Here is a 55,369-nt window from a genome sequence, read left to right on the forward strand (position 1 = left end):
GTGCGCGCGCCGCCGACGCCGTCGTCGTCGCCGAGCCGGAACCCGCTGAATACGTCAAGATCTGCGACGTCTACGGCGCTGGCTACTTCTACATCCCCGGCACTGAAACCTGCCTGCGCATCGGCGGCTACGTCCGCTATGACATCGGCATCGGTGACGTCGGCTCATTCGACGGTGCAAAGACTACCGATCAGCAGGACGGCGACTCGCAGGATACCTACTACAAGCACGCCCGCTTCACGCTGAAGACCTGGACCGGCCAGGAAACCGAGCTCGGCACCCTGAAGACATACACCGAGACGCGCTTCAACTGGGGTAACCACAACGATTACCTTGATGACAACTTCAATGGCGGTACGAGCGTTTCGCTGAACTTTGCCTGGGTCCAGCTCGGTGGTTTGCGCGTCGGTAAGGACGAATCGGCCTTCGATACCTTCATCGGCTACGCCGGCAACGTCATCCAGGATACGCTGGTCCCCTACGGCGGCTTCGACACCAACGTCGTTCAGTATTACTTCGATGCCGGAAACGGCTTCTCGGCCGTGGCTTCGTTGGAAACCGGTTCGGGCAGTGCCGCCGCTGATCCTGGCATTTTCCAAGACAGCAACAGCGGCAATGATTCCATCGACAGCTATGTCCCGTATGTTGTCGGCGGTATCAAATACACGCAGGGCTGGGGCTCGATCACCGGTGTCGCCGCCTATGACAGCACCTGGGAAGAGTGGGCCGGTAAGGTTCGCGTCGACGTTACGCCGATACAGAACCTGACACTGTTCATCATGGCCGGCTACGGCTCTGACGACAACATCGACCGCAACTTCTACAAGCAGTGGGGCGGCAACTGGGCAGTCTGGGGTGGTGGCACCTACACCATCAACGAGAAGACCTCGTTCAATCTCCAGGCCTCGGCTGACGATGACAAAAACTACGGCGTCGCTGCGAACATTGCCTACGATATCGTTCCCGGTCTCACGATCACTGCCGAAGTCGATTGGGCCCGCGACGGTCAGTTTGACAAAGCCTACGATCGCAACTGGACCAATGCCGACGACAAGGACAGCGTCGGCGGCATGCTCCGCTTCCAGCGCTCATTCTAACAGTCCGAGCTAGATTGAGATTGAACCCGGCGGGCAACCGCCGGGTTTTTCGTATCGGCGCGACGCAGCTGTCAACTCTCGACGCATAATGCAGGCTGCTGCTGAGCAGCCGATCGCAGGGCTGGTCGAATGCAATGCTCGCTCCGCACGCTTGTTCGTGCAAAAGAAAAACTTGGGCCGATCTGAAGAGCTGGCCTACCGGATCAATGTATCTCGACAGCAAGTCACGATCGACCTCGGCCGATCGGGCGCATCTACTTGTTCAAATTTCAGCCAGATCGCCCAAGGCGTCAATCAGCGGCTGAATTGCGCTCTCATATTTTTTCCAGCGCTTGACCGATGATGTATAGATCGGCTGCCGGACCTGCCAGCGGCTGGGGGTATTGACCGACCTGTCCTTCTCGAAAAAGCGCAGGCAGGAATCGTCCCAAGGCAATCCAAGATGATCGATGAGACGACGCGACTGTGTCTCCTGATCCGCAACCAACGTCTCGTAGCGGCTTTCGAATATACGTCCGGGAAAGACCTTGTCCCAGTGCCGCATCAAGCGATCATATTCGCGGTAGTACAACCCGAGTGTCTCAAGGTCGGCGTTGTAGCCGTGGTCCTTGGTGAAATGCAAGACGAAGCAGGAGACGCAATTGTCGATGGCATCGCGCCGGCAATGAATGATGCGTGCGTTGGGAAAGAGAATTCCAATCACGCCGATAAACTCGAAGTTGTGCGGCATCTTGTCGACGATGCGGGGCGCGGCAGGCGCGTGCTGGCGCAGATAAGACAGGTATTCTTCGGCCAGCGCCCTCGACTGATCCCTCGTCATCGACATAATCGAATTGCGCAGGTCTTCATCCGACAGTGTTCTAAAGCCCATCGAGTTAGCGATTCGCCGCAGCTTCGTAAGCTCCCCGGCGCCATGGACATCCGGATGGCTCGCGCAGATCTGCTCCGTCAGCGTCGTCCCCGACCGGGGCATGCCCAGCACAAACACAGGCACTTCAGACGGACTGCCGTGGCCAGCCTTGGCTTCCAATAGTGACGGGCTGAATATCTCGATCATGGAATCGACGCTTCGGCGGTAGTACTCCAGGTCGAAATCGTGACCAGCGGCCTTTTTCGCCTTCTTGAAGTGATCCATCGCCTCTTCATAGCGCTCGAGATCGTTCAGCACTTTGCCTGCGGCGTGATGGAGCTGCGATGCAGCAACCGGTTCGAGCCTGGGATTGGACAATTCGCGCAGGATAGAATCGAGCTCGGCAGGTTTTTCGGTGAACTTTTGCGTGTCGACCAGGTAATTGTAGGCTGCCCCAACATCGACGCGACGTTCTATTGCCTGATCGAGATAGGCTCTGGCTTCGTCCATGCGGCCGAGGCCGGTGAGCGCACCAGCCAGACCAATCCGGACCATGGGATGGTCGCCGTTGATCTTTAGCGCCTTCTCGTAAAGGGGCAAAGCCATCTCGGCCCTGTCGAAGTTGACGTAGGCACGCGCCAGTCCGCAAAGCGCTTCCACCAGATCGGGCTTCAATTCGCAGGCGCACTGCAGGTGCCTGATCGCAAGCAAGCTGTCGCCAAGTTTCAGACCGGCCTCTCCCAGGCTAAGGTGGAAATATGGATTTTGAGGCGTCTGGCTTACTGCCCGCGCAAAATATTTGAGAGCCAACTCATCGTCGACACCGAGGCCCAACGTGCCGAGTATATAGAGCGAAAGCGGGTGGTTGGGCGTGCGGGCGAGAACGCGATGGCATAATTCTTCCGCCTCCGGGAGCCGCTTGGCTTGCTGAAGTTCGAGCGCCTGTCGCAGCAGCATGTCGTCAGCTTGCGCGCGCGACGGCGGTTTCACTTTCGGCGGTTCCACTTTCGGCGCCGAACGGGACTTTACATGCTTGGACCACGCGGGCGGCAGTCGGTTGTTCATCATGTCTCGCTAGCAAAATGATCCGGGAGAATCCAGCCTGACGTTTCCGCCTGCCGCGGAACTTGCGCGAGGCGAGCCGGCAGGCTAGCGAGGGCCCTCCGCTCGGCGTCGGCGCCGACAATGTTGTCGTCGGCGAAGGCATAGACGGGCTGCTCAGCCTGGTGGCGCGCATGTATGGCGCCCGGCGACGCGGTGGTGACCTCGCTCGGCGCCAACCCAACCTTCAATTTTCATATTGCCGGCGTCGGCGGCATGCTTCGCTTACATTGCTCGTTCTAACGGGCCTTGTCGCACCTACTTGTTCAAAGTTCGGCCAGGTCGCCCAAGGCGTCAATCAGCGGCTGGATCTTGCTCTCATAATTTTTCCATTGCTTGATGGACGAGTTGTAGATGGGCTGCCGAACCTGCCAGCGACTGGCCGTGTTGACCGAACCGTCATTCTCGAAGAAGCGCAGGCAGGCATCGTCCCAGGGCAATCCAAGATGATCGATCAGACGGCGCGATTGTGCCTCCTGATCCGCAACCAGCGTCTCGTAGCGACTTTCGAAGATGCGTCCCGGAAAAACCTTGTCCCAATGTCGCATCAGGCGATCATATTCACGATAATACAGCCCGAGCGTTTGCAGGTCGGTGATGTAGCTGTGTCCCTTGGAGAAATTCAGGAAAAAGCATGAGAGGCAATTGTCGATGGCGTCGCGGCGACAGTGAATAATCCGCGCGTTGGGGAAAAGAAGGCCTATGAGGCCTATCAGTTCGAAATTCTGGGGCATTTTGTCGACTATGCGAAGTGCGGTCGGCGCACGCTCACGAAGGTAGGACAGGTGCCCCTCGGTCAGCATCTTGGCTAGGTCGGGGGTGATCGGCACGATCGATTGGGCCAAGCCCTGTGCCGAAAGCCTCGTAAGGCCGATAGCATTTGCGGTTCGTCTTAGCTTGCTGAGTTCTCCTGCGCCGTGAACATCCGGGTGGCTCGCGCAAATCTGCTCGGTCAGGGTGGTCCCCGAGCGGGGCATGCCCAGTACAAACACGGGCACTTCCGATGGGCTTCCATAACCCGCCTTGGCAGCCAACATATCCGGGTTGAAGAACTCGATCGTGGAGTCGACCCAGCGGCGATAGGCTTCCAGATCGAACTTATAGCCGGCGACCTGTTTGGCTTTCTTGAAATGATCTATCGCGTCGTCGTAGCGCTTAAGGTCGTTCAGCACCTTGCCGGCAGCGTGATGAAGTGTCATCGCACTGTCCGGGTCAAGCTTTGGGTTGCCAAGCTCGCGCAAGATGGACTTAAGTTCCGCCGGCTCTTCAGTGAATTTGCGCGTGCGCACAAGCTCATTATAGGCGGCTGGCATGGCTATGCGACGTTCGATCGCCTCTTTCAGATAGATTTCGGCTTCGTCCATGCGGCCGAGACCGATGAGGGCGCTGGCCAATCCCGCCCGAACGCGGGGATGATCGCGATTGATCTTGAGCGCTCTCTCGTAAAGCGGCAGAGCTATGTCAGCCTTGTCGAATTCGACGTAAGCGCGTCCCAACGCGCAAAGCGCTTCCAGCAAATCCGGCTTCAACTTCAAGGCCTGCTGGATATGCGTGATTGCGGGCGAATATTCGCTGACCTTCAGATAGGTTTCACCCAGACTAAGGTGGTAATAGGGGTTTCGAGGCTCCTCGCCGACGGCTAACGCCAAATATCGCAATGCAATTTCATCGTCGAGCCCGATGAATAGCGTGCCCATGATATACAATGCCAAGGGATGGTTGGGCGTGCGCTCCAACACGCGACGGCACAGTTCCTTAGCCTCGGCCAACCGCTTGGCCTGCTGAAAGTCATATGCCTGTTTCAGCAGCATGTCGTCGGCCTGCGCCCGCGACAATGGTTTGGCTTTCGGCGGTTCCACTTTCGGCGCCGAGCGCGACTTTATATGTTTGGACCAGGCGGGCGGCAGTCGGTTGCTCATCATGTCTCGCTAGCAAAATGATCCGGGAGAATCCAGCCTGACGTTCCCGCCTGCCGCGGAACTTGCGCAGGCCAAGCCGGCAGGCTAGCAAGAAGGCCCCCTTTCGAACGAGCCCTATCATGCGCCTGCGCCCTCCCCTTACGCCGCTCATCGACGCGCTTCCCTCCACGGTGCCGTTTGTCGGCCCTGAGGCGCAGGAGCGTGATCGCGGCCGCGCCTTTCGCGCCCGCATCGGCGCCAATGAGAGCAGCTTTGGCCCTTCGCCGCGCGTCGTTGCCCGCATGGCCGAGATTGCCGGCGACATGTGGATGTATTGCGACCCCGATAATCACGATTTGAAGGTAGCCGTAGCCAGGCATCTCGGTGTCGGCGCCGAAAACGTCGTCGTCGGCGAAGGCATAGACGGGCTGCTCAGCCTGGTTGCGCGCATGTATGTGGCGCCGGGCGATGCGGTGGTGACCTCGCTCGGCGCCTATCCGACCTTCAACTTTCATGTTGCCGGCGTCGGCGGCCGGCTGGTCGCAGTGCCCTACGAGAACGATCGGGAAAATCTCGACGGCCTGCTGGCGGCAGTGGCCAGGGAAAAGGCGCCACTGGTCTACCTGTCCAATCCGGACAATCCGATGGGCAGCTGGTGGGAAGCCGCCGAGCTCAGCCGCTTCATCGAAGCCTTGCCGGAGACCACAATGCTGGTGCTCGACGAAGCCTATGGCGAATTAGGGCCAGCCTCAGCGCTGCCGCCGATCGATGTGGCGCCGCCGAACGTCATCCGCATGCGCACCTTCTCCAAGGCCTATGGGCTGGCCGGCATACGCTGCGGCTATGCGGTGGCCGAGGCCCAGGTGATTCGGGACTTCGAGAAGATCCGCAACCACTATGGCGTCAGCCGCATGGCGCAGATCGCCGGTGTCGAGGCGCTTGCCGATCAGGCCTGGCTGGATAGCGTGGTGGCGCGGGTCGCCGCCGGCCGCCGGCGTATCGCCGCAATAGCCGAAGCGAGCGGGCTGAAGCCGCTGGCTTCGGCGACCAATTTCGTCACCATCGACTGCGGCCGCGACGGCGCTTTCGCACTGAAAGTGCTGCAGGCGCTGTTGTCACGCGACGTCTTCATCCGCAAGCCGATGGTGCCGGTTCTCGACCGCTGCATCCGGGTCAGTGTCGGCCTCGACCACGAGCTCGACATCTTTGCCGAGGAACTGCCTGGCGCGCTGGCGGCAGCGCGAGGGAATTGAAGAGCCTTCGCCCTATGTGGCTGACCGGCGGCAACGCGGTTGAATTTGCACGGCGATGCGCCAGACTCGACTCAGAGGATGGAGAGCGCGATGACCGATCGTACGGTGCAGGTACGCATATACGGCAAGGTGCAAGGCGTCAGCTACCGGGTCTGGGCGCGGCGCGAGGCGTCGGCGCTTGGCCTTGCCGGGTGGGTGCGCAACGAAGTTGACGGCTCGGTGACAGCCTTGATCGCAGGGACCGGTGCGGCGGTCTCGACAATGATCGAACGGCTTTGGCAAGGGCCGCCGGGGGCAGCGGTTTCGAAGGTCGACGTCGAGGAGATCGAGGTTCGCGATATGTCCGCGGGTTTCAGGATTGTTGCCTAGCAAGGCATGATCCTGCTCATTCGCTTCCATCGCACAAATCTCCAGGGTGCAGATAGAGCAAACCTGAAGCCATTGCCCTGCCCGGACATGCCTCGGTCCTTGAATTAATTGAACGTTTGTTTTATTGTCCGCGAAAAGGCGGCTTGTCATGGCGCGTACGACCGGTTCCGACGGAGAGAAGACCGAAGCTGCGGTCCGCGAGGCGGCGGTCAGCCTGATTGCGCGTCTCGGCTACGAGGCGATGTCGATGCGCCAGCTGGCGGCCGAGGTCGGCGTCCAGGCAGCGGCGCTGTACCGCTACTTCCCGACCAAGCAGGACCTTCTGTTCATGCTGATGCGTGAGCATATGGAAGGCTTGATCGAGGCGTGGCGCGCAACACGCCCTGTCGGCGCTGATCCGGCAGCGCGGCTTGCCGCTTATGTCGAAAACCACATCGCTTTCCATATCGAACGCCGCCACTCCACCCATGTCTCGAACATGGAGCTGCGCAGCCTGTCGCATGAAAAACTCACGCAGATCCTGCGCATGCGCACGGCCTACGAGAAGGAGCTGCGCGCCATCCTGCGCGACGGCGTCGAAGCGGGGTTATTCAGCATCGAAGACACCGGGCTCACCGCCATGGCGCTGATCCAGATGATGACCGGCGTCATTGTCTGGTTCCGGCCGGGCGAGCGGCTGTCGATCGCCGAAGTCACCGCTACATATCTGGCAATGACAATGCGCCTTGTTGGAGCAAAGAGCGATGGCGCGTCAACGAGCTACGACGCCGCGCCTCTATTCGGGCGCGCAAAGGACGCTCTAGCAACTTGATTTCGCGCATGATCCCGATTTCGGGATCGTGCGCCGGGAGGAACGGCATGTACATGCATACGCTCAACTTCGGGCTTGACGAAGACATCGAGGCGCTGCGCGACCTGGTGCGGCGCTTCGCCCAGGAAAAGATCGCACCGATCGCCGCCGAAATCGACCGCTCGAACGAATTCCCGGCACATCTGTGGGCCGAACTCGGCGGGCTCGGCCTGCTCGGCATCACCGCCGATCCCGATTTCGGCGGCACCGGCATGGGCTACCTTGCCCATGTCGTGGCGATGGAGGAGATTTCGCGCGCCTCGGCCTCGGTCGGCCTCTCCTACGGCGCCCATTCCAACCTCTGCGTCAACCAGATCAACCGCTGGGCAACGCAGGCGCAGAAGGAAAAGTATCTGCCATCGCTCTGCAGCGGCGAAAAGGTCGGCGCACTGGCGATGTCGGAATCGGGTGCCGGCTCCGATGTCGTGTCGCTGCGCCTGCGCGCCGAAAAGCGCAACGACCGCTATGTGCTCAACGGCACCAAGATGTGGATCACCAACGGGCCGGATGCCGAGACGCTGGTCGTCTACGCCAAGACCGATCCGGAACTCAATTCGCGCGGCATCACCGCCTTCATCGTCGAAAAAGCCTTTGCCGGTTTTTCGGTGGCGCAAAAGCTCGACAAGCTCGGCATGCGCGGCTCGAACACCGGTGAGTTGGTGTTCGAGAATGTCGAAGTGCCATTCGACAATGTACTGCACGAGGAAGGGCGCGGCGTCGAGGTGTTGATGTCGGGCCTCGACTACGAACGCGCCGTGCTGGCCGGCGGGCCGGTCGGGCTGATGGCAGCGTGCCTCGACGTGGCGATACCTTACGTGCATGAACGCAGGCAGTTCGGTCAGCCGATCGGCGAATTCCAGCTGGTGCAAGGCAAACTCGCCGACATGTATGCGACGATGAACGCGGCGCGCGCCTACGTCTATGCCGTAGCCGCCGCCTGCGATCGCGGTGAGACGGCCCGCAAGGATGCTGCCGGCTGTATTCTCTTCGCCGCCGAAAAGGCAACGCTGATGGCGCTCGACGCCATCCAGCTTTTGGGCGGCAACGGCTACATCAACGACTACCCGACCGGCCGGCTTTTGCGCGACGCCAAGCTCTACGAGATCGGCGCCGGCACCAGCGAAATCCGTCGCTGGCTGATCGGACGAGAAATTATGGCGGAGGGCGCCTGATGGCGTCTTTTTGAGATTTTGCCAGAAGCCGCACGATGTGGCATACATGGGGTAATGTGCCACAATCCAGGCGAGGTGGACCATGGCGGGCAGAACGGGAAAGTCCGGATTTGACGAAGATCCGCAAACACAGTTCGATGCCGGCGCTCGCCAACCACAGCTTCGTGCTCCGGCGAAACGCGAGCGTGTCAAGCTTGGCGAGGGCGGGCGCTTCGTCATCCCTGCCGCGATGCGCGAGGAGATGGGCGTGAAGCCTGGCGACGATATGATCCTGCATGTCGAGAACGGCGAACTGCGGGTAAGATCGTGGCTGCAGAATCTGCGACGCGTCCAGGCCGAATTGTCAGCGTTGAAACAGCCCGGTGAAAGCGTCGTCGACGAATTTCTGAAAGAGCGACGCGAAGAGCAGCGTCGAAGCGACAAGCGTCTCGACCGGCTTCACGCCGAAGGGACAACGGGAAAGCCGACGAAATGAAACCCTACGTCATGGACAGTTCGGCGGCGCTCGCAATCCTGCTCAACGAGCAAGGCACCGACAATACGTTGGGGTTCGCGCCGGACGCACAATGCAGTTCAGTCAATGCGGCCGAAATCATCGCCAAGCTGATCGACAAGGGACGCAGCATGGAACAGGCCGCGGACGACCTCGCCAGTCTCGGCATGCCGATCGCCGCTTTCGACGACGCGATGGGCATCGCGGCCGGGCAGCTTCGACAATTGACGCGGCATCGCGGTTTGTCGCTTGGCGATCGGGCCTGCCTCGCTCTGGCAATTCGCGAGAACGCCATTGCTGTCACCGCCGATCGCGATTGGGGCGACCTCGATGTCGGCTGCAAAATCGAGCTGATCCGGTAGCGCCATGCCCCCCCTCACCTCGCAGATCTCGTCCGCCTCCGACGCCTTCCACGCCAATGCCGAGCGCATGCGGGCGCTGGTCGCCGATATTGCGGAAAAAGCTGCCGCCATCGAGCGCGGTGGCTCGGAGGAAGCGCGTGAACGGCACGTCTCGCGCGGCAAACTCCTGCCGCGGCAACGCCTCGCCCAATTGCTCGATACCGGCTCGCCCTTCCTCGAGATCGGCCAGTTCGCCGCTTGGTCGATGTATGGCGAGGACGTCCCTTCGGCCGGCCTCATCGCCGGCATCGGGCGCGTCGAAGGCACCGAAGTGATGGTCGTCGTCAATGACGCCACGGTGAAGGGCGGCACCTACTATCCGCTGACGGTGAAGAAGCATCTGCGTGCACAGGAGATCGCGCTACAGAACAATCTGCCTTGCGTCTATCTGGTCGACAGCGGCGGCGCCAATCTGCCCAACCAGGATGAGGTGTTTCCCGACCGCGATCATTTCGGCCGCATCTTCTACAACCAGGCCAACATGTCGGCTGCCGGCATTCCGCAGATCGCCTGCGTCATGGGTTCGTGCACGGCCGGCGGCGCCTATGTGCCTGCGATGTCGGACGAAACAATCATGGTGCGCAACCAGGCAACCATCTTTCTCGGCGGGCCGCCGCTGGTGAAGGCGGCCACCGGCGAGGACGTCACCGCCGAGGACCTCGGCGGCGCCGACGTGCACACAAGGCTCTCCGGCGTTGCCGACCACTATGCGCTCGACGACGAGCATGCGCTGGCCATATGCCGGCGTATCGTCAAAAATCTGAATCGGAACAAAACTGTAAGCCTGGCCTTGCAGAAATCGATTCCGCCGCTTCACGATCCACATGAACTCTACGGCATCGTGCCTACGGATCTGCGCCAGCCTTACGACGTGCGCGAGGTGATCGCCCGCATCGTCGACGGCTCCGAGTTCGATGAGTTCAAGCAGAATTACGGCACCACGCTGGTCACCGGCTTCGCCCATCTCAGCGGCATGCCGGTCGGCATCGTCGCCAACAATGGCGTGCTGTTTTCGGAAAGCGCGCTGAAGGGCGCGCACTTCATCGAGCTGTGCTGCCAGCGCAAGATCCCGCTGATTTTCCTGCAGAACATCACCGGCTTCATGGTCGGGCGAAAATACGAGGCCGGCGGCATCGCCAAGGACGGCGCCAAGCTGGTCATGGCGGTCGCAACGGCCAAGGTGCCGAAGGTGACCGTGATCATCGGCGGCTCGTTCGGTGCCGGCAATTACGGCATGTGCGGACGCGCCTATTCGCCACGCTTCCTGTGGATGTGGCCAAATGCCCGCATTTCGGTGATGGGCGGCGAGCAGGCGGCAACGGTGCTGGCCGTGGTCAAGCGCGAAGGCATCGAGCGCAAGGGCGGGGAATGGAGCGCTGAGGAGGAAGCGAAATTCAAGAAGCCGATCCTGATGAAGTACGAGCACGAGGGACACCCGCTCTATTCGTCGGCAAGGCTCTGGGACGACGGCATCATCGACCCGGCCAAGACCCGCGAGGTGCTGGCGCTCAGCCTTTCGGCCGCGCTCAACGCCGAGATCGAGGAGACAAAATTCGGCGTGTTCAGGATGTGAGATGAGCGAAATCGGCCAGAGGATTCGCATTCAAACCGGCGACATCACGAAGCTGGCGGTCGATGCCATCGTCAACGCCGCCAACACCTCGCTTCTCGGAGGCGGCGGCGTCGACGGCGCTATCCACCGCGCGGCCGGCCCCGAGCTTGTGGCAGAATGCCGGACCTTGCATGGCTGCAAGGTCGGAGACGCAAAAATCACCAAGGGCTACAGGCTGCCCGCGCGCTACGTCATTCATACGGTCGGGCCGGTCTGGCAAGGTGGCAGCAAAGGAGAAGCCGAACTGCTCGCCTCCTGCTATCGCCGGTCGCTCGAAATCGCCGCCGCAAAGGACTGCCGGACGGTGGCGTTTCCTGCGATCTCGACCGGGGCCTACCGCTATCCGAAGGATCAGGCGACGCAAATTGCTGTCGGGACCGTGAGCGCCTTCATCGGCCAGAACATCGCTCCGGAAACCGTCATTTTCTGCTGCTTCGACGAGCCGACGGCCGAATTGTATCAGCGGGTCGTCGCTGCACTCGGCAGGGTGTGACCCTGCGCGGGAGACAACCCACCACATCTCCAGACTATTTTTTGCTTCTCGATCTGGCCAGACGAAAGAATCACGGCTATTGATCATCGCAAATACCAATGGGGATTGGGCGAAGATGAGGCGGCGCGTTTTTCAGAGAACAACTGTGCATTTACTTGCAGGGTTGCTTATATTAGTGACCCCTGGCATCGGCGCAGCGCAGTCGCTGGCGGGAAGCAAGGGCGAGACCCGTTTCTATCCCTATTTGCCGCAGAGCCCGAAGGATCCGTGTACCAGGGCCTATAAGGCCTATGTAGCGGCCGGCGGCCATTCAGCCTATGCAACCACTCCGTATTCCCGGGTGCGTTTTCTGTACATCATCTGCGGCTCGCGCTTGAATGCACCGTCACAGCAAGCTGCCGAAGAATTGGCGTTGAAATCCTGTCAGGCCGCCCGCAACAGTTACAGAGTTACAACAGGCGGCGGCTGCGAAATCGCTGCCTCCAAGTAGGCGAATATATTTCAGTGTTTGGGGTTCAAATGGGTTTGGCAATGAAATCTTTATCAATCAAGCGAGCAGCCATGTCGGTACTTGCACTGCTTGTGGCCTCTGCACCGAATGTCGGCGCCGCCGAATCGCTGGCGGGAAGCAAGGGCGACAGCCGTTTTCCGGTCTATTTTGCACCGGGTACAATCGGAGGCTGCGGCAAGAATTACAAGGACTATGTGGCGGCTGGCGGTCACTCGGCCTATGCGATGACGCCATTCAACTGGGCAACCGAATTCACTATTTGCGGTGCTTATCTGAATGCAACATCCCAGAAGGCTGCGGAGGCGCTGGCGTTGAAATCCTGCCAGTCCGCGCGCAGCAAGTACAAGGTCACGACTGCAGGGGCCTGCGCCATAGCTGCCTCCAAATAGACCGACACTCGTCGGCCTTCGACATATTCAATGGGTGGGAAAAATGAAATCTATAAGCGTCAAACAAGCAGTCTTCTCGCTAATAACCGGGTTGCTTCTAATCTCGAGCCCCAATGTCGGCGCGGCGGAATCGCTGGCTGGAAGCAAGGGCGACGTCCGCTTCTACCCGTATTTTCCGGCGACCGCGGATCGGCCATGCACCAAGGCATATAAGGCCTATGTCGCGGCCAGCGGCCATTCAGCTTATGCGACCACTCCGTATTCCCGGGTGCGTTCGTTGTACATCCTGTGCGGCTCGCGCTTGAATGCGCCCTCGCAAAAGGCTGCCGAGGATATGGCGATGAAATCCTGCCAGGTCACCCGCGACCGTTACAGGGTCACGACCGGGGGAGCTTGCGAAATCGCGGCCTCAAAGTAGGCAGGCCTCGCTTGCCTACCCTTTGACCGCCAGACTACAAAGCAGGGCATTGCCGCAGTTCGCGTGACGAGAATTCGCGCCGTTGGCGGCAGCTCTGCCTGTGGAGGCCCGATGTTCGCCAAGATCCTGATCGCCAACCGTGGCGAGATCGCCTGCCGGGTGATCCGCTCGGCACGCAGGATGGGTGTGCGCAGCATCGCCGTGTATTCCGACGCCGACGCTCACGCCCTGCATGTCGAAATGGCCGACGAAGCGGTGCATATCGGCGCCTCTCCCGCCAACGAAAGCTATCTGCGCGGCGACAAGATCATCGCGGCGGCTTTGGCCACAGGTGCCGCGGCTATCCATCCGGGCTACGGCTTTCTTTCGGAAAACCCCGATTTCGTCGACCAGGTGGTCGCGGCGGGGCTGATCTTCATTGGGCCGTCGGCGGCCTCGATCCGTGCCATGGGACTGAAGGACGCGGCCAAGCGGCTGATGGAAAAGGCCGGCGTGCCTGTCGTTCCGGGCTATCACGGCGAAGCGCAGGAGATCGTGTTGCTCGCCTCCAAGGCGCGCGAGATAGGCTACCCCGTACTGATCAAGGCGCGCGCCGGCGGCGGCGGCAAAGGCATGCGGCGCGTCGAGCATCCCGATGATTTTTCGGAAGCACTGTCGGGCGCGCGGCGCGAGGCGAAAGCCGCGTTCGGTGACGACCGCGTCTTGGTGGAAAAATATGTCGACAAGCCGCGCCACATCGAAGTGCAGGTGTTTGGTGACAATTTCGGCAACGCCGTGCATCTTCACGAACGCGACTGCTCGGCGCAGCGCCGCCACCAGAAGGTGATCGAGGAGGCGCCTGCCCCCGGCATGACGCCGGCACTGCGCAAGGCGATGACGGAGGCGGCGGTGAAAGCCGCCAAGGCAATCCACTATTCCGGCGCCGGTACCATCGAGTTCATCGTCGATGCCTCGCAAGGTCTGAAGGCCGACCGTTTCTGGTTCATGGAAATGAACACCCGTCTGCAGGTCGAGCACCCCGTCACCGAAATGGTTACCGGCATCGACCTGGTCGAGTGGCAGTTGCGGGTAGCCGCCGGCGAAAAACTGCCGAAGACGCAGAGCGAGATCGCGCTCTCCGGCCACGCCTTCGAGGCGCGCATCTATGCCGAGGACGCGGCAAGAGGGTTTTTGCCGGCGACCGGCACCTTGCACCATTTGAAATTTCCGCAGCCGGCACCGGAGGGTGCGACCATGCGCGTCGAAACCGGTGTACGCGCTGGCGATGCGATTTCGCCGTTCTACGATCCGATGATCGCCAAGCTGATCGTTCATGGCAAGGACAGACGGACGGCGCTCATCGCGCTTGGCACGGCACTGTCGCAGACCGAAATCGCCGGCTCGACGGTCAACACTGGCTTTCTTGCCGCGCTGGCCGCTGATGCGGATTTTGCGGCGGGCGATGTCGATACCGGCCTGATCGCCAGGCACCAGCAGGCGTTGACGGCGGTTCCGCCGCCGAGCGGTGAGACGATTGCCGCCGCGGCACTTGCCGCGTCCGGTGCGCGCGACTTGCCGTCCTCGGACGATCCCTGGTCGTCACTGGCCGGCTATGCGCATTTCCACGCTGTAGCGCGGAGCACCCTGCTGAAGTTTGGCGAGCAGGAGATCGGCGCGCGCGTGTCGGTGCGGCCGGACGGGCGGTTCGAGGTGGCGCTGGATGCGCCCTATGACAGCGTCAATTCGCGGGATCTCCGCGCGGCGCCTCGCCTCGCCCGCTGGCCGGGCCACGTCACGGTCTTCGATGGCGCCATCGGCTACGGTTTTGCCGTGCCGGATCCGCTGGCCCGAGCCGACGAAGCCGCCGCCGCTTCCGTCAGCCTGCGCGCTCCAATGCCCGGCCTGGTCAAATTGGTGCGTGCAGGCAAAGGCGAGTCCGTGATCAAGGGCCAGCCGCTGCTGATCCTGGAGGCGATGAAGATGGAGCACACCATTGCCGCGCCCCATGACGGGGTTATCGCCGAGATTGCTGCCGAAGGCGCGCAGGTAACCGACGGCACCGTGCTGGTTCGCTTTGTCGAGGAACCTCAGTTGACTGCTGTTTCCCTATCCACGAAGTGATCTCGAACGCGTGACAAAGGCGTCGCCAAAAAAAATGTGGCCGGGTTTGACCCCCGGCCATGTTCGATTACAGCAGCGCGTCTTGCGGCGCCGCGGCCATCACGGTTGGATCGGCGCGTATTTGCCGTCATGCCACTGGTTGATGTCGTAGCTCGCGTTCTTGAGGTCGCCCTTCTCGTCGAAGGTGACCGAGCCGACAACCGTGCTGATCGGCTGGCCGTTCTTTAACGCTTCGGCGACTTTTGCCGGATCGTCGCTGCCGGCGCGTTTGATGCCTTCGGCGAAGGCCTGGATCACCGCATAGGAAAACAGCGTGAAGCCCTCAGGCACGAAGCCGCCGGCCTTGATCTTGGCGATGGCCTCCTTGGCTTCGGGCTTCGCCTGCGGATTCGATGGGAAGACGAACATGGTGCCTTCGCCGGCCGGACCGGCAACCTGCCAGAATTCCGGCGAAGCGATCGAGTCCGGCATGATCAACTGGAACTTGAGGTTCTGCTCCGCCGACTGGCGCAGGATCAGGCCGGCTTCGGGGTGATAGCCGCCGAAATAGACGACGTCGGCTTTCAGCTCCTTGAGCTTGGTAACAAGAGCGGAATAGTCCTTCTCGCCAGCGTTGATGCCCTCGTAGAGGATTTCATTGAGACCGTTCTGGTTCATCGTTGCCTTCACGGCATCGGCCACGCCCTGCCCATAGGCGCTCTTGTCGTGCAGGATGACGACTTTCTTGCCGGCATATTTCTTGGCGATCCAGGGACCGATGAAAGCGCCCTGCGCATCGTCGCGCGTGTAGAGGCGCATGATCGTCGGCCAGCCGGCTTTCGCCGCTGCATCGGTCAACACCGGGTTCGAGGAAGCCGGACTCATCATCAGCGCACCGGCTTCGGCGTAGACAGCGGAGGCCGGGATGCTGGAGCCCGAGCAGGCGTGGCCATCGATGAACTTGACACCGTTGGCGATGATGCGGTTGGCGACCGAAACCGCCTGCTTCGGATCGCACTGGTCATCCTCGATGTCGAGCTTGATCTGGCGGCCGTCGACGCCGCCCGCCGCGTTGATCGCGTCGGCGGCGGCTTGCGCGCCTTGCTTAAACTGATCGCCGATGTTGGCAAGCTGACCGGTCATCGGTCCGACCACCGAAAAGGTGATGTCATCGGCGAAGGCGACCGGCGCGGTCATCATCAGGCCAAATATGGCTGCGCTGAAAATACTGAATTTCTTCATGGTGACACAACTCCTCCACTCTCGCGCGACCATCCCGGCCGCGCCTCTTCCAGAATGGCGGGAGAATTTCATCCTTCACCGGAGCTGTCTAGACGCATCGTCGGCGCTCGATTGGGCCTGTAATGCGCTGTTCCAAAGACAAAGCCGCGCCAGCCTTGTTCCGGCCGGTCGCAGCTTTTCTCATCGAGTTCCCGAGGTATCCCCACCAGGATCCGCTCGCCTTCCCTGTTTGTACGGTTTATGGCGCGGCTCGTCCGCCGTGTTCTTGATCTTGTTGGCCCGGCCGTCTTGCGCGGCCTTGATTTTTCGGGCCCGGCCCTCTGCGCGGCCTTGACCCGAAGCGTCCCTGTCGTGAGGTCAGTACCCCTTGTGAGGTCGATGCCGGCGAATTCAGTGCATCGTCATCCATTCGCGAGCTTCGCGCAGCGCCTTGGCGATCTCGACCTTCGACATGGCGGCAGACAATTCGGAGCGCAGTTCCGCGGCGCGGGCCGAACCCTTGATCGCGGCGATGTTGAACCATTTGTGGGCGGCGACGACGTCGGTCTCGCAATCGCGGCCAGTCGCATACATCATGCCCAACTCGAAAAGAATATCGGCCTGGGCGGTTGCCCCCATGGCGCCGAAGCCGGCTTCAAGCATTTCAAAACGTGCCATTTCAAATCCCCTGTTCTGGCTCCCGAGAGCTGTCTCCGTCTGTCCCTCGGTGTCCTTGATTACCGTCGGGGGCGGCCGCTCTTTCGATGCTTTCGAGAATGCCCCGGAGGCTTGAATCCGTCGTTAAATGGCGTGCTTAATTTGAGGAAAACAAAGCTAAAACAAGAGGTAAACGCGAAAATTCGTTAAGGATACAAAGCCAGCAATCGCGCCGGTTTGCACAAGATTTGAAGAAAACTTGCGAGGCGCGGATCAAGACTCCGCTAACCACAGAAGACAAAGACGTGTGCGGCCCGTTTCATTTTTCGCCGGCGCGGCCGTTCGGGAGCGGGCAAAAACCCGCAACCCTTCCGTGGCGGCACCGCTTTTGTTTTTCCGGGAGCTGGACTAGCTTACGTTTGCGTAAGGGGCAGACACCCGGGACGGAGCCCGATTGGACTTACCTGAGGGAGGAAAGACATGTTTCGACAAGTGAGCCTGGCCCTCGCGGCCGCAATAATGATGACCGGCGCGGCATGGGCCGATCCGATCGAAGGCAATTGGAAAACGCAAGCCGGATCGACTGCCGCCATTTAGGGTGGCGGCGGGGCATTTTCGATTACGCTCAAATCCGGCAAATTTGCCGGCAAGAACATCGGTTCACTGAAGGTTGCCGGCGACAACAAATATGCCGGCACGATAACCGACCCGGAAACCGACAAGACCTATTCGGGCAAGGCTTCGCTTTCCGGCAGTTCTCTCAAGATGAGCGGCTGCGTGCTCGGCGGGCTGATCTGCAAGAGCCAGACCTGGCACAAGCTCTGATCGTGCCCTTCCTGCCGGGGTGAGCGGGGCCAGTCGGCCCCGTTTTCATGTTATCGGTCTCGCAGCCATGGTGTCGCCATGGGTCGCTGCACTCACAGCGGACCCTCTCAGAGATCATCAACCATTTTTGAACCGCAGATGAACGCCGGGATCAGAGCCGGTTCAGCCGGGGCAAGGCATTGTCATGCGTGTTGAAGGAGACACCGCGCAATGCTTGCCCGCCGCTTCACCATCGTCTGCCTGCTGATGAGTCTGTTCGGCATGTTGTTCGCCGTCCTTGTCGCCGAAGCCGGCCGGCCGTCCCGCTCCTGGGACGTCGCCAGTTCCTGCCGACTCGGTTGCTTGAACCATCTTCACCACTGAAACGACAAAGAGCTGAACCTTTAGAGAAAAGCAAAACGCCAATGAACCGCCTCGCCGCCAACACCCTCAAGACGCTTCGGCTGCTGCCGCGCGCGGCGCTCATCCTGACTGTTCTTTCGGTACCGGTACTGGCCGTGCCGACGATGCGCACCAATGCCGGCTCGACGATCGAGGCGCCTGCGTTGAGGAAGTCAGGCCTCGGCTTTGTGCTGCTGGTTAGCCTGCAGCGCGGTTAGCAGACCGAAAAACGCCGACAGCGCGTATTGAGGCCGCCTTACCCCCTCCCAACCGCGCGTCCAACTCTCTATATTGGGTCATGGAAAAGCGAATCTATCCCCAAGCCATTGAATCGGTGGTCACGCCGGAGCCGTTTGGCCGGCAGAGCTTCAACGACGCCAAGAAGGCGGTCGCCGCCCTACAGGTGCTTTACGACCGCAACACCAAGTTCCTGCGCGATTCATTTACCGCGCTCGCCGCGGGCGGCGACAACAACAAACGCTACCGGGCTTTCTATCCGGAGATCGGCGTCACCACGAGTTCCTTCACGCAAATCGACTCGCGGCAGGCCTATGGCCACATGCCGACGCCGGGGCATTTCTCAACCACCGTCACCCAGCCTGCTCTTTTCGAAAGCTACCTCACCGAACAGCTTCGGCTGATCATGCGCAACCACGGCGTTCCCGTCACGGTTTCGGAATCGACCACTCCCATCCCGCTGCATTTCGCCTTCCTCGAAGGCACGCATGTCGACGGGACTGCTGCCGAGCGCATCAAACGGCCGATCCGTGACCTGTTCGACGTGCCGGATCTCGACGGCACCGACGACCAGATCGCCAACGGCACGTTCGAAGTGGCATTGGGCGAGGCACGGCCGCTGGCGCCGTTCACCGCGCAACGCATCGACTATTCGCTGCACCGGATGTCGCATTATACGGCGACCAGTCCCCAGCATTTCCAGAACTTCGTGCTGTTCACCAACTACCAATTCTACATCGACGAATTCGTCGCCCGTGCACGCGAATTGATGGCCAATGGCGGTGATGGATATGTCGAGTTCGTCGAGCCGGGCAACATCGTGACCAAAGCAGGGGACGGCGCGCCCGGTGAGGGTGCTGCGCCGCCTCGCCTGCCGCAGATGCCGGCCTATCATCTGAAGAAGCCGAATCATGGCGGCATCACCATGGTCAATATCGGCGTTGGGCCTTCCAACGCCAAGACGATCACCGACCATATTGCGGTGCTCCGGCCGCATGCCTGGGTGATGCTCGGCCATTGCGCCGGCCTGCGCAACACGCAGGCGCTCGGGGATTATGTGCTGGCCCATGCCTATGTACGAGAAGATCATGTCCTCGACGACGATCTTCCGGTCTGGGTGCCGATCCCGCCGCTAGCCGAAATCCAGGTGGCGCTGCAGGAAGCGGTCGCCGAGGTCACCGGGCTTTCCGGATATGATCTCAAGCGCATCATGCGCACTGGCACCGTCGCCACTATCGACAACCGCAATTGGGAGCTGCGCGACCAGCGCGGGCCGGTCCAGCGGCTGTCGCAGTCGCGGGCGATCGCGCTCGACATGGAATCGGCGACGATCGCCGCCAACGGCTTCCGCTTCCGGGTGCCCTATGGCACACTGCTTTGCGTATCCGACAAGCCGCTGCATGGCGAATTGAAGTTACCGGGCATGGCGACCGAGTTCTACAAGCGGCAAGTAGCGCAGCACCTGACCATCGGCATCAGGGCGATGGAGAAGCTGGCTGAAATGCCGATGGACCGACTGCATTCGCGCAAACTCAGGAGCTTTTCAGAAACTGCCTTCCAGTAAATGCCGAATCGCATGTGTCGGTCCAGGTCAGGACATTTCGTCATCTTGATTGAGCCGCACTTCTGCCGATAGACAAGGCGATGGCACGTGTTCGGGACATGACGGTTGCGCTGGCATTCGTCGTAATGCTTGCACTCTCGGCCGCGCTGGTGGCCGGGTTCTTCGGATCGCTGCATCCGGCCCTCGATGCCTTTGCTCATTTCCGCGTCCATTTTTCGGTGCTGATGGCGCTTTGCGCGCTGCCGCTGCTCGCCACCTCGTTTCGCCTGCAGGCCGCGGCCGCATTGCTGTTTGCGATAGCCTCCTTTGCTACCACGCCGAATGCCTTGCCGCTTTCGCGGCTATGGCAGGTGCAGGCCGCCTACGAAGCCAAACCCGGTGACGAGCCAGTCTACCGCCTGCTGCAGATGAACCTCAGGTTCAACAATCCAACGCCTGAGAAGGTGCTGTCGCTGATCGGCCGGACCCAGCCTGATGTTATCACCCTCGACGAGGTGTCCGAGATGTGGAAGGCAAAGCTTGGGCTGCTATCCGGCGGCTATCCCTACCGGATCCTCTGCCCATATCCCAATGGCGTGTTCGGCGTTGCGCTGCTGTCCAGACGACCGTTTGCCATAGGCACGGAGCCGCACTGCGACAGCCGCGGCGCGATGGCGATCGCCACGGTCGATTTCGGCGGAACCGACGTCGATGTCGCCGCCATCCACCTCACCTGGCCATGGCCGCACAACCAATCACGGCAGATTGGAGGGTTGTCTGACGAAATCGCCTCGCTTGGCGAGACGTCGATCCTGGCAGGCGACTGCAACGCAGCGCCATGGAGCGCCGCCGTCCGGCGCGTCGCATCGCTTGGCAAGCTGACTGTAATGCCGTCGGTCGGGCCGACCTGGCTCTACAGAAGGCTGCCGGATTTCCTGCGCTTCGCCGGACTGCCGATCGACCAGGTCTTCAGCAAGGGCGCCATCGTTATCCGTTCGGCGTCGACCCTTGAGGACACCGGCTCAGACCATCTGCCGGTGCTGGTGGAGTTTTCGCTTCGGTCGGATGAACAAAAGCCGCTCGACGAGCACCAGACGGCGACCGCGCTTGCGGCGCTGCCTGGCGGGACGCGAAGCTGAAAATCCGCAGTCCAATCTCGACCTGGCTTATTACTGGCCCACAAAAGCGCGGATGAGGTGCTCGACAGGGCCGCCGTCGCGATGCTCGTGCGCATCGAAGGCGATCTGCTTTGCCTCGTATTCGGCATAGATGGCATTGATCCGGCGCTTTGCCTCGCGACGTGCCTCGAAACAGTGCGGGTCATCACCGACTGTCAGCCCTCGAACCGACTTTTCGGTGGCCCGCATCATCTGTCTGGCGATGCGGCCATGGGTCTCTTCATGGGCGCGGACGCCAGCGAAGAACCGCCTCCAGCGCTTCTGCAGCGCAGGCGACGTGGCTGAGACTAGTTTGGGATAAGTATAGAAGAGATTGAGCGTCCCGTTGGCCTGGCGCAGGCGGCAGACGCCGTTTTCCCGTTGGGCGTCGAAGGTCCAATCATCGACGCTGTAGCCGGTCTGCGCGATGGCGTGGGTCATGAAGCCGTGCTTCGGCCCACTGCGATCCATGGCCTCGATCAGGGCCGCGCCGGTGGTTCCGGCAATGTTGTAAGTTCGTGTCTTGACCAGCACGTTAGTGCCGGCCAAGGCTGCAGGGGCGCACAATGCCCCGATCGCCACAACGCTCGTCAGAACTGCCAGGCGCATTTTTCCTTCCTCCCTGTCGCCGCAGAAAGGAAACACAGGCAGGCGGTTTATTCAACAATCCTACGGTTGCGCTGCTCCTCATCTTGTCTAGTCCGGAGCAAACCTTGTGACTTACATGTTCTGGTAGACCGGGCCCTCGCCGCCCTGTGGCGGCACCCAATTTATGTTCTGGTTCGGATCCTTGATATCGCAAGTCTTGCAGTGCACGCAGTTCTGCGCGTTGATGACGAAGCGCACATCCTTGGCCGCAGGATCGGCGGCGGCATTGCCATCCTTGTCGACCCATTCGTAGACGCTGGCCGGGCAGTAACGCGTCGAGGGTCCCGCATAGACGTCATGCTCAGAGCGCTTCTGCAGGTCCATGTCGGCGACGAGCAGATGCACCGGCTCGTTCTCCTCGTGGTTGGTGTTGGACAGGAACACCGACGACAGCCGGTCGAAGGTCAGCACCCCGTCCGGCTTCGGGTAGGCGATCTTCTGGTGCGCGGCGGCCGGTTCCAGCGTGGCATAGTCGGCCCTGCCGTGCTTCATCGTGCCGAAGGGCGAGAAGCCGAACAGCGTGTTCAGCCACATGTCGAGGCCGCCAAGGCCGACGCCGACAATGGTGCCGAAGCGCGACCATAGCGGCTTGACGTTGCGCACTTTCTTCAGGTCCTTTCCGATATCGGTGGCGCGCCAGGCGGCCTCGTAGGAGGCCAGCTCGTCATTGGTGCGGCCGGCGGCTATCGCACCACAGACATGCTCGGCCGCCAGCATTCCGGAGAGCACGGCATTGTGCGAGCCCTTGATGCGCGGCACGTTGACGAAGCCCGCCGCGCAGCCGATCAGCGCACCGCCAGGGAAGGACAGTTTCGGCACCGACTGCCAGCCGCCTTCGGTGATGGCGCGGGCACCATAGCCCAGCCGCTTGGCACCCTCGAAGGTGCCGCGGATCGCCGGATGGGTCTTGAAGCGCTGAAACTCGTCAAAGGGCGACAGATAGGGGTTCTTGTAGTTCAGGTGAACGACGAAGCCGACTGCCACCTGGTTGTCCTCGAGATGGTAGAGGAAGGAGCCGCCGCCGGTCTTCAAATCGAGCGGCCAGCCGAAGGAATGCTGGACAAGGCCCGGCCGGTGGTTTTCCGGTTTGATCTGCCAGAGTTCCTTGAGGCCGATGCCGTATTTTCCGGGCTCACGACCGTCGGAAAGGTGGTATTTGGCGATCAGTTGCTTGGCCAGCGAGCCGCGCGCGCCCTCGCCGATCAAGACATATTTGCCCATCAGCGCCATGCCCGGCGCAAAGCCCGGACCGTGCGTGCCGCCCTTCTCGACGCCCATGTCGCCGGTGACGACGCCAGTGACCGCACCGGCCTCGTTGTAGAGCAGGCCGACCGCGGCAAAGCCCGGATAGATCTCGACGCCCAGCGCCTCGGCCTTGGTCGCCAGCCAGCGGCAGACATTGCCGAGCGAGACGATATAGTTGCCGTGATTGTTCATCAGCGGCGGCATCAGGATATTGGGCAGACGGAACGAACCGGCGGGGCCGAGAACCAGGAAATGGTCGTCGGTGACCGGTGTCCTGAAGGGATGACCCTCCTCTTCGCGCCAGCCGGGCAGCAGCCGGTCGATGCCGATCGGATCGACGACGGCGCCGGACAGGATGTGCGCGCCGACTTCGCCGCCCTTTTCCAGCACGACGACGGAAAGCTCGGGATTGACCTGCTTGAGACGGATCGCGGCGGCGAGGCCGGCCGGGCCGGCGCCGACGATGACCACGTCGAATTCCATGCTTTCGCGTTCGATATCGCTCATCGATCCCTCACTGGCTCGCAATTCCGGCATCTTGCTGGCTCACGCGCTGCATAGCGCATCAAATAGCGACGGGAAACCGGCGCGGACGTGACAATACCGATTTCGTCAAAAAGTCGCGTCCTGCCGCACAGATTCGCGGTGACGAGCATCAATCTTCAATCCTATTCCGTTTGCACAGATATGTCGCACTGATGTTTTTAATTGTTCGACGGCTTGCTTATCGGCCATACTTCCCGCCATGCGCATATTCGGGCCGGCTGGCTTTTCATCGACGCGCTTTTTTTTCACGCCCGGCCGGTTTTGCCGTGCGACGCTCTTGGCGCTTCTGCCACTGACGGCCTTCGATGCCCGTGCCGAGCAGCAACTGGTCTGGGCGACCGGCGCCTATTCCTTTTCCGACGAGCGCGGCGGTTTCCGCATCACCGGGGCTTCCGGCATCGGCACGAAAGAGGATCCGCTGGTCATCACCGAAGAGCTGAATTCAGCGACGCCGGTAACGCTGGCCATTCGCACGACAAGGCCGATCCAGCCGTTCGGCAAGGCGGGAGACTTCGCCAATGGTCTGATGTATATGCGCATCGACGTGCTCAACAATAGCGGCCAAGCCTGGGTCGAGTTCCAGTTCGAACTCCAGGAGATCCTCGACCAGCCGAGCGTGTTCGGCGACGGCCTGTCGTTCGACCAGCGCAACAAAACGCCCGAAAATATCTGGTCGAGCAGCTACGCCGATTTCGACCGCAATTTCGAACCGTATGACCGCCTGCTGTTCAAAAACGGCAAGATCGATCCGCTGAAGACCGCCAGCTTCTATTTCCTGATCACCGACTACACGCCGCGCTGGACGTTCTATCTGGTGCAGGATCCGCGCATACCGTCGAGCTGAACTTGCAAATTCAAGCTCCGCGGCCGAATGTGAAACCATGACTGCCGCCCCCCACACTAGCCGAGCCGATCTCGCCGAGCTGCTGGCCTTCTACGCCAGCGCTGGCGTCGACGAGGCACTTGAAGAACAGCCGGTAAACAGGTTTGCAGAAGCCAGGCCGCCGGAGCGGGTGCCTGCGGCGGCCGCTCTGCCGGCCGGTGAAAATGCATCGCCTCATCGCTCGACGAGCGTGTCGCGCGGCGAAATGGGCGAGAGACCGAATACGGCACCGGCAGTGCGAACGTCCCCGGCCATGTCAACGGTGCCCGACGAGGCGCAGGCGGCATTGGCGCGGCAACTGGCGAGATCGGCGGCAAACCTCGACGAGCTTCGCCAGCACATGGCGGCATTCGACGGCTGCAATCTTAAATTCACCGCCAAGAACCTGGTGTTCGCCGACGGCAATCCGACTGCCGCGGTGATGCTGGTCGGCGAAGCGCCGGGCCGCGACGAGGACATAGAGGGCTTGCCGTTCGTCGGCCGCTCGGGCCGGTTGCTCGACCGCATGCTGGCCGCGATCGGTCTTGACCGGACATCTGCCTACATCGCCAACGTGATTCCCTGGCGGCCGCCGGGCAACCGCACGCCGACGCCGCACGAGACCGAGATCTGCCGGCCGTTCATCGAGCGGCAGATCGAACTGGTCAATCCGAAGGTGCTGGTCAATCTCGGCGGCCCGTCGGCAAAGACCCTGCTCAACACCTCCGAAGGCATATTGCGGCTGCGCGGCAACTGGCGCGTCCACACGACCCCGTCTGGCGTCGCCATTCCCGCCATGCCGACCCTGCATCCGGCCTATTTGTTGAGAACGCCTGCGCACAAGAAGCTGGCGTGGCGGGATTTCCTCGAAGTGAAGGCGAAGTTGCGGGCACTTGGGTAACGGTGCAGAACGCGTCTTCCGTCCTCCCCTTGCGAGGAAGGAAGGGCGGCATCATGATCTCGCAGGTAATTGAAATGCGCCCACTGCCGGCCTAGTCATCTCGTTATGACAGCAGCCCAGATTTCCGCCGGCAGTCTCATTCGCGAATGGCGTACACGCCGGCGCATGAGCCAGCTCGACCTCGCCATGGAGGCCGAGATCTCGCAGCGGCATCTGAGTTTCGTTGAAAGCGGCCGCGCCGCACCCTCGCGTGACATGGTGCTGCATCTGGCGGAGCAGCTTTCGATCCCGCTCAGGCAGCGCAACCAGCTGCTGCTGGCCGCCGGCTTTGCCCCGAGCTTCAGCGAACGACCACTTGACGATGCCTCGATGGCACCGGCGATGGCGGCGGTCGAGACCGTGCTCAAGGCGCACGAGCCGTTCCCGGCGCTTGCCGTCGACCGGCATTGGAACCTGGTGTCGGCGAACGCCGCCATCGGCCCGTTCCTCGCCAATGTCGCCGACGCCTCCCTGCTGAAGCCGCCGGTCAACGTTTTGCGCCTCAGCCTGCATCCCGGCGGCATCGCGCCGCGCATCGTCAACCTTGCGGAATGGCGGACGCATCTTCTGGAGCGGCTGAAGCGGCAGAACGACGCTGCCGCCGATCCGGTTCTGGTCGAGCTCGAGCGCGAGCTTCGGGCCTATCCGTCCGGCCTTAAAAGCAGCCGGCCGGCGCCGGTCGAACCGAACGCGATTGTCCATCCGCTCAAGCTTGCCCATGGCGACGCGGTGCTGTCGTTCATCAGCACCATCACCGTGTTCGGCACGCCGCTCGACGTGACGCTGGCGGAGCTGGCGATCGAATCTTTTTTCCCCGCCGACGAGCAGACGCGGGCGGTGCTGATGCGGCTGGCGAAAGAGCGGACCGACGCAGCGGGCTGATCACCCTTCCGGCGCGACGGCCTTGCGGGTGCGGGTGCGTTCGAGACCCAGCTGGCGCTCGCGCCAGATGATGAAAATCCCCGCCGCAACCACGATCATGCCGCCGACCAGCATGTTGATCGTGGCGACGTCGCCAAAGACCAGATAGCCGACGACGACGCCGAGGATCATCGAAGTGTATTCGAAAGGTGCTACGACGGAAGCCTCGGCATGGCGATAGGCCGAGGTCATCAGAATCTGGCCAAGCCCGCCGCAAAAACCCGCGGCAATCAGAAGCCCCGCCTGTGCTGGCGTCAGCGCCTGCCAGCCGAATGGCAGCGAAAGCAGCGCCATGACGCTCGCGGTTACCGAAAACCACAGCACGATGGTCGCCGTCCGCTCGCTCTGGACGAGGTTGCGAACCAGGAGCATGGCGATGGCCGAGATCGCCGCGGCTATGAGGGCGGCGATGACGCCAAGCACCTCCTGATCGCCAAGGGCAGCGCCCGAACTGAGCAGCGTCAGTTCCGGCCACGAGATGATCAGCACCCCGACCAGGCCGACGGCAACCGCACTCCAGCGATAGATGCGGATGGCTTCGCCGAGGAAGATCGAACTGAACACCACGACCAGCAGCGGCTGCGCGTAGTTCAGTGTGATCGCCTCCGGCAGCGGCAGCCGCGTCAGCGCGAAGAAGCCGAGCCCCATGGCACAGACACCGACGACGCCGCGCGCAATGTGGTTGAGCGGGCGCTTTGTCGAAAAGGCGGTTCCGAGTTTTCCCTGGAAGGCGAGGAAGGCGATGATCGGAAAAATGGCAAAGAAGGAGCGGAAGAAGACGATCTGGCCCGCCGGCACGGTGCCTGCCGCCTTGATGCAGGACGACATGCCGACGAAGACCGCCACCGATACGATCTTGAGCAAGATCCCGGTCAGCGTGCTGTGCTCGCCGGCAAGGTCGCCAGCTGCAAGCACTGGCAAATCCGGTCTGGCTGTCACGCCCCTTTTGCTTCCTCGATCGCCGCCCAGATGCACGCCGGCGTTGCCGGCATGTCGATATGCCTGATGCCGTAGGTGCGGTAGAGCGCGTCGGTCACCGCATTGAGCGCGGCAGGCGTCGACCCGATCGTACCCGCCTCCCGCGCGCCCTTGATGAAGGCCATATCCTCGCGACGCGACACAGAGGCGCTCGTTCCGAATTTCGGCGTGACGACGGTCATGGAAGCCTCGCGATGATGCTTGGGAAATGATCGCCTGAAATAGACGTCGCTGCAGTTTTGTCGAGGGAACGTTTCGTGTAAAGAGCGCAGACTTCAAATTATTTGACCAGCGGACCCGCCCGCCGCTCCCGGATCGACAGGAAAAATCAAGGAATGCGCACAGATACCGGCCAGGTCTTCAAGCTCGAAGACTATCGCCCCAGTGATTATCTCATTCCGGAAACCAGCCTGACTTTCCGCCTTTCGCCTGAAGCAACGCATGTGACCGCCGTGCTGACGGTCGAACGCCGCGACGGGATTGCGGCGTCGGTGCCACTGGTGCTGGATGGCGACGGGCTGACGCTCCGCAGCATCGCCATCGACGGCCAGGAACCGAGCCCTGCGGATTTTCTCGCCATGCCCGATCAACTGACAATCATCAGCCCCCCTGCGACAAGGTGCTTCCAGCTGAGAATTGAAACCGTGTTGGCGCCGGCGCAGAACGAAGCGCTAATGGGCCTCTATCGCTCGAGCGACGTCTATTGCACACAATGCGAGGCCGAAGGCTTTCGCCGCATCACTTATTTCCTCGACCGTCCCGACATCCTGTCGGTCTACACGGTCCGCATCGAAGCTCAGCGCCGTGAGGCGCCGCTGCTTTTGTCCAACGGCAACCCGGCCGATGGCGGCGAGCTTGCCGGCGGCTGGCACTATGCGGTCTGGAACGACCCCTTCCCCAAGCCGTCCTATTTGTTTGCGCTGGTGGCGGGCGACCTCGGCAAGATCTCGGACAGTTTTGTCACCCTGTCTGGCCGAAAGGTCGAGCTCGGAATCTATGTCGAACCGGGCAAGGAGAGGCTCGCCGGCTACGCCATGGACGCTTTGAAACGGTCAATGAAATGGGACGAGGAGGCATTCGGCCGCGAATACGACCTCGATGTCTTCAACATCGTCGCCGTGTCCGACTTCAATATGGGCGCAATGGAGAACAAGGGTCTCAACATCTTCAACGACAAATACGTTCTGGCCGACCAGGAAACCGCGACCGACGCCGATTTCGCCAATATCGAGGCCATCATCGCGCATGAGTATTTCCACAATTGGACAGGCAATAGAATCACTTGCCGCGACTGGTTCCAGCTTTGCCTGAAGGAAGGGCTGACGGTTTTCCGCGACCACGAATTCTCGGCCGATCAGCGCTCGCGCGCCGTCAAGCGCATCGCCGAGGTGCGTACGCTGCGCGCCCATCAGTTTCCCGAGGACCAGGGGCCGCTGGCGCATCCGGTCCGGCCTCGCCGCTACCGCGAGATCAACAATTTCTACACGGCGACGGTCTACGAAAAAGGCTCGGAAGTCGTGCGCATGATCCATACCATCCTCGGCGCCGAGACGTTCCGCGCCGGCATGGACCTCTACTTCGAACGTCACGACGGCCAGGCGGCGACGATCGAAGACTTCATCAAGGTGTTCGAAGACGTTTCCGGTCGCGACCTGTCGCAGTTTTCGCTGTGGTACCATCAGGCCGGTACGCCGAACCTGACCGTCAGCTCGGCGTATAATCCTGCGGCGCGGGAATTCACGCTCGAAATCGAGCAGTCGGTGCCGCCAACACCGGCGGAAAGCCGCAAGCGGCTGATGCACATTCCGCTTGCCTTCGGCCTGGTTGGCGCCGGTGGCGAGGCGATAGCCCATACCGGCGTCGAAGGGGCGAATGTCGAGGACGGTGTCATCCATATCCGCAAACGCCGCCATGTCGTCAGGTTTTCCGGGATTGCCGAGCGGCCGGCCATGTCGCTCAACCGCGGCTTTTCGGCGCCGGTGACGCTTTCGGTCGAGCAGCAGCCCGACGACCAGTTTTTTCTGGCTGGCCACGACAGCGACGCCTTCTCGCGCTGGCAGGCGTTCAACACGCTTTTGACCGATGCGCTGATTGCCGCTTTCCGCCAGATCCTGGATCACAGGCAACCCGAGTTCAGCGCCCGGCTGACCGGGCTTGCCGGCAAGATAGCCGGCGACGAAGCGCTCGAACCCGCCTATCGGGCGCTGGCGCTGGCACTGCCCGGCGAGGCCGATATTGCCCGCGACATCGGCAAGAACATCGACCCCGACGCCATTTTCGCGGCGCGCGAGGCGCTGGCGGTTGCTATCGCCGAGGCCAACCGCGAGATATTCTCCAACCTTTACGATCGGCTCGCCGACAATGGCCCGTTCAGCCCGGACGCGGCCAGTGCCGGGCGGCGGGCGTTGCGCAATGTCCTGCTGGACTATCTCTCCTTGCTGCCGGGAGGTGCGGGACTCGCTGCCCGGCACTTCCAATCGGCGACCAACATGACGGATCGTGCCGCGGCGTTGACCGTGCTTGCGCACCGTCACCACGGCTCACCTGAGGCGACCAAGGCACTGGCCGATTTCGAGGCGAAATATGCAACCGATCCGCTGGTCATGGACAAATGGTTCCAGATCCAGGCCAGCGTGCCCGGCCCGCAAACCGTCGACGCGGTGCGCGCCTTGACCAGCCACCCGGCGTTCTCGATGGCCAACCCGAACCGGGTACGCGCGCTCATCGGCACGTTTTCCAGCGCCAACCAGACCGGCTTCCATCGCGCCGACGGCGAGGGCTACCAGCTTTTCGTCGAAACGGTGCTACAGGTCGAAAAACGCAACCCGCAGGTGGCCGCCAGGCTGGCGACGGCGCTCAGGTCGTGGCGCTCGCTCGAACCGGTGCGGCAGGCCAAGGCACGGGAGGCGTTACTTTCAATCGCCGATACCGAGAAGCTGTCGGCCGATTTGCGAGACATCGTCGAGCGCACCCTGGCGTAAGGTGCGTTGATATTCAGACGACGGGTGTCAGCCGGCTTCGCTGAACAATGTCTCGATCAGAGGGCATTCTGGCAGCGTGCCGTCGGCACATTGCGCGACCACGTCCTTCAACACCCGCTCCATCCGCTTCAAATCGACGATCTTCGCCCGCACGTCGTCGAGGTGGGCGGCGGCGACGGTGCGTGCCTCAGCGCACGGCCGGTCGCGTTCGTCGACGAGACGCAGCAGCTCACGAATTTCATCGAGGGAGAAGCCGAGCGCGCGCGCCCGCAGCACGAAGCGGAGGCGCCGCTCATGCATGGTGTCGTAGCTGCGGTAGCCGCTCGTCGTACGGGGCGGCTCGGGCAGAAGGCCGACCTTCTCATAGTAACGCACGGTCTCCAGGTTGCAGCCCGTCCGCCGGGCAAGCTCGGCCCGCTGCAGACCCTTCACCACGGCTTGATCGCGCATCGTAAAAACCCTCTTGACCCTGTAGCGACTACAGACAGCATGCTACGTCGCGTTAGGGATTTCGGCAAGCAAAGAGAGGCCGGAGATGGTTGCCTCGCAAACAGCAGTCACGGGGCCTGCCACGACCGTGCTCGAGCGGAGCGAGACCGTACGACAGCGCCTGGTCGCGATCGGCGGCATTCTCGGCGCGCTCGCCGCCTCGTCCTGCTGCATCATTCCGCTCGTGCTGTTCAGCCTCGGCGTCGGCGGCGCGTGGATCGGCAATCTGACGGTGCTCGCGCCATACAAGCCGCTCTTCGTCGCCGGAACGGCAGGCCTTCTCGGATATGGCTTCTATCTCGTCTACTGGAAGCCACGGCGGGCCTGCGCCAATGATGCTGCCTGCGCACGTCCGATCCCCAGCCGTCTCGTACAACTCGGGCTCTGGATCGCGACCGTGCTCGTGATCGCTGCCTTCGCCTTCGATTACGTCGCCCCGCTGCTGCTCCGCGTCTGACACCAAAAGGAGACCTGTCCCATGAAGAAGAGCTTGGGCGCTTTCGCCCTGTTCGCGTCGATGCTGATAGCGCCGGCTGCCGTTGCCGCCGAACGCGCCATCACCTTCGCTGTCGACAACATGACCTGCGCGTCCTGTCCCTATATCGTGAAGACGTCGATGGCGGCGGTCCCGGGCGTCACGGCGGTGGCCGTCTCCTTCGAAGCCAAGACCGCGACCGTGACCTTCGACGACGCGAAGACGACACCGGATGCCATCGCGGCCGCCAGTATGAATGCCGGCTATCCCGCCCGCCCGATGCCGCAGCGAGGCAGTTGACATGAATGACCTGATACGCACAGGCGCTGCCGGCGCCGTGATTGCCGCGATCTGCTGCGCCGCGAGACGACGATCCACAAGGAAGGCGTAAAAGCCGTGAACGATTGCTGCGTATCCTCCTCGCCCCTGCACAAGGCGTCTGCTTCCGCATGCGCGACACTGCCGAGCTATGCCGTGCGGCCGGGCGTGACGCTTCCGGACTGGTCGGTGGTCACGTCGCCGGCGGCCCAGGACGCCCTGCTGGCTATGGTCGGGTCCGACCATGTGCTCAATCGCTGGAGCGGCTATGATCCTGCCACGGACGGCATTCGCGTTACGCTGCTTAGGCTCTATGCCGAACTCGGGCGAGCGCCGACCCAAGGCGTCATCGCCAGGCACGTGGGTCTGCGTGAGGCGGCCGTCCCGCCGTTGCTCGAGGAACTCCGCCGTCGCGACCTGGTCGTGCTCGACGGTGCGCGGATCGTCGGCGCCTATCCCTTCACCGATCGAGACACGGGCCACCGGGTCACGCTGGACGGACGCGTTCTCAATGCCATGTGCGCGGTCGATGCGCTCGGCATCAGCGCCATGACCAACCACGACGTCGCGGTTGCATCGCGCTGCCGCCACTGTGGCGCACCGATCCGGATCACCACGCAGGACCACGGCCTGGCATTGGCCCAGGTTGAGCCGGGGACGGCGGTCATGTGGCAGAATATTGGCTATGAAGGCGCGTGCGCGGCGACTTCGCTATGCGCGACGACCGCCTTCTTCTGTTCGGATGACCATCTTTCCGCCTGGCGCCGTGAACAGGCTGCGGACGATGCCGGATTTCGGCTGTCGATCCCAGAAGGTCTGGAGGCCGGTCGGGCCCTCTTCGGGCCGAGCCTGGCCGGCATTGATGCAGCAGAACACAGCGACGGCAGTATCGGGACTGGCAGCACATCACGACCGGCCGGCCCGGCACCGACGATCATCCCATTGGCAAACCGCTCCTTCCGCGTGAGCGGTCGCAACGGCGGCGCCTACGACCTTGCCGTCGTCGGCGCCGGCTCGGCCGGCTTTTCGGCCGCGATCACGGCCGCCGATCAGGGGGCGCAGGTAGCCCTTATCGGTAGCGGGACCGTCGGCGGCACCTGTGTCAATATTGGCTGCGTCCCGTCGAAGACCCTGATCCGCGCTGCGGAGACGCTCCACAATGCCCGAGCCGCCGTGCGCTTTGCCGGCATCACGGCCGACGCCGAACTGATCGACTGGCGCGGAACTGTTCGTCAGAAGAACGCTCTCGTTTCCGATCTGCGTCAGGCCAAGTACATCGACCTGCTGCCGGCCTACAATCGTATCGCCTACAGCGAGGGCGCGGCACGACTCGCAAACGGCGGCGTAGACGTGAACGGCGCGCGCATTCCCGCTAGCAAGATCATCGTCGCGACCGGGGCTCGGCCGGCGGTCCCCGCCATTCCGGACATCGAGGCTGTGCCGTACCTGACCAGCACGACTGCGCTCGACCTCGAGGAGCTGCCGAAGTCGCTGCTCGTCATCGGTGGCGGCTACATCGGGGCGGAGCTTGCTCAGATGTTCGCGCGAGCCGGCGTCAAGGTGACGCTCGTGTGCCGGTCCCGCCTGCTGCCGGAGGCCGAGCCCGAGATCGGCGCGGCGCTGACGGGGTACTTCGAAGACGAAGGCATCACCGTGGTCTCCGGCATCGCCTACCGCGCGATCCGAAAGACTGACAAGAGAATTGCGCTCAACGTCGCACGCGATGGCCAGGATGTTGCGATCGACGCCGATCAGGTCCTCCTGGCCACAGGCCGCACGCCCAACATCGAAGGCCTTGGGCTGGCCGAGCGCGGCGTCGCCGTCTCGCCGAGGGGCGGCATCGTCGTCAACGACCGCATGCGTACGACGGAAGCCGGCATTTATGCCGCCGGCGACGTTACCGGCCGCGACCAGTTTGTCTACATGGCCGCCTACGGCGCCAAGCTCGCCGCCAGGAACGCCCTCAACGGCGACAGGCTGCGCTACGACAACAGCGCTATGCCAGCCATCGTATTCACCGATCCGCAGGTAGCGAGCGTCGGGTTGACCGAGGCTGCGGCGCGCGCGGCCGGGTATGCCGTTCGCGCCTCGACGATCGGTCTCGACCAGGTGCCGCGTGCGCTTGCCGCACGCGACACCCGCGGCCTGATCAAGCTCGTCGCCGATGCCGGCAGCGGCCGCTTGCTCGGCGCACATGTCCTCGCGCCCGAAGGCGCCGACAGCATCCAGACCGCGACGCTCGCGATAAAGCAAGGACTCACCGTCGACGACCTCGCCGACACGATCTTTCCGTATCTCACCACTGTCGAGGGCCTGAAGCTCGCGGCGCTGTCGTTTCACAAGGACATCGCCAAGCTGTCTTGTTGTGCCGGCTGAACACCGCCAGATTGCGCCGGTAGCGCCAAAAGCGTCGCCGTGCGGCTAATTTTAGTCGATTTTTAATGTTTTTTCGCCGCGCCTCTGGACAAGGCGAATCACCTTTGATTCTTTAGTGACGATTCGGAAGTGCGGCGTTGCCGGATCGTCAAGCGGGACAGAAATCGGGGAGTGCCATTTATGGCGAAGGCGGACGCGTGGGGCGCGCCCGGTGGGACGGCTTTTGAGCGGCGCGCGGCGCGAAGCGACGGTCTCGCAGGCAATACGCGGCTCATCGCCGAACCTGCCTACCGACGGCTGCTGGCAGCCGAGCCGCTGTTGCGGCGATCGATACCGGCCCTCATCATCATCTTTCTGTTGATCATCGCAGTACTGCGCTTTCTGTCGCTGATGAACGAGCGCGACGAGATCGAGCGCGACGCCAAGGCGATCCTTGCGCTGGCCGCCGGCCAACTGGCCAGTTCGATCGCCGCCGACGCGACCATGGTTTCCGCGCCCGGCGCGATCCAGGACCTGCTGGAGAGCACCGGTCGTCAGGGCGCGATGGGCCGAAGCCACGTACTGGCGATCACCGACAGTGCCTTCAAGATCATTGCCGTATCGCCGCAGTCGATGCACTGGGAGGGGCGTTCGCTCGATGGCGTCGTGCAGGGCGGGCAGCCGCTATTCATGTTCGGCGACCGCGCCGGGGTGATGGAGGTCAGCATCAGCGGACAGGACTGGTACGCGGCAGTGAGCCTGGCGAATGGCCGAAGGGGTGCCGCGGCAGCGTTCGTGCCGCAGGAGGCAGTTTTTGACGCCTGGCGCAAGACCGTCTCGCTCAACGTCACGCTGTTCGTGCTGACGGCTGGTGTGCTGATCGTCATCCTCTACGCCTATTTCGGCCAGGCAGCGCGTGCCCAGGCCGCCGACCGCATCTATCTCGAAGCCCACCAGCGCATCGACATGGCGCTGGTGCGCGGCCGCTGCGGCCTGTGGGACTGGGACATGGTGCGCGGCAAGATGTATTGGTCGCGCTCGATGTACGACATGCTGGGCTACGAGCCTTGCGACACGATGCTGTCGTTCGGCGAAGTCGACGAAATCATTCATCCCGAGGACGGCGATTTGTTCGAACTCGCCAACAGGATCGTCGCACGCGAGATCGACCACATCGATCAGGTGTTCCGGATGCGCCATGCCGACGGGCAATGGGTTTGGATGCGCGCAAGAGCACAGGTTATCGACCCGGAGGCGCCGGAGATCCAGCTGATCGGCATCGCCGTCGACGTCACCGAGCAGCGGCACCTGGCGCTGCGCTCCGAAGCGGCGGACCTGCGCCTAAGGACAGCCATCGAAAACATCAACGAATCCTTCGTCTTGTGGGATTCGTCCGAGCGCCTGATCATGTGCAATTCCAAATACCAGCAGGACAACGGCCTGTCGGATCGCGACGTGATGCCGGGCGCTCCGCGCGCCGCTCTGGAAGAACGCATGCTGGCCTTCGCCTCGGAGCGGCGGCTTGCCAATACCAACGGACCGCAGGGGGGCGTGACCTTCGAGCGGCAGCTTGCCGATGGCCGCTGGCTGCAGGTGAACGAGTTGCGGACTAGGGACGGCGGCACCGTCTCGGTCGGCTCCGACATCACCCAGATCAAGCTGCACCAGGAGAAACTGGTCGACAGCGAGCGCCGGCTGATGGCAACGATCCATGACCTCAGCCTTGCCCGCCGGGCGGAAGAAGAACGGGCGCGTGAGCTCGTCGAGCTCAATCGCGAATACATGAAGGAAACCGAGCGCGCGGAAGCGGCGAACCGGGCCAAATCCGAATTCCTGGCCAACATGTCGCACGAGTTGCGCACTCCGCTCAACGCGATCATCGGCTTTTCGGAACTGATGGAACAGGGTCTGTTCGGGCCGCTGGGTTCGCCGCGCTACGAAGAGTACGCCACCGACATCAACGGCAGCGGCAAATATCTTCTCGGTGTGATCAATGACATCCTCGACATGTCGAAGATCGAGGCCGGCCAGTTCGCGCTGGACCAGGAAGAAATCGATCTCTGCCCGCTTATCAGGGAAACGGTTCGCGTCGTTTCGCTGCAGGCGGCGGAAAAATCGATCACCGTCGAAACCCGCATCGCCGATTCGCTGACGCTATTCGCCGACCGCAGGGCGATCAAGCAGATCCTCATCAACCTTCTGTCCAATGCGGTGAAGTTCACCGGGCAAGGCGGCCACATCTCGGTCAGAGCCCGCAGCATTTCCAGCGCGCTGATCCTGACGATCGAGGACAATGGCTGCGGCATCCCGAAGGCGGCGCTGAGCAAGCTAGGGCGGCCATTCGAACAGGTGCAAAACCAGTTCTCCAAGAGCCATGCCGGCTCCGGCCTCGGCCTCGCCATCTCGCGCTCGCTGGCCGAGCTTCAGGGTGGCGCGTTGAAGATCCGCTCGACCGAAAGCGTCGGCACGATCGTCTCGGTACGCATCCCAATCAAGAAAGCCGCGCAGGCGGTCAGGGCGGCGGCGTAAAGCGTTTGGAAATTTCGAAAAGTCGGCGGGACAGCGCCCCCTCTGTCCTGCCGGACATCTCCCCCACTTGGGGGGAGATTGGCTCTCATTTACGCCAGCTCTTTTTCTGCAACGTCGAAAGTTGGCGAAGCCCGGAGCGCAATCCGATCTCCCCACTCGTGGGGGAGATGTCCGGCAGGACAGAGGGGGGCGCGAAGAAATGGAACCCTTGTGTCTCCGGCGGCAGGTGCCGCCGGAGTTCATACGATTATATTTATTGCATGCCGTTACCGCTGCCACCCCATTTACCGCTCTTCGGCAGTTCGTTCTTCTCGATCTTACCGTCATTGTCGCGGTCGAGCATGGCGAAGACCTTCTTCTGGCGGCTGGTGGTGTCGTCGGCGGTCAGCGTGCCGTCGCCCTTGGTGTCGTAACGGGCGATGATGCGCCTGGCCATCTGCTCGAAGCGCGCCTTCTCCAGCGCGTCGGCGAGCTGTGCCACGGTCAGCTTGCCGCCATTGTCAGCGACCATCTTCTTCAGCCGCGCGTTCATTGCGTCGGAGAACTGGTCGAAGGTGATGGTGCCGTCATTGTCCTTCATGACCTTGCCGAGGCGCATCATCATGCCGTCGCGCGGCGCGGCGCCGGAGTGCTCGTCTGCATAGGCTGCGGTGCCGACGGCGCCGGCCAGGGCTGCGAAAACGAGTGCAAGTCTGGTTGTCTTTCTCATGGTCTTCTCCTGTTGCATCGTCACCCCCGATGCTAGAGCGGCGGACCTTCAATCCCCCGCTCTATCTCTTTGATTGAGCATCGGAACCTCCCAAAAAAAGGTCGCAATTTTGGGTCCGATGCTCTCGCCCGTACGGCTGGTTGCCGTCAGGGTTGTTTCGCACGAAGCAGAAGGTCGAAATCCTTTCTGACCTTCTGCGACGTCTCCTTGAGGTGCGCTTCAAGCACACCGAAATCCGGCAGGTCGGAGACCGCAAGAAGCAGATCGGAAAGTCCTGGCGGAACGTCATCGCGTTCGAACGCGCCGGTGAGGCAAAGCCGTATCATCTGAGTCAGCGCCAGATAGAGCGAATAGGCATCCACCAGTTCCTGCCTGACCTGGGCGCTGGCGAAATCCGGCGCCAGGCGCGATAGGACCTCAGCCGTGCCGGTGGCCCTGCGGCCTGCCTCGATCTTTCCCGTGATCAGCGCAACCTGGGCAATGAATTCGAGATCGATGAGGCCGCCCGGGATCAGCTTGATGTCCCAGGGATCGCGCGGCGGCTTCTCCTTGTCGATCATGGCGCGCATCTCGGATGCCTCGGCCATCACCTTGGCTGGATCGCGCGGCAGAGCGAGCACTGCGGCAACCTCTCCCTCGACCTCGCGGCAGAGCTCGGCATCGCCGCCGATCGCGCGGGCCCGCGCCAGCGCCATGTGCTCCCACGTCCAGGCGTCCTGGCGCTGATACTTCTTGAAGGCATCGACATGCGTGGCCACCGGCCCCTTGTTGCCGGACGGCCGCAGGCGAAGGTCGACCTCGTAGAGCACGCCCTCGGCGGTCGGCGCGGAAACGGCGGCGATCAGCCGCTGCGTCAGCCGGCTGTAGTAATGCGACGGGGCAAGCGGCTTGTCGCCGTCGGACTCCTCGGCATCGGCGTCGTGATCGTAGAGCAGGATGAGGTCGACGTCGGAACCCGCCGTCAGTTCGCGGCTGCCGAGCTTGCCCATGCCGAGCAGCGCCACCCTGCCGCCGGCAACATAGCCATGACGCAATGCGAATTCCGCCATTACCGCCTGCAATGCCGCCTCGATGGTCAGGTCGGCGAGATCGGAAAAAGCGCGGCCGGCACGCGGCGGATCGATCGACCCGGCAAGCAGCCTGACGCCGATCAGGAATTTTTGCTCCGAAGCAAAGATGCGCAGCCGGTCGAGCACGTCCTCATAGGCCCTGTCGCCTTCGAGAAAGGCGGCAAGGCGCGCCGACAGATAGGCGCGGTTTGGCAGTTCGCTCAGAAGCGCCGGATCGAGCAAGCCATCGAAGACATGCGGCCGGCGCGTGATGATGGCGGCTAGCCGCGGTGCCGCGCCCATGATCGTCGCCATCAGCTTCAGCAACGCCGGATTCGACTGCAGCAGCGAAAACAGCTGGATACCGGCAGGCAGGCCGGCAAGGAATTCGTCGAAGCGGATCACTGCCTCGTCCGCCCGCCGCGTCTGGCCGAAGGCTTGCAGCAGCGCCGGCGTCAGTTCGGTCAGCCGCTCGCGCGCCTCCGCCGACCGGGTGACGCGGTAGCGGCCGAAGTGCCAGCCGCGGATAACCCGGCAGATGTCGCTCGGCCGCTGGAAGCCGAGCCGCTGCAGGGTCTGCAGGGTATCGGGATCGTCGACGTCGCCGGTAAAGACCAGATTGCCGATGCCGGCCGAAAGCTCCGGCGCGGTTTCGAACAGCGCTGCATAGTGGCGCTCGACCTGGTGGAGTGCGGCGCGGAACGTTTCGGCAAAGCCAGCCGCATCGGCAAAGCCAAGCATGCGGGCGACGCGCTCCAGCCCCTCTTCGTCCTCCGGCAGGATATGCGTCTGCTGGTCGGCAACCATCTGGATGGCGTGTTCGACGCGGCGCAGGAACCAGTATTGCCTGGTGAGCGCATCGCGCGCGTCGGCGGTGATCCAGCCGCGCGTGGCGAGCTCGCCGAGCATCGGCACGGTCTCGCGGCCGCGCAGTTCGGGAAAGCGGCCGCCGGCGATGAGCTGCTGGGTCTGGACGAAGAACTCGATCTCACGGATGCCGCCGCGACCGAGCTTGACGTTGTGGCCTTTGACCGCGACCTCGCCATGGCCCTTGTGGGCATGGATCTGGCGCTTGATCGAATGGACGTCGGCAATCGCCGCATAGTCCATGTATTTGCGCCAGATATAGGGCTGCAGTTCCTTCAGGAACACGGCGCCGGCGGCAACATCGCCGGCCACCGGGCGCGCCTTGATCATGGCGGCGCGCTCCCAGTTCTGGCCGCGCGCCTCATAATAGCGCAGCGCCGCCTCGACCGGGATCGCCAGCGGCGTCGAGCCGGGGTCGGGACGAAGCCTGAGATCGGTGCGGAAGACGTAACCGTGCTCGGTGCGGTCCTGGAGGATACGGACCAGCCGGCGGGTCAGGCGCGAAAACAGCTCTGTGGCATCGAGCGGATCGACGACGGCAGGCGCATCGGGGTCGAAGAAGACGACGAGGTCGATGTCGGAGGAGAAGTTCAGCTCATGCGCGCCGAGCTTGCCCATGCCGAGCAGAATCCAGCCCGAGCGTCGCGCCGGATTTTTGGGATCTGGCAATCGGAGCTTGCCCTGCTCATGCGCGTCGCGGAGCAGGAAATCGACGGCCGCACGCGTGCAGGCGTCGGCAAGCTCGCTTAGTCGCCGCACCGTCAGCGAGGTCTCGGCCTCGCCGGCGAGATCGGCCAAGGCGATCAGGAAATGCGCCTCCGCCTTCAATTGACGCAGCTCCATCATCAGGCCGCTTTCGGAGACGGCCTCTGCGCGTGCTGCCTTGTCGACCGCGGCGCCGATCGATGCCAGCCGCGCCTCGACCGTCCCGTCGAAAAGCGCATCGAGTATCCGCGGCCGGCGGCGCGCCGTATCGCGCAGGAACGGCGACAGGTCGAACACGGCGGCGAGGAAATCCTGGACGACCCCCTCGCCGGCCAGAAATTTCGCCAGTCGCGGCAGTTCTTTTTGCCGCGCGGCGTCGGCGATCTCCGACAATTCCTGCCTGGCGCGGCCTGCATCCAGCGGAACGAGCTTTAGCGCGGGCTTCAACAGCCAGTCCGCTTCCAGGCGTCGCACTGCTATCCTCGCCACCATCAGCGATCCTCCCGCCCGGGAAAACTCATGACAACCGACAATCCGGGATTGCCGGGCAGAAGCTCAAGCCGTCCATTGTGGAACGTCATGATCGCCTTGGCGAGGCTCAAGCCAAGGCCGGAACCCGGCTGCGAGCGGCTCTTTTCCAGCCGCACGAAACGCTCGGTCACCCTGGCGCGGTCGACATCGTCAGGAATACCCTGGCCGTTGTCGGAAACGGCGAGCCTGATCTCGCCACCGACACGCTCCAGCGTCACGCGAACCGTAGGCCTGGACGTCGAGTCGGTCGAATATTTGATCGCATTGTCGACGATGTTGGACAGCGCCTGGCCGATCAGCTCGCGATTGCCGTTGACGACGAAAGAACCTTGCACCGAAGATTCGAGCGTCACGCCCGCCTCCTCCGCCACCGGCTCGTAGAGTTCGACGACGTCGTGCACGGCAGCGGCCAGATCGACCCTGGTGGTGCTTTCGGAGGAGTAGCCGGCCTCCAAGCGCGAGATCATCAGGATGGCATTGAAGGTCTTTATCAGCTGATCGGATTCGGCGATCGTTCCTTCCAGCGCCTGCCGGTAGTCGCTGGTGTTGTTCTTGCCGGAAAGCGTCGCTTCGGCGCGGTTGCGCAGCCTGGTCAGCGGCGTCTTCAGGTCGTGGGCGATGTTGTCGGAGACCTGCTTCAGACCCTCATTGAGCGTAGCTATCCGGGCCAGCATGGAATTGAGGTTTTCCGACAGCCGGTCGAACTCGTCGCCGGCGCCGGTGACCGGCAGCCGGCCGGAAAGATCGCCGCCCATGATGCGGCGGCTCGCCTCCGATACGCTGTCGATGCGCTTCAGCGCCGCGCGCCCGACGAAGAACCAGATCAGCAGCCCGCCGACGCCCATCATGCCGAGCGCCAGCATCAGAGCGCGGCGAATAACGGCGCGGAAGCGCTCCGGCTCGCCGAGGTCGCGGCCGACCAGCATGATCATCTGGTTGGGCAGGCGCAGCACCAGGGCAATGGCGTTATGGCCCTTCTCGCCTTCGGCCTGTACTTCGCTCTGGGCGGGTTCGTTCGGGTCGGAGACCGGGTTGCGTTGGCGCTCGAGCTCGCCCTCGCCGAAGCGGCGGTAGGAGAACGGTTCGGTGGTCCAGCCCTCGGCCTCGATCACGCCCGGCTCCAGGCTCTGCACGTTGCCGGTCAGGATCTGCCCGTTGGCATCGGCAATCAGATAGAGATTGGCGCCGGGCTGGCGGGAGCGCTGCTCGACGACGCGGACCAGCACCGGCAGGCCGCCGCGCTGATAGGCGCGGGCCAGGCCGAGCACCTCGTCGTTGATCGTCTCCTGCGTTTGGGCGGTCAGCATGCGCGCCGACAGCGAGGTCATGTACAAGACCAGCAACACCGCGCACAGCGCAAAAAGCAGAAGATAAAGCGCTGAAAGCCGCGCTGCCGTCGTCCTCATGATGGCCGGCACGGAAAGAGCCATGGGGTTCTAGCCGCTTTTCAGCATATAGCCGGCGCCGCGAACCGTGTGCAGGATCGGCTTGTCGAAGCCCTTCTCTATCTTGCCTCGCAGCCGCGAGATATGAACGTCGATGACGTTGGTCTGCGGATCGAAATGGTAGTCCCAGACATTCTCGAGCAGCATGGTGCGCGTCACCACCTGGCCGGCGTGGCGCATCAAATATTCGAGCAGGCGGAACTCGCGCGGCTGCACCGTTATCTCGCGCCCGGCGCGCCGCACCGAGTGCGACAGCCGGTCGAGTTCGAGATCGCCGACCCGGTAGACGGTTTCGGCTTCCCTGGCGCTGGCGCGGCGGTTCAGCACCTCGACGCGGGCGAGCAGTTCGGAAAAGGCGTAGGGTTTGGTCAGATAGTCGTCGCCGCCGGCGCGCAGACCGGTGACCCGGTCGTCGACTTCGCCCAGCGCCGACAGGATCAGCACGGGCGTCGTATTGCCTCTGGACCTGAGCCCGGCGATGACGGACAGGCCGTCGCGGCGCGGCATCATGCGGTCGACGACCATGACGTCATAGTCGCCGGAATCGGCGAGCGCGAAGCCGGTTTCGCCGTCGCCCGCGACATGGGCGGTATGGCCGGCCTCGGCGAACGCCTTCTGCAGATAGTCGGCTGCCTCGCGATCGTCTTCTATGACGAGAATCTTCATAGAACCGTTATACGCGATTTCGCTGGAAGATTGAGTGGCCGGCATATGCATCGTGGCCTTCTCCATGACGTATCGCGAACAAAGTGATTCAGGGATACGCGGTAAGTCTTTGTTTTAGCATGTCGTAGCCTAAAACCGCTTCACGCCTTGAGCGGCATGTTCGAGCGGCAGCGGGCGATGGGAAGCCCGCTGCCGCTGGGGCGGAACACGATGACTGACTAACGTATTCAGGCCCCGTGCTTTCCCGGGCGGCGGCTCGGGGGTGTTGAAAACCGCCGCACCGGAAAAGTCGAACCGGTCGTCAGCCCTTGGCGACAGGCAGCGCAACGAAGCGGTTGCTGTCGTCGCGGGTGATCTGCATCAGCACCGCCTTGCGTCCGGACTTCACCGCGTCGGCCATCGCCTTGTCGACGTCGCCGGTGCCGTTCACTTCCGTCGAATTGACGGAGGTGATGACGTCGCCCGGCTGGATGCCGCGATCGGCGGCATCGCTGTCGGGGTCGACATCGGTCACCACAAGGCCCTTGCCATTGTCGGACTTGGTGACGGTCAGGCCGAGATCGGCGAGCGTGTCGGTCTTCGGCGCGGGGGCAGGCTGCTGGTCGGCCGAGGCCTGCTTGTCGCTCGACGGCAGCTTGCCGAGATCGACCTTGACCGCCTCGCTCTTGCCGTTGCGCCACACTGTGACATCGACCGATTTGCCGGGCGGGTAAGCGCCGATCAGACGGGCGAGTTCCTTCGGCGAAGCAACGTCCTTGCCGTCCACCTGGGTGATCACGTCACCGGCGGTGATGCCGGCCTTCTTGCCGGGACCCTTGTCCTGCGCGCTGGCAACGAGCGCGCCCTTGCCGGACCCAAGGCCAAGCGACTCGGCGATTTCGGGGGTGACCGGCTGGATCTCGACACCGAGCCAGCCGCGCTGCACGGTGCCGTTCTTCATCAGATCCTGCACGACCTGCTTGGCGGTCGAAGCGGGAATGTCGAAGGCAATGCCGACGCTGCCGCCCGACGGCGAGAAGATCGCGGTGTTGATGCCGACGACCTGGCCGTTGAGGTTGAAGGTCGGGCCGCCCGAATTGCCGCGGTTCACCGAGGCATCGATCTGGATGAAGTCGTCATAAGGGCCGGCGCCGATATCGCGGCCGCGGGCCGAAACGATGCCTGCGGTAACCGTGCCGCCGAGGCCGAACGGATTGCCGACCGCCACCACCCAGTCGCCGACGCGAACCTTGGAATCATCGGCGAAGTCGACATAGGTGAACCTGTTGCCGTCATCGACCTTGAGCACGGCAAGATCGGTGCGCGGATCGGTGCCGATCAGCTTGGCGTCAAGCTCCTTGCCGTCATTGGTCACCACGGTGAAGGCGGTGCCTTCCTCGACGACATGGTTGTTGGTGACGAGATAGCCGTCATCGGAGATGAAGAAGCCGGACCCTTGCGCCACCGGCCGCGGCTGGTCGTTGTTGCGGTCACGGTGTCCAAAACGGCGCATTCCGTTCGGGCCCTGATCGCCGCCCTGATCGCCAAAGCCGCGGAATTCGCGGAAGAACCGGCGCAGCTGCGGATTGTCGGGAAGATTGCCTAAGCCGTCCTCGTCGTCCATCTGGCCGGAACCGTCATCAGCCGTCGACTGGATCTTGGCTTTGACGCGCACGCTGACGACCGCGGGCGAAACGCGCTCGACCACATCGGCGAAGCTCGGGACCTGCGGTGCCTCGACACGTACGGCATCGGCCAGCACCGGGGCTGTCCCGGTGGCAACAGCACCAAAGCCGATCGCGCCGGCAATGGCCAGGGATGCGGCTGCGGCCAGCAGGCGTTTGCGGGTGCGAAGATATGAATTGGGGGCAACATTCATGGTTCTCGTATCCTCTTTTCAAGGGACGCCCCTTGATTGGCATCCTCGACAAAGGAAATAGCGAGCCGCACATTACGGCGCCATTTCCGGTACATGAAACTTTCGTAATGTATCACCGACAAAGGCGCATAAATCTGTGGTCGGGCCCGTCCGGTGCCCTATCAATTCAGCACAAGGCTTTCACTGTGACAGCAAACGCCACCATGACGATTCGGGTTTCGTCCGAAACCAAGCTGAAGCTTGAGCAGATCGCCGCTGTCACTCGGCGCAGTAAATCCGTCCTCGCGGCCGAGGCGGTTTCGGCCTATGTCGATCGCGAGCTTGAGATCATCGAAGGCATCCAACGCGGCATAGCCGACGCGGCAGCCGGCCGTGTCGTGCCTCACGACGAAGCCATGGCGGAAATCGACGCCATAATCGAAGCGGCGGAAGCCAAGCGCGCGAACAAGGCGTGAAGCGGTTCGTCGCCTGGTCGCGAGAAGCGCTGGAAGACGTTAAACAGCAAGTCGCCTTCGTCGCACGAGAGAGCCCGGCCGCCAGACACGTCGCGCGACTGGCCGCCGGAGGAATGGCCGGATTAGCGGACTAGCTATCCAGCATCTTGTCCAGCGCCGCCTGTTCCTCGGCAGTTAACGCAGCCGTCGCCGTCGAGCGGCGCGAGCGGGCGGCCAGCAGGATGAACGTCCCGCCAACGAGCAGCAGAAGAACTGGCGTCCCCCAGAGCAAGACATTGCGCAGATTGAAGCGTGGCTTCAGCAGCACGAACTCGCCGTAGCGCGAAACGACATAGTCCATCACCTGCTGGTCGGTATCGCCAGCGACCAGGCGCTGCCGCACAAGGATGCGCAGGTCGCGGGCGAGGTCGGCATCGGACTCGTCGATCGACTGGTTCTGGCAGACCATGCAGCGCAGGCCTTCCGACAAAGCGCGCGCCCGCGCCTCGAGCGCCGGGTCGGCGAGCACTTCGTCGGGCTTGACCGCCTGCGCGGCGCCGGCAAACAACAGCCCCAGCAGCAGGATCAGCGAGGCCAGTGTGACCCTGCTCATTGCGGGCTCGCCGATGGCACGGCGGCCGCGGCCTTGCGGCGCGACGGTGCGCCGACGCGCAGGCGGCGGTCGAGCAGCGACATCGCCGCCCCCGCCATCATCACCAGTCCGCCGCCCCAGATCAGCGTCACCAGCGGCTTCCACCACAGACGAACGACGACGGAGCCATCGCTGGCCTCGTCGCCAAGCGAGAGATAAAGCTGGCTGAAGCCGATCGTCTTGATGCCGGATTCGGTCGTGGTCATCTGGCGCACCGGATATGAGCGCTTGGCCGAAATGATCTCGCCGGTGACGCTGCCGTCGGCGCCAAGCAGGGCGAAGCGGCCGCGATCCTCACTGTAGTTAGGCCCCTGGGCCGGGTAGAGCCCCTCGAAGCGCAGCTTGTGGCCGGACAGTTCGACGGTCTCGCCGGCATGCATCGCCAAGATTTTTTCGGTGCCGAAGCAAAGCGTGCCGACAATGCCGAGCGTCGTCAGGCCGAGGCCGAGATGCGCAAGCGCTGTGCCGAAGACCGAGCGCGGCAGGCCGGCGAAGCGCCTGAGCATGGCGGCGGGCGCGACGGTGCCGAAGCCGGATTTGACGGCAAGGTCGGTGAGCGCGCCGCAGATCAGCCAGAAGGCAAGGCCGACACCGAGTGCCGCCAACACCGAAGCGCCATCGATGAACAGGGCCGTCACCAGCACGGCGAGCAGCGCCGCCGCGAAAGCCGCCATCAGGCGCTGGGCGACCGCGAAAATGTCGCCGCGCTTCCAGGCGAGCAGCGGCCCGAACGGCACGACAACCAGGAGCGGCACCATCAGCGGGCCGAATGTCAGGTTGAAGAACGGCGCGCCTACCGAGATCTTGTCGGCAGACAGGGCTTCGACGGCGAGCGGGTAGAGCGTGCCGACCAGCACGGTGGCGGCGGCGGTGGTCAGGAACAGATTGTTCAGCACCAGTGCGCCTTCGCGTGAGATCGGATGAAACAGGCCTCCGCCCGTCAGCCGGGAGGCGCGCAAGGCAAACAGCGCCAGCGAGCCGCCGATGAACAGCGTCAGGATGCAGAGGATGAACACGCCGCGCGTCGGATCGGTGGCAAAGGCGTGTACCGAGGTCAGCACGCCGGAGCGCACCAGGAAGGTGCCGAGCAGCGACAGCGAGAACGTCAGGATCGCCAGAAGCAGCGTCCAGATCTTCAGCGCCGAGCGCTTTTCCATGACGATCGCCGAATGCAGCAGCGCCGTGCCCGCCAGCCACGGCATGAAGGATGCGTTCTCGACCGGGTCCCAGAACCAGAAGCCGCCCCAGCCGAGCTCGTAATAGGCCCAGTAGGAGCCCATGGCGATGCCGCCGGTGAGGAACATCCAGGCAACCAATGTCCACGGCCTTACCCAGCGCGCCCACGAAGCGTCGATGCGGCCCTCGATGAGGGCAGCGACCGAGAAGGAAAAGCAGATCGAGAAACCGACATAGCCGAGATAGAGCAGCGGCGGATGGATGGCGAGGCCGAGGTCCTGCAGGATCGGGTTGAGATCGCGGCCTTCGATAGGCGCCGGATTGAGCCTGACGAACGGGTTCGACGTCGTCAGGATGAACAGGAAGAAAGTGGCGCCGATCGCTCCCTGCACGGCAAGCACATTGGCCCGCAGCGTCGCCGGAAGATTGCCGCCGAAGACGGCGACGAGCGCGCCGAAGAAGGTCAGGATCAGCACCCAGAGCAGCATCGAACCTTCGTGATTGCCCCAGGTTCCGGTGATCTTGTAGATCAGCGGCTGCAGCGAATGCGAGTTCTCCCAGACGCTCTCAACCGAAAAATCGGAGCCTGCATAGGCGGTTGCCAGCGCCACGAAAGACAGCGCCGTCAAGGCAAAGCCGGTCAGCGCGGCCGGTGCGCCGACGGCCATCATCTTGTGGTTGCCGGTGCGCGCACCGAACAGCGGCACCATCGTCTGCACCAGGGCCAGCGCAAACGCCAGGACCAGGGCGAAATGTCCGGTTTCAACCATTGTCGCCGCGCTCGCCAGGTTTTGCCGCAGGTTCTTGCCGCAAAACCGTGGAACAATTTTGCGGAATCTTTCTACTCACTCTTGCTCTCCTGCCATACGCCCTTGGCCTTGAGGCCGTCGGCCACTTCCTTGGGCATATAGGTCTCGTCATGCTTGGCCAGCACGCTGTCGGCGACAAAGACCCCGTCAGGGCCGAACGAGCCTTCGGTGATCACGCCCTGCCCTTCCCGGAAAAGATCGGGAAGAATGCCGGTATAGGTGACCTTGACGTCCTTCTGGTTGTCGGTCACCGAAAAGGCGACAGTGGCGCCCTGGTCGCGCTCGACGGTGCCTTTTTCGACGAGGCCGCCGAGCCTGATGCGCTGGCCCGGCTGAAGGCTGGCGGTGGCCAGATCGGCCGGCATGTAGAAATAGGAGGCCTTCTGGCCAAGCGCATAGAAAGTCAGCCCGGTTGCAATACCGAGAAACGCCAGCCCCGCGGCGATCACCGACAGTCGTTTCTGCTTGCGCGTCATCGTCTACTCCGTCGCCGTCACGCCGAGCGAGGCGGCAAAGGCGGTGAATTTCCTGGCCTGGTCGCTGTCCGCGCCAAAGACGGCGATACCGCGATTGAGCGCATCACGCGCCTGATCTGTCTTGCCCAGCACGGCATAGGAACGAATGAGCTGCATCCACCCTTCCTCGTCGCGCGGATTTTGCCGAAGCTTTTCGTCGAGGCCGGCAACCATAGTGCTGATCATGGCTTGCCGGTCCTGCGGCGACATCGAGGAAGCAGCATCGATATCCTCGGCGCTCGGCCCTTTCGCAGGCGCCTCCGAAGCGACGCTGTGGGCGGCGGATTCGGCCAGCGCCTGCTCAACGGCGGCGCGCCACGGCGAGCCCTGCGGCAAGGCGGCAAGCATCTTTTGCCAGGCCGCCGTGGCTTCAGCTGTGCGGCCTTCCTGTGCCATGCCCATGGCGAGATAGAACGAGGCCTTCGGATTGGCCGGATCGAGCTTCAACGCCGCCTCGAAAGCCGCCTGCGCTTCGGCCGAGACAATGCCGCCGGCCGCATTGGCGATCGCCTCGCCAAGACCCGCCTGGCGGGCGGCGCTGTCGCCGTCGAGGCGGATGGCGTTGCGATAGGCGGTCACCGCATCGGCGTATCGCTGCATGCGCAGATAGACCGGCGCCAGCACGTCCCAGCCGCGGCCGTCGGATGGGTTGGCCGCCAGGTGCGCCTCGGCGCGGGCTATCAGCTCGTCGACCGAGCTGTCGGCGGGGTTCTTGGCCAGGCGTTCGCTGAGTGGCTGTGACGGCAGGTCGGGTGAGCCGAGCTGGCCATAGAGGCCCCAGCTGACCAGCGGAACAACCAGCACGGCCGCCGTCGCCACCAGCCTTGCCGACCGCGACGGCTGCGTCGCCGTGTCGCTGGCCTGGCCGGCATTGCTCAGGCGAAGGATGCGGCGGGCGATTTCGGCGCGAGCCTCTTCGGCCTCCATTGGCTGGATGAGGCCACGCGCCATATCACGGTCAAGCTCGGCCAGCTGGTCGCGATAGACTTCAAGGTCGTGATCACCGGCAGCGGACGCGTTCTTCGAACCGCCGGTCAACGGCAGCAGCACCGCCAGGCTTGCGCCCAGCGTCAGGATTGCGGCTATGACCCAGAACAGCATGGCTCTTCCAATAGAACGAGACCCTTGCCCTGCCAACACAAGCGTGCTGCGACGCTTTGGCGGGACCGCTCCGATCGATAATGCATGTCGCGAAAAGTGTGCAGCGGTATTGCGATAACGACCATGCATCAAAACAAGAACCTAAAGCGCATCGCACGAGGCCGGTCGAACGCGCCGCGCTTTAGTGCCAGACCGGAATCGGCGATCGACTGCCGCGCCAGCTACGTCAGCGGCGTCCAGCTGCCGTCGGCATTGCGACAGGCGGTTCCACGCGCGGTGGCGCCGGCGGTGCCGGTAAACACCGTATGGGTGTATTGCCGACAATCCTGCGAGCCGACACGATAGGGCTGGGCGGCAACCACTTCGCCGCGATGGGCCGAACTGTCGCTCTTCCAAGCCACTTTCTGGCCGCTCGCCGTGTACTCAAGCGCCTTGTATTCCGCCTCGAGCGCGCTGCGTTTGTCGGTCTCGCTCAGGCCGGCGCCAATAGAGCCGCCGACGAGGCCGCCGCCCATGGCGGAGATGATCGTCGTCGCCACCTTGGCGCCGCTGGGGGGCGTCGCGGCCGGCGTCACCGTAACGGCCGGACCCCTGCCGAGCGTCGTGCAGCCGGAGACGGCGAGCAGGGCGGAAACGAGCGCGACGCGAATCTTCATGCCAATGCCGGCTTTCTTGAGCTGGACCGCCGCGCTGTCAGCAGGCTGACGCGGCCATAATGTCGATGTTTGTCGGAAATTTGGCCGCCGCCGGCCACCTGGAAAAGCATTACTGAAGGCTCCGCAATCGAACCATCGCCTTCAATCCACCCATGACGGATCGTTCCAGCGCCAGAACGCCTCCATACTCGTTGACAAGGTCGGCGACAATGGCAAGTCCGAGCCCGCTGCCCGGTTTTGTCTCGTCGAGACGCCGTCCGCGCTGCAACACCTCGCGGGCCTTGTCGTCGGGAATGCCGGGGCCGTCATCCTCGATGCTGATCTCGAACAGATTGGCCGCGCCTTCCTTGCCGGCGCCACCCTTGCTGGAGATCGGCTTGACGGAAACGGCGACGGCGCTCCTTGCCCATTTCATCGCATTGTCGAGCAGATTGCCGAGCAGTTCCTCCAGGTCCTCGCGCTCGCCGGCGAAGACGATTTCGGTGGCCGGCAGCGACAGCGACAGCGCCGTCTGCGGGTTGAGCTTCTGCAGCACCCGCACCATGCGCTGGACCAGCGGCGTCACCGGCGTCCGGTAGACGACGCTGTCGCGCTGCGCGGCGACGCGGGCACGTTGCAGATAGTGGTCCACTTGCTTTTGCATGGAGGCAGCCTGCTCAGCGATCAGCTGCCCCTTGGCGCCACCCAGCGCCCGCCCCTCGTTGAGCAGCACGGCAAGCGGCGTCTTCAGCGAGTGCGCCAGGTTGCCGACCTGCGTGCGCGACCGCTCGACGATCCGCCTGTTGTTCTCGATCAGCGCATTGGTCTCGTTGGCGAGCGGCTCGATCTCGGCCGGGAAACGGCCGTCGAGGCGCTGCGCGGTTCCTTCGCGCACCATGGCAAGCGCATTCCTGACCCGGCGCAGCGGCTGCAGGCCGAGCAGGATGGCAATCGCATTGATGGCGATCATGCCGACGCCGAACAGCGACAGATAGGTCAAAAGGCGCCGCTGGAAGGTGGCGATTTCCTGCTCGAGCTCGGTCTGGTTGCCCATGACGCGGAAGCGCGCGGCGCGGTTTTTCGCATCGAGGACGAACTCGCTCTCGAACACCTCCAGTTGTTCGCCTTCGATGCCGTCCGCTGAATAGCTGCGCTGGAAGCTGGCATTGAAGGGCACCTCGGCGACGCTTGGCGACGGGATCGCCTTGGTCATCGACGACGAATGGAGATCGCCGTGCACACCTTCCGAGGCGGGCTCGACCGACCAGTACCAACCGGAATTCGGCTCCGAGAACCTCAAATCGCCAAGGTCGGGGGCGCCCGTCAACTGGCCGCTTTCGGAAACGCCGACCGAGCCGATCAGGTTGAACAGATGCGCCGAAAGCAAGCTGTCGAAACCGCGCTCGCTGGCCTGGCGATAAAGCGTGGTGATCAAGGTGAAGATGACGACCAGAGTGAGGATCGCCCAGACCGTGGAAAAGGCGATGACGCGAAACGCCACCGAACGCGGCCATGACCGCAGCGACGGCGTGTTCGAGACGGCGGGTTTTGTAGGCAGCGGTTCCGCGTTACGCCTCCGGCTTACGCATGCGGTAGCCCATGCCGCGAACGGTTTCGATCATGTCGATGCCCATCTTCTTGCGAAGCCGTCCGACAAAGACCTCGATCGTGTTGGAATCGCGGTCGAAGTCCTGGTCGTAGAGATGCTCGACCAGTTCGGTCCGGGACACCACCTCGCCCATATGGTGCATCAAATAGGCAAGCAGGCGGAATTCGTGCGAGGTCAGCTTCAGCGGCACGCCGTCGACGTCGGCCTTGGAGGCCTTGGTGTCGAGACGCAGCGGCCCGCAGGTCAGCTCGGACGAGGCATGCCCGGCAGCACGCCGGATCAGGGCGCGCACCCTGGCTAGGATTTCCTCGATGTGGAAAGGTTTGGTGACGTAGTCGTCGGCGCCGGCGTCGATGCCGGCCACCTTGTCGCTCCAGCGGTCGCGTGCCGTCAGGATCAGCACCGGCATCTTGCGGCCGCCGCGCCGCCAGCGCTCGACCACGCTGATGCCGTCCATCTGCGGCAGGCCGATATCGAGCACCACGGCATCGTAGGGCTCGGTGTCGCCGAGAAAGTGCCCTTCCTCGCCGTCGAAAGCGCGGTCGACGACATAGCCGGCATCGACCAGCGCGTCGCCGATCTGCCGGTTGAGATCCTTGTCATCTTCGACGACGAGTACGCGCATGCGGAAGGCCCGTTGAAGCTGTTCAGATATAGGCCGATTCCGGCGGACTGGGAAACGGCACGGTTCAGTTCAGTGGAACGACGATCTCCGAGCGACGGGGACGCTGCCCGTCCTTGCCCGGAACGAGCACGACGATGACGCAGACCGGCTGGCCGCCGCGTGTCGACTGCGAGGCCTTGGCCAAGGTGCCGCCATTCTGCTCCGCCACCTGCTGGCCGATCGCGTAGCAGTCGGACGCGGCGAGGACGACTGGCTGAGTCCACTCGGGCGCGACAGCCGGGATCGCCATCGCTTGCGATGCAAGCAGGCCGGCGGCTGAGAGCGCCAGTGCCATGGTCCGGAAGTGGAAGCGAAGGGTTTTCATGACCAGCGTTCTAACGCGCCGGTGCTGAACGTGATATGAACGGTGAACGCTCGAATGCATGCCCGCCACACCCCTGAAGCGCGAGATTATCGGATTGCCATTTCGCCGCCCGGCCCCGCGAAATCGCCAATGTGTAACCTAGCCCTGCAATCCTTCGCCGACAACCGGCATCATCAGGCGGGCAGGACCATTTGGGAGGACGAAGCATCCGGCCCAAGACACCGATGGCGGTTCAGGCGAACCGCACCTGAAACAAAAAACCCGCCTCGGCGGGCGGGTCGTTGGAGCCAATTAGCACCATACCCAAATTAGTAGCATAGCTGCCGGCACAAAGCAAGAACAAAATTGCCCGATTTCTGAAAAAGTGCCCGATGGTCAACCCTCGTCCTTGATCACGGCGCGGAAGCGCAGCAGCCCGTGATGGGCCGAAAGGTCATCGTCGTAGCGGGCTTCGGCGAATTCGAGCTTGAGGTGGGCGCGGCGATGTTCGCCAAGCGAGAGCGCCGCATCTCGCAGGCGGGCGCTGACGAGGTCCATGATGTCGGTGGTTTCCTTGCTGGCCTCGGATTTCGACCAGACATGCAGCGTCAGCAACTGCTCGGCGTTGTTCTCCGTCCCCGTTGCCCAGTCATAGACGCTGGTGCGGCCGAAGGTCATGTGGGGGAACGCAACATTTTCCGGCGCATGGTCGAACAGTCTTGCATCGCCCAGTGCCGCCGACAGGTCGGGATCGCCGTTCACTGCCTCGAATATGGCCCTCTGCAATTCGACGGCCGGCGCGGTCATCGTCTTTCCCTTCGCCCGTCGCGTCGACCTCCCGGCTGCGTAGCTGCGTTGCATGAAGGCATCCCGGCAAAGCGCGAATCAGCGCGTCTCGTGCGGATTATGAACCTTCCTGCGCTCGGCAATAAGCCCTGCTCCTGGAATGCGCGACGCCGGGCTCCGCGCCAACCTGCGCGAATTCATTTGGCATGCAGGAGATCGAAAAAATGATGCTAATGACGATGTCTGGTTTTTCCAAACATTCGAGGTCGTTTTTCGTGCGCGAGCCATCGCTGCTGCCTGTTTTCGGAAAGCTTGGGGCCAAGGCGCCGCCGGTCGCGATTGCGGCATCGACCATGTCGACGGCCGTCAAGAGTCTGGTCAACCGCACGCGGGAGGTGCTCTCGGCGCACGGTTGCCTGGCCCTGAAGCTGTCCGTCGTTTTGTGGACGCTGCTTTTCCTGGCGGCAGTATTCTTCATCGCCCAGGCCTGACCGAGCGACACTCATCGATCGGGCGGAAACTAAAGGACGCCAAGATAGCCAACCGCTACGCGCTGCGTATGGAACGTCCTCACAGCTGGACCGTCTTCGACGTCTTCACCGGCCAGCGGGTCGAGCTCAAGCAGCAACCCATGGTCGGCATTAACACGCGCGATGCGGGCGCGATGGTCGATCGGCTGAACAGTCGTGACATCGCGGCGGGCGAAGGCGGACCGGAAGCCCCGAGAAAGCGTCTTGTGGACGGATCGCGACCGATCTAGCGAAAATCGGCCGCAGTCAGCACATATATGCTCCTACGGGTGCGGGCATAGGCATTCCTGGCGACATCGTGGATCGAGCTGGAAGCCGTGTCGAAGGCCGCCAGATACGTAGCTTCCGAGGCCGCCGTTCCCGGCTGCACTTTGGAGATGGCATCGGTTGCGACAGAGAAGGAAATCTGGAACATGCCGTCATGGCCGACGAAGCGGATGCGTTTGCTTGCCTCGTCGTAGCTGCGGCTGGGATTGGGAAATGTCAGGCTCATGATTTGGCCTCCGTCGATGCGGATACGGCATGCTTGACTGTCCGCGCCGCCCGCTTCTTCTTTGGGGCGACCGGATTCAGAGCTGCCGCCGCGCGATCCGCCTCTTCCTTGGCCAGTCGCAATTCCCTCAGCTTCGCCGTCTTGATCATCCTGGCCTTCGCCTCCGAGAGATATTCGGCAGTTGCTTTGTTCCGCTCCGCTGTTTTCTTTTGATTTTCCATGAAGCGAGCCTGAGCTTTTTCCATGATGTTCTGATTGCCTTCGGCCATCGGTAAAATCTCCCTTGCAGCGAAAGTCGTGAATGTGAGCTTCACCGTAAAATAGGTGTTCAACGACAGAAATTCAATTTCATTAATATTCGGCAAGGCCCCGAACACCGGGGGATGGCCAAGCAAAATAATACATTCAATATTTGACATGCCCTATGAATATTTTTTGGCACTCCTATCAATCGAGTGCCAGAGCGCCTATAGAGAGGGGCGGCCGCCTAAGCCGGCCCCAGAAAGAGTCCCCATGAAATTCCGGCCACTCCACGATCGCGTCGTCATTCGGCGCGCCGAAAGCGACACCCAATCCAAGGGCGGCATCATCATCCCCGACAATGCCAAGGAGAAACCGCAGGAAGGCGAAGTGATCGCCGTCGGGCCGGGCGCGCGGGACGAAAGCGGCGTGCTGATGGCGCTCGACGTCAAGGCCGGCGACCTCATCCTGTTCGGCAAATGGTCCGGCACCGAGGTCAAGATAGACGGCGAGGACCTTCTGATCATGAAGGAGGCCGACATCATGGGCATCATCGACAAGAGCGAGATGGGCATCATCGACAAGAGCGAGACGGGCATCATTGCCAAGAGCGTGGCTGCCAAGAAGGCCGCCTGATTGGAATGCCGCGCGCCCAGCCGGGCGCGCAAAGGATGCTCCAAGCTTTGATTCAGGCGCGCTGCAAGCGTCTTGCCACGACCAACCGAACTGGAAAAAATCATGTCTGCCAAGGAAATCAAATTCTCCACCGACGCGCGTGACCGCATGCTGCGCGGTGTCGAAATCCTCAACAACGCCGTCAAGGTGACGCTCGGCCCCAAAGGCCGCAATGTCGTCATCGACAAGGCCTATGGCGCGCCGCGCATCACCAAGGATGGTGTCGCCGTCGCCAAGGAAATCGAACTTTCCGATAAGTTCGAGAACATGGGCGCACAGATGGTGCGCGAAGTGGCCTCGAAGACCAACGACCTCGCCGGCGACGGCACCACCACCGCCACAGTGCTTGCCGCCTCCATCCTGCGCGAGGGCGCCAAATTCGTCGCCGCCGGCATGAACCCGATGGACCTCAAGCGCGGCATCGACCTTGCCGTCAGCGCCGTCGTCAAGGAAATCCAGGCCCGAGCCAAGAAGGTCAAGTCCTCAGGCGAGATCGCGCAGGTCGGCACCATTGCCGCCAATGGCGACACCAGCGTCGGTGCCATGATCGCCAAGGCGATGGACAAGGTCGGCAATGACGGCGTCATCACCGTTGAGGAGGCCAAGACCGCCGAAACCGAAC

General features: G+C 62.7%; 56 protein-coding genes and 2 pseudogenes (1 of these 58 cut by a window edge). 32 read left to right on the plus strand and 26 right to left on the minus strand.

Features of this window, described 5'->3' with window-relative positions:
* The coding region (locus NKI19_RS10140; RefSeq protein ID WP_352951117.1) for a porin at positions 1–1,097 on the plus strand (1,097 nt) is incomplete at its 5' end.
* 262 nt (positions 1,098–1,359) lie between these two features.
* Here the strand turns inward: NKI19_RS10140 and NKI19_RS10145 are convergent.
* Positions 1,360–3,012, minus strand: coding sequence for a tetratricopeptide repeat-containing sulfotransferase family protein (locus NKI19_RS10145; protein WP_352566166.1), 1,653 nt, complete (start codon positions 3,010–3,012; stop codon positions 1,360–1,362).
* A 107-nt stretch (positions 3,013–3,119) separates the two neighbouring features.
* Between NKI19_RS10145 and NKI19_RS10150 the strand changes: the two are divergent.
* Positions 3,120–3,270: pseudogene (locus NKI19_RS10150) on the plus strand (pyridoxal phosphate-dependent aminotransferase); the annotation flags it as partial.
* Positions 3,271–3,314: 44 nt separating this feature from the next.
* Here the strand turns inward: NKI19_RS10150 and NKI19_RS10155 are convergent.
* On the minus strand, positions 3,315–4,967 hold the full coding sequence (locus tag NKI19_RS10155) for a tetratricopeptide repeat-containing sulfotransferase family protein (RefSeq protein WP_352566164.1): 1,653 nt from the start codon (positions 4,965–4,967) through the stop codon (positions 3,315–3,317).
* 119 nt (positions 4,968–5,086) lie between these two features.
* On the opposite strand from NKI19_RS10155, the gene NKI19_RS10160 reads away from it, so the two are divergent.
* From NKI19_RS10160 to NKI19_RS10215, 12 genes are all read left to right on the plus strand, one after another.
* Positions 5,087–6,199, plus strand: a complete 1,113-nt coding sequence (locus NKI19_RS10160) for a pyridoxal phosphate-dependent aminotransferase (protein ID WP_352566162.1) — start codon at positions 5,087–5,089, stop codon at positions 6,197–6,199.
* A gap of 90 nt (positions 6,200–6,289) precedes the next feature.
* Positions 6,290–6,568, plus strand: coding sequence for an acylphosphatase (locus NKI19_RS10165; protein ID WP_352449018.1), 279 nt, complete (start codon positions 6,290–6,292; stop codon positions 6,566–6,568).
* 148 nt (positions 6,569–6,716) lie between these two features.
* Positions 6,717–7,379 carry a TetR/AcrR family transcriptional regulator gene (locus NKI19_RS10170; protein WP_352540763.1) on the plus strand — a complete coding sequence of 221 codons (663 nt, stop codon included), beginning with the start codon at positions 6,717–6,719 and terminating at the stop codon, positions 7,377–7,379.
* 47 nt (positions 7,380–7,426) lie between these two features.
* On the plus strand, positions 7,427–8,590 hold the full coding sequence (locus NKI19_RS10175; protein WP_352566160.1) for an isovaleryl-CoA dehydrogenase: 1,164 nt from the start codon (positions 7,427–7,429) through the stop codon (positions 8,588–8,590).
* Positions 8,591–8,672: 82 nt separating this feature from the next.
* The gene (locus NKI19_RS10180) at positions 8,673–9,065 is read left to right on the plus strand and encodes an AbrB/MazE/SpoVT family DNA-binding domain-containing protein (RefSeq protein ID WP_352566159.1); all 393 of its coding nucleotides are present in this window, start codon (positions 8,673–8,675) and stop codon (positions 9,063–9,065) included.
* On the plus strand, positions 9,062–9,445 hold the full coding sequence (locus NKI19_RS10185; protein WP_352566157.1) for a type II toxin-antitoxin system VapC family toxin: 384 nt from the start codon (positions 9,062–9,064) through the stop codon (positions 9,443–9,445). Before NKI19_RS10180 ends, NKI19_RS10185 begins: the two co-directional genes overlap by 4 nt.
* 4 nt (positions 9,446–9,449) lie before the next feature.
* Positions 9,450–11,057 carry a carboxyl transferase domain-containing protein gene (locus NKI19_RS10190; protein WP_352566156.1) on the plus strand — a complete coding sequence of 536 codons (1,608 nt, stop codon included), beginning with the start codon at positions 9,450–9,452 and terminating at the stop codon, positions 11,055–11,057.
* Between the two features lies 1 nt (position 11,058).
* Positions 11,059–11,589, plus strand: a complete 531-nt coding sequence (locus NKI19_RS10195) for an O-acetyl-ADP-ribose deacetylase (RefSeq protein WP_352471028.1) — start codon at positions 11,059–11,061, stop codon at positions 11,587–11,589.
* 115 nt (positions 11,590–11,704) lie between these two features.
* The gene (locus NKI19_RS10200) at positions 11,705–12,079 is read left to right on the plus strand and encodes a hypothetical protein (protein WP_352566208.1); all 375 of its coding nucleotides are present in this window, start codon (positions 11,705–11,707) and stop codon (positions 12,077–12,079) included.
* A 29-nt stretch (positions 12,080–12,108) separates the two neighbouring features.
* On the plus strand, positions 12,109–12,489 hold the full coding sequence (locus NKI19_RS10205) for a hypothetical protein (RefSeq protein WP_352566154.1): 381 nt from the start codon (positions 12,109–12,111) through the stop codon (positions 12,487–12,489).
* 43 nt (positions 12,490–12,532) lie between these two features.
* Complete coding sequence (locus NKI19_RS10210; RefSeq protein WP_023677798.1) at positions 12,533–12,907, plus strand: hypothetical protein; 375 nt, start codon at positions 12,533–12,535, stop codon at positions 12,905–12,907.
* A gap of 111 nt (positions 12,908–13,018) precedes the next feature.
* Entirely contained in the window at positions 13,019–15,007 is a 1,989-nt protein-coding gene (locus NKI19_RS10215) for an acetyl/propionyl/methylcrotonyl-CoA carboxylase subunit alpha (RefSeq protein ID WP_352566152.1), read from the plus strand.
* A 99-nt stretch (positions 15,008–15,106) separates the two neighbouring features.
* Here the strand turns inward: NKI19_RS10215 and NKI19_RS10220 are convergent, their stop codons facing one another.
* The gene (locus NKI19_RS10220; protein ID WP_352471026.1) at positions 15,107–16,228 is read right to left on the minus strand and encodes a branched-chain amino acid ABC transporter substrate-binding protein; all 1,122 of its coding nucleotides are present in this window, start codon (positions 16,226–16,228) and stop codon (positions 15,107–15,109) included.
* Positions 16,229–16,618: 390 nt separating this feature from the next.
* Positions 16,619–16,885 carry an SEL1-like repeat protein gene (locus NKI19_RS10225; RefSeq protein WP_010915070.1) on the minus strand — a complete coding sequence of 89 codons (267 nt, stop codon included), beginning with the start codon at positions 16,883–16,885 and terminating at the stop codon, positions 16,619–16,621.
* A gap of 459 nt (positions 16,886–17,344) precedes the next feature.
* On the opposite strand from NKI19_RS10225, the pseudogene NKI19_RS10230 reads away from it, so the two are divergent.
* From NKI19_RS10230 to NKI19_RS10250, 5 genes and pseudogenes are all read left to right on the plus strand, one after another.
* A pseudogene (locus NKI19_RS10230) lies at positions 17,345–17,689 on the plus strand (DUF2147 domain-containing protein).
* Positions 17,690–17,899: 210 nt separating this feature from the next.
* Positions 17,900–18,052 (plus strand): hypothetical protein, encoded by a 153-nt coding sequence (locus NKI19_RS10235; RefSeq protein WP_023677802.1) that lies wholly within the window; start codon positions 17,900–17,902, stop codon positions 18,050–18,052.
* 41 nt (positions 18,053–18,093) lie between these two features.
* Complete coding sequence (locus tag NKI19_RS10240; protein WP_352454349.1) at positions 18,094–18,288, plus strand: hypothetical protein; 195 nt, start codon at positions 18,094–18,096, stop codon at positions 18,286–18,288.
* Positions 18,289–18,368: 80 nt separating this feature from the next.
* Positions 18,369–19,871, plus strand: coding sequence for an AMP nucleosidase (locus NKI19_RS10245; protein WP_352540756.1), 1,503 nt, complete (start codon positions 18,369–18,371; stop codon positions 19,869–19,871).
* Between the two features lie 80 nt (positions 19,872–19,951).
* Positions 19,952–20,989: an endonuclease/exonuclease/phosphatase family protein gene (locus NKI19_RS10250; protein WP_352566150.1), complete on the plus strand. Its 1,038-nt coding sequence runs from the start codon at positions 19,952–19,954 to the stop codon at positions 20,987–20,989.
* 30 nt (positions 20,990–21,019) lie between these two features.
* Here NKI19_RS10250 and NKI19_RS10255 read toward each other — a convergent pair whose 3' ends face one another.
* From NKI19_RS10255 to NKI19_RS10265, 3 genes are all read right to left on the minus strand, one after another.
* Positions 21,020–21,616 carry a DUF922 domain-containing protein gene (locus NKI19_RS10255; protein WP_352566148.1) on the minus strand — a complete coding sequence of 199 codons (597 nt, stop codon included), beginning with the start codon at positions 21,614–21,616 and terminating at the stop codon, positions 21,020–21,022.
* Between the two features lie 111 nt (positions 21,617–21,727).
* Positions 21,728–23,407 carry an electron transfer flavoprotein-ubiquinone oxidoreductase gene (locus tag NKI19_RS10260; RefSeq protein WP_352566146.1) on the minus strand — a complete coding sequence of 560 codons (1,680 nt, stop codon included), beginning with the start codon at positions 23,405–23,407 and terminating at the stop codon, positions 21,728–21,730.
* 105 nt (positions 23,408–23,512) lie between these two features.
* On the minus strand, positions 23,513–23,695 hold the full coding sequence (locus tag NKI19_RS10265; RefSeq protein ID WP_198023574.1) for a hypothetical protein: 183 nt from the start codon (positions 23,693–23,695) through the stop codon (positions 23,513–23,515).
* On the opposite strand from NKI19_RS10265, the gene NKI19_RS10270 reads away from it, so the two are divergent.
* The 3 genes from NKI19_RS10270 (at position 23,646) to NKI19_RS10280 (ending at position 26,130) form a co-directional block, all read left to right on the plus strand.
* Positions 23,646–24,290 carry a hypothetical protein gene (locus NKI19_RS10270; RefSeq protein ID WP_352501794.1) on the plus strand — a complete coding sequence of 215 codons (645 nt, stop codon included), beginning with the start codon at positions 23,646–23,648 and terminating at the stop codon, positions 24,288–24,290. The genes NKI19_RS10265 and NKI19_RS10270 overlap by 50 nt on opposite strands.
* Positions 24,291–24,327: 37 nt before the next feature.
* The gene (locus NKI19_RS10275; protein ID WP_352501793.1) at positions 24,328–25,209 is read left to right on the plus strand and encodes a uracil-DNA glycosylase; all 882 of its coding nucleotides are present in this window, start codon (positions 24,328–24,330) and stop codon (positions 25,207–25,209) included.
* Positions 25,210–25,314: 105 nt separating this feature from the next.
* Positions 25,315–26,130, plus strand: a complete 816-nt coding sequence (locus NKI19_RS10280; protein WP_352471021.1) for a helix-turn-helix domain-containing protein — start codon at positions 25,315–25,317, stop codon at positions 26,128–26,130.
* Here NKI19_RS10280 and NKI19_RS10285 read toward each other — a convergent pair whose 3' ends face one another.
* Together NKI19_RS10285 and NKI19_RS10290 are read right to left on the minus strand one after the other, a co-directional pair.
* Positions 26,131–27,108 (minus strand): DMT family transporter, encoded by a 978-nt coding sequence (locus NKI19_RS10285; RefSeq protein WP_502894781.1) that lies wholly within the window; start codon positions 27,106–27,108, stop codon positions 26,131–26,133.
* Positions 27,105–27,329 (minus strand): hypothetical protein, encoded by a 225-nt coding sequence (locus NKI19_RS10290; protein WP_352566214.1) that lies wholly within the window; start codon positions 27,327–27,329, stop codon positions 27,105–27,107. Before NKI19_RS10290 ends, NKI19_RS10285 begins: the two co-directional genes overlap by 4 nt.
* Before the next feature lie 153 nt (positions 27,330–27,482).
* Between NKI19_RS10290 and pepN the strand changes: the two genes are divergently transcribed.
* Complete coding sequence (gene pepN, locus NKI19_RS10295; RefSeq protein ID WP_352566144.1) at positions 27,483–30,128, plus strand: aminopeptidase N; 2,646 nt, start codon at positions 27,483–27,485, stop codon at positions 30,126–30,128.
* Positions 30,129–30,155: 27 nt separating this feature from the next.
* Here the strand turns inward: pepN and NKI19_RS10300 are convergent, their stop codons facing one another.
* The gene (locus NKI19_RS10300) at positions 30,156–30,578 is read right to left on the minus strand and encodes a MerR family transcriptional regulator (RefSeq protein WP_352490862.1); all 423 of its coding nucleotides are present in this window, start codon (positions 30,576–30,578) and stop codon (positions 30,156–30,158) included.
* An 85-nt stretch (positions 30,579–30,663) separates the two neighbouring features.
* On the opposite strand from NKI19_RS10300, the gene NKI19_RS10305 reads away from it, so the two are divergent.
* The 4 genes from NKI19_RS10305 (at position 30,664) to NKI19_RS10320 (ending at position 36,294) form a co-directional block, all read left to right on the plus strand.
* A complete protein-coding gene (locus NKI19_RS10305) occupies positions 30,664–31,074 on the plus strand; it encodes a mercuric transporter MerT family protein (protein ID WP_352490861.1) in 411 nt (136 codons plus the stop codon).
* 21 nt (positions 31,075–31,095) lie between these two features.
* Complete coding sequence (locus NKI19_RS10310; RefSeq protein WP_352490860.1) at positions 31,096–31,392, plus strand: heavy-metal-associated domain-containing protein; 297 nt, start codon at positions 31,096–31,098, stop codon at positions 31,390–31,392.
* A gap of 96 nt (positions 31,393–31,488) precedes the next feature.
* A complete protein-coding gene (merBA, locus tag NKI19_RS10315) occupies positions 31,489–33,786 on the plus strand; it encodes a bifunctional organomercurial lyase/mercury(II) reductase MerBA (protein ID WP_352566143.1) in 2,298 nt (765 codons plus the stop codon).
* A gap of 180 nt (positions 33,787–33,966) precedes the next feature.
* Positions 33,967–36,294: a PAS domain-containing sensor histidine kinase gene (locus NKI19_RS10320; RefSeq protein WP_352490858.1), complete on the plus strand. Its 2,328-nt coding sequence runs from the start codon at positions 33,967–33,969 to the stop codon at positions 36,292–36,294.
* Positions 36,295–36,547: 253 nt separating this feature from the next.
* Here the strand turns inward: NKI19_RS10320 and NKI19_RS10325 are convergent, their stop codons facing one another.
* From NKI19_RS10325 to NKI19_RS10345, 5 genes are all read right to left on the minus strand, one after another.
* A complete protein-coding gene (locus NKI19_RS10325; RefSeq protein WP_352566141.1) occupies positions 36,548–37,003 on the minus strand; it encodes an EF-hand domain-containing protein in 456 nt (151 codons plus the stop codon).
* A gap of 146 nt (positions 37,004–37,149) precedes the next feature.
* Positions 37,150–40,116, minus strand: coding sequence for a bifunctional [glutamine synthetase] adenylyltransferase/[glutamine synthetase]-adenylyl-L-tyrosine phosphorylase (locus NKI19_RS10330; protein WP_352490856.1), 2,967 nt, complete (start codon positions 40,114–40,116; stop codon positions 37,150–37,152).
* Complete coding sequence (locus NKI19_RS10335) at positions 40,116–41,585, minus strand: ATP-binding protein (protein WP_352566139.1); 1,470 nt, start codon at positions 41,583–41,585, stop codon at positions 40,116–40,118. Before NKI19_RS10335 ends, NKI19_RS10330 begins: the two co-directional genes overlap by 1 nt.
* Positions 41,586–41,591: 6 nt before the next feature.
* A complete protein-coding gene (locus NKI19_RS10340; RefSeq protein WP_352469008.1) occupies positions 41,592–42,266 on the minus strand; it encodes a response regulator transcription factor in 675 nt (224 codons plus the stop codon).
* A gap of 301 nt (positions 42,267–42,567) precedes the next feature.
* Positions 42,568–44,124 (minus strand): Do family serine endopeptidase, encoded by a 1,557-nt coding sequence (locus tag NKI19_RS10345; protein WP_352566137.1) that lies wholly within the window; start codon positions 44,122–44,124, stop codon positions 42,568–42,570.
* Between the two features lie 203 nt (positions 44,125–44,327).
* Between NKI19_RS10345 and NKI19_RS10350 the strand changes: the two genes are divergently transcribed.
* Complete coding sequence (locus NKI19_RS10350; protein ID WP_502899267.1) at positions 44,328–44,579, plus strand: CopG family ribbon-helix-helix protein; 252 nt, start codon at positions 44,328–44,330, stop codon at positions 44,577–44,579.
* Positions 44,580–44,709: 130 nt separating this feature from the next.
* On the opposite strand, the gene NKI19_RS10355 is transcribed toward NKI19_RS10350, so the two are convergent.
* The 9 genes from NKI19_RS10355 to NKI19_RS10395 form a co-directional block, all read right to left on the minus strand.
* The gene (locus NKI19_RS10355) at positions 44,710–45,171 is read right to left on the minus strand and encodes a cytochrome c-type biogenesis protein (protein WP_352490853.1); all 462 of its coding nucleotides are present in this window, start codon (positions 45,169–45,171) and stop codon (positions 44,710–44,712) included.
* A complete protein-coding gene (locus NKI19_RS10360; protein WP_352490852.1) occupies positions 45,168–47,156 on the minus strand; it encodes a heme lyase CcmF/NrfE family subunit in 1,989 nt (662 codons plus the stop codon). The genes NKI19_RS10355 and NKI19_RS10360 overlap by 4 nt, the downstream gene beginning before the upstream one ends.
* A 71-nt stretch (positions 47,157–47,227) precedes the next feature.
* Positions 47,228–47,671 (minus strand): cytochrome c maturation protein CcmE, encoded by a 444-nt coding sequence (gene ccmE / locus NKI19_RS10365; protein ID WP_352490851.1) that lies wholly within the window; start codon positions 47,669–47,671, stop codon positions 47,228–47,230.
* 3 nt (positions 47,672–47,674) lie between these two features.
* Entirely contained in the window at positions 47,675–48,811 is a 1,137-nt protein-coding gene (ccmI, locus tag NKI19_RS10370) for a c-type cytochrome biogenesis protein CcmI (RefSeq protein ID WP_352566135.1), read from the minus strand.
* 221 nt (positions 48,812–49,032) lie between these two features.
* Positions 49,033–49,467, minus strand: coding sequence for an RT0821/Lpp0805 family surface protein (locus NKI19_RS10375; protein ID WP_352490849.1), 435 nt, complete (start codon positions 49,465–49,467; stop codon positions 49,033–49,035).
* 109 nt (positions 49,468–49,576) lie between these two features.
* The gene (locus NKI19_RS10380; RefSeq protein WP_352490940.1) at positions 49,577–51,004 is read right to left on the minus strand and encodes an ATP-binding protein; all 1,428 of its coding nucleotides are present in this window, start codon (positions 51,002–51,004) and stop codon (positions 49,577–49,579) included.
* 10 nt (positions 51,005–51,014) lie between these two features.
* The gene (locus tag NKI19_RS10385) at positions 51,015–51,680 is read right to left on the minus strand and encodes a response regulator transcription factor (protein WP_023718390.1); all 666 of its coding nucleotides are present in this window, start codon (positions 51,678–51,680) and stop codon (positions 51,015–51,017) included.
* A gap of 64 nt (positions 51,681–51,744) precedes the next feature.
* Positions 51,745–52,044, minus strand: a complete 300-nt coding sequence (locus tag NKI19_RS10390) for a hypothetical protein (RefSeq protein WP_352490848.1) — start codon at positions 52,042–52,044, stop codon at positions 51,745–51,747.
* A 375-nt stretch (positions 52,045–52,419) separates the two neighbouring features.
* Positions 52,420–52,830, minus strand: coding sequence for a DUF3168 domain-containing protein (locus NKI19_RS10395; protein WP_352490847.1), 411 nt, complete (start codon positions 52,828–52,830; stop codon positions 52,420–52,422).
* A gap of 185 nt (positions 52,831–53,015) precedes the next feature.
* Between NKI19_RS10395 and NKI19_RS10400 the strand changes: the two genes are divergently transcribed.
* On the plus strand, positions 53,016–53,300 hold the full coding sequence (locus NKI19_RS10400) for a hypothetical protein (protein WP_352490846.1): 285 nt from the start codon (positions 53,016–53,018) through the stop codon (positions 53,298–53,300).
* Positions 53,301–53,368: 68 nt separating this feature from the next.
* Positions 53,369–53,569: a hypothetical protein gene (locus NKI19_RS10405; RefSeq protein WP_352490845.1), complete on the plus strand. Its 201-nt coding sequence runs from the start codon at positions 53,369–53,371 to the stop codon at positions 53,567–53,569.
* Here the strand turns inward: NKI19_RS10405 and NKI19_RS10410 are convergent.
* Entirely contained in the window at positions 53,566–53,832 is a 267-nt protein-coding gene (locus NKI19_RS10410) for a DUF1488 family protein (RefSeq protein ID WP_023718394.1), read from the minus strand. The two genes, NKI19_RS10405 and NKI19_RS10410, sit on opposite strands and share 4 nt — an antisense overlap.
* Positions 53,829–54,101, minus strand: coding sequence for a hypothetical protein (locus NKI19_RS10415; RefSeq protein WP_292658482.1), 273 nt, complete (start codon positions 54,099–54,101; stop codon positions 53,829–53,831). The genes NKI19_RS10410 and NKI19_RS10415 overlap by 4 nt, the downstream gene beginning before the upstream one ends.
* A gap of 244 nt (positions 54,102–54,345) precedes the next feature.
* On the opposite strand from NKI19_RS10415, the gene NKI19_RS10420 reads away from it, so the two are divergent.
* The gene (locus tag NKI19_RS10420; protein ID WP_352490844.1) at positions 54,346–54,708 is read left to right on the plus strand and encodes a co-chaperone GroES; all 363 of its coding nucleotides are present in this window, start codon (positions 54,346–54,348) and stop codon (positions 54,706–54,708) included.
* 102 nt (positions 54,709–54,810) lie between these two features.
* On the plus strand, positions 54,811–55,369 hold the start of the coding sequence (gene groL / locus NKI19_RS10425; protein WP_352490843.1) for a chaperonin GroEL. 1,061 nt of this gene lie beyond the right edge of the window; 559 of the gene's 1,620 nt are visible here — the first part of the coding sequence; the start codon lies at positions 54,811–54,813; the stop codon falls past the right edge of the window.

The organism is Mesorhizobium sp. M0751 (genome assembly GCF_040320265.1).
GTDB lineage: Bacteria > Pseudomonadota > Alphaproteobacteria > Rhizobiales > Rhizobiaceae > Mesorhizobium.

What these genes read in the sequence shown, in the direction of transcription:
- NKI19_RS10145 (WP_352566166.1), bottom strand. Translation starts at nt 3,012, where the DNA reads ATGAACAACCGACTGCCGCCCGCGTGGTCCAAGCATGTAAAGTCCCGT.
- NKI19_RS10155 (WP_352566164.1), bottom strand. Translation starts at nt 4,967, where the DNA reads ATGAGCAACCGACTGCCGCCCGCCTGGTCCAAACATATAAAGTCGCGC.
- NKI19_RS10160 (WP_352566162.1), top strand. Translation starts at nt 5,087, where the DNA reads ATGCGCCTGCGCCCTCCCCTTACGCCGCTCATCGACGCGCTTCCCTCC.
- NKI19_RS10165 (WP_352449018.1), top strand. Translation starts at nt 6,290, where the DNA reads ATGACCGATCGTACGGTGCAGGTACGCATATACGGCAAGGTGCAAGGC.
- NKI19_RS10170 (WP_352540763.1), top strand. Translation starts at nt 6,717, where the DNA reads ATGGCGCGTACGACCGGTTCCGACGGAGAGAAGACCGAAGCTGCGGTC.
- NKI19_RS10175 (WP_352566160.1), top strand. Translation starts at nt 7,427, where the DNA reads ATGTACATGCATACGCTCAACTTCGGGCTTGACGAAGACATCGAGGCG.
- NKI19_RS10180 (WP_352566159.1), top strand. Translation starts at nt 8,673, where the DNA reads ATGGCGGGCAGAACGGGAAAGTCCGGATTTGACGAAGATCCGCAAACA.
- NKI19_RS10185 (WP_352566157.1), top strand. Translation starts at nt 9,062, where the DNA reads ATGAAACCCTACGTCATGGACAGTTCGGCGGCGCTCGCAATCCTGCTC.
- NKI19_RS10190 (WP_352566156.1), top strand. Translation starts at nt 9,450, where the DNA reads ATGCCCCCCCTCACCTCGCAGATCTCGTCCGCCTCCGACGCCTTCCAC.
- NKI19_RS10195 (WP_352471028.1), top strand. Translation starts at nt 11,059, where the DNA reads ATGAGCGAAATCGGCCAGAGGATTCGCATTCAAACCGGCGACATCACG.
- NKI19_RS10200 (WP_352566208.1), top strand. Translation starts at nt 11,705, where the DNA reads ATGAGGCGGCGCGTTTTTCAGAGAACAACTGTGCATTTACTTGCAGGG.
- NKI19_RS10205 (WP_352566154.1), top strand. Translation starts at nt 12,109, where the DNA reads ATGGGTTTGGCAATGAAATCTTTATCAATCAAGCGAGCAGCCATGTCG.
- NKI19_RS10210 (WP_023677798.1), top strand. Translation starts at nt 12,533, where the DNA reads ATGAAATCTATAAGCGTCAAACAAGCAGTCTTCTCGCTAATAACCGGG.
- NKI19_RS10215 (WP_352566152.1), top strand. Translation starts at nt 13,019, where the DNA reads ATGTTCGCCAAGATCCTGATCGCCAACCGTGGCGAGATCGCCTGCCGG.
- NKI19_RS10220 (WP_352471026.1), bottom strand. Translation starts at nt 16,228, where the DNA reads ATGAAGAAATTCAGTATTTTCAGCGCAGCCATATTTGGCCTGATGATG.
- NKI19_RS10225 (WP_010915070.1), bottom strand. Translation starts at nt 16,885, where the DNA reads ATGGCACGTTTTGAAATGCTTGAAGCCGGCTTCGGCGCCATGGGGGCA.
- NKI19_RS10235 (WP_023677802.1), top strand. Translation starts at nt 17,900, where the DNA reads ATGCTTGCCCGCCGCTTCACCATCGTCTGCCTGCTGATGAGTCTGTTC.
- NKI19_RS10240 (WP_352454349.1), top strand. Translation starts at nt 18,094, where the DNA reads ATGAACCGCCTCGCCGCCAACACCCTCAAGACGCTTCGGCTGCTGCCG.
- NKI19_RS10245 (WP_352540756.1), top strand. Translation starts at nt 18,369, where the DNA reads ATGGAAAAGCGAATCTATCCCCAAGCCATTGAATCGGTGGTCACGCCG.
- NKI19_RS10250 (WP_352566150.1), top strand. Translation starts at nt 19,952, where the DNA reads ATGGCACGTGTTCGGGACATGACGGTTGCGCTGGCATTCGTCGTAATG.
- NKI19_RS10255 (WP_352566148.1), bottom strand. Translation starts at nt 21,616, where the DNA reads ATGCGCCTGGCAGTTCTGACGAGCGTTGTGGCGATCGGGGCATTGTGC.
- NKI19_RS10260 (WP_352566146.1), bottom strand. Translation starts at nt 23,407, where the DNA reads ATGAGCGATATCGAACGCGAAAGCATGGAATTCGACGTGGTCATCGTC.
- NKI19_RS10270 (WP_352501794.1), top strand. Translation starts at nt 23,646, where the DNA reads ATGCGCATATTCGGGCCGGCTGGCTTTTCATCGACGCGCTTTTTTTTC.
- NKI19_RS10275 (WP_352501793.1), top strand. Translation starts at nt 24,328, where the DNA reads ATGACTGCCGCCCCCCACACTAGCCGAGCCGATCTCGCCGAGCTGCTG.
- NKI19_RS10280 (WP_352471021.1), top strand. Translation starts at nt 25,315, where the DNA reads ATGACAGCAGCCCAGATTTCCGCCGGCAGTCTCATTCGCGAATGGCGT.
- NKI19_RS10290 (WP_352566214.1), bottom strand. Translation starts at nt 27,329, where the DNA reads ATGACCGTCGTCACGCCGAAATTCGGAACGAGCGCCTCTGTGTCGCGT.
- pepN (WP_352566144.1), top strand. Translation starts at nt 27,483, where the DNA reads ATGCGCACAGATACCGGCCAGGTCTTCAAGCTCGAAGACTATCGCCCC.
- NKI19_RS10300 (WP_352490862.1), bottom strand. Translation starts at nt 30,578, where the DNA reads ATGCGCGATCAAGCCGTGGTGAAGGGTCTGCAGCGGGCCGAGCTTGCC.
- NKI19_RS10305 (WP_352490861.1), top strand. Translation starts at nt 30,664, where the DNA reads ATGGTTGCCTCGCAAACAGCAGTCACGGGGCCTGCCACGACCGTGCTC.
- NKI19_RS10310 (WP_352490860.1), top strand. Translation starts at nt 31,096, where the DNA reads ATGAAGAAGAGCTTGGGCGCTTTCGCCCTGTTCGCGTCGATGCTGATA.
- NKI19_RS10320 (WP_352490858.1), top strand. Translation starts at nt 33,967, where the DNA reads ATGGCGAAGGCGGACGCGTGGGGCGCGCCCGGTGGGACGGCTTTTGAG.
- NKI19_RS10325 (WP_352566141.1), bottom strand. Translation starts at nt 37,003, where the DNA reads ATGAGAAAGACAACCAGACTTGCACTCGTTTTCGCAGCCCTGGCCGGC.
- NKI19_RS10330 (WP_352490856.1), bottom strand. Translation starts at nt 40,116, where the DNA reads ATGGTGGCGAGGATAGCAGTGCGACGCCTGGAAGCGGACTGGCTGTTG.
- NKI19_RS10335 (WP_352566139.1), bottom strand. Translation starts at nt 41,585, where the DNA reads ATGGCTCTTTCCGTGCCGGCCATCATGAGGACGACGGCAGCGCGGCTT.
- NKI19_RS10340 (WP_352469008.1), bottom strand. Translation starts at nt 42,266, where the DNA reads ATGAAGATTCTCGTCATAGAAGACGATCGCGAGGCAGCCGACTATCTG.
- NKI19_RS10345 (WP_352566137.1), bottom strand. Translation starts at nt 44,124, where the DNA reads ATGAATGTTGCCCCCAATTCATATCTTCGCACCCGCAAACGCCTGCTG.
- NKI19_RS10350 (WP_502899267.1), top strand. Translation starts at nt 44,328, where the DNA reads ATGACGATTCGGGTTTCGTCCGAAACCAAGCTGAAGCTTGAGCAGATC.
- NKI19_RS10355 (WP_352490853.1), bottom strand. Translation starts at nt 45,171, where the DNA reads ATGAGCAGGGTCACACTGGCCTCGCTGATCCTGCTGCTGGGGCTGTTG.
- NKI19_RS10360 (WP_352490852.1), bottom strand. Translation starts at nt 47,156, where the DNA reads ATGGTTGAAACCGGACATTTCGCCCTGGTCCTGGCGTTTGCGCTGGCC.
- ccmE (WP_352490851.1), bottom strand. Translation starts at nt 47,671, where the DNA reads ATGACGCGCAAGCAGAAACGACTGTCGGTGATCGCCGCGGGGCTGGCG.
- ccmI (WP_352566135.1), bottom strand. Translation starts at nt 48,811, where the DNA reads ATGCTGTTCTGGGTCATAGCCGCAATCCTGACGCTGGGCGCAAGCCTG.
- NKI19_RS10375 (WP_352490849.1), bottom strand. Translation starts at nt 49,467, where the DNA reads ATGAAGATTCGCGTCGCGCTCGTTTCCGCCCTGCTCGCCGTCTCCGGC.
- NKI19_RS10385 (WP_023718390.1), bottom strand. Translation starts at nt 51,680, where the DNA reads ATGCGCGTACTCGTCGTCGAAGATGACAAGGATCTCAACCGGCAGATC.
- NKI19_RS10390 (WP_352490848.1), bottom strand. Translation starts at nt 52,044, where the DNA reads ATGAAAACCCTTCGCTTCCACTTCCGGACCATGGCACTGGCGCTCTCA.
- NKI19_RS10395 (WP_352490847.1), bottom strand. Translation starts at nt 52,830, where the DNA reads ATGACCGCGCCGGCCGTCGAATTGCAGAGGGCCATATTCGAGGCAGTG.
- NKI19_RS10400 (WP_352490846.1), top strand. Translation starts at nt 53,016, where the DNA reads ATGCAGGAGATCGAAAAAATGATGCTAATGACGATGTCTGGTTTTTCC.
- NKI19_RS10405 (WP_352490845.1), top strand. Translation starts at nt 53,369, where the DNA reads ATGGAACGTCCTCACAGCTGGACCGTCTTCGACGTCTTCACCGGCCAG.
- NKI19_RS10410 (WP_023718394.1), bottom strand. Translation starts at nt 53,832, where the DNA reads ATGAGCCTGACATTTCCCAATCCCAGCCGCAGCTACGACGAGGCAAGC.
- NKI19_RS10415 (WP_292658482.1), bottom strand. Translation starts at nt 54,101, where the DNA reads ATGGCCGAAGGCAATCAGAACATCATGGAAAAAGCTCAGGCTCGCTTC.
- NKI19_RS10420 (WP_352490844.1), top strand. Translation starts at nt 54,346, where the DNA reads ATGAAATTCCGGCCACTCCACGATCGCGTCGTCATTCGGCGCGCCGAA.